The organism is Xenorhabdus stockiae (assembly GCF_002632825.1).
GTDB lineage: Bacteria > Pseudomonadota > Gammaproteobacteria > Enterobacterales > Enterobacteriaceae > Xenorhabdus > Xenorhabdus stockiae.
Window position 1 is genome coordinate 1 of the sequence record NZ_NJAJ01000013.1, and the last position, 57,671, is coordinate 57,671.

Sequence of the window (57,671 nt, forward strand, 5' to 3'; positions counted from 1 at the left end):
GCAAGCGGGCAGTACGCCCGCGGCGAGTGTCACGGCTGACGGCGTGCATTTACTGGGCACGGACGGGCCGGGCAGTGTGCTGCTGAGCTGTCACAATGAGCGAACCTCGCGTTTTCGCTATACCCCGTACGGGCAGCAGGCGGCTGCGGACAGTGACCCGGATTTACCGGGCTATAACGGGGAGCGGCAGGACCCGGCCGGAGGCGGGTATCATCTGGGCAACGGCTACCGGACTTATAACCCGGTACTGATGCGGTTTACGGCGCCGGACAGCCTCAGCCCGTTCGGGGCCGGGGGACTGAACCCGTATGCCTATTGTCTGGGGGATCCGATCAACCGGACCGATCCGAGCGGGCACATAAGTGTGGGCAGTATTCTGGGAATAGCGTTAGGTCTGTTTGGAATGGCAGCGGAGTTGGCGGCGGTCATTCCGACCGGCGGGGCATCCCTGACGCTGAGTGGGGCGATTTTGGCCGGGGTTGGTTTTTTAGGGGCGGCGACCGGGCTTGCCAGTGCCGCGACAGAGGACAGTAATCCGCAGGCGTCTGCTGTTTTGGGCTGGATTTCAATGGGATGCGGGGCGGCCAGTCTGGGTAGTTTGGCACTTGGTAAAATGGTTCGGGGCATGCGGCAAGCTAGCTTGAGTCATATGCTGACGGAAGAGACTGCAGAGATAGCAGAAAGGCCAGAGAGGATTGCTGTAAGCGGACCCCCTTCTCCGAGAATAGAACACGTTCAATTACTAGGACGTGTGGCTCAAGAAGATTTGAGTGAAGAAAGACAAAGTGCTGTTTACGTATCTACGAGCGCTTATTTTGCTCTGGCAGTACGAATGGGAGATGTTCAGGAAATCATAAGTCCTGTAGGTAGTAATTTTCATACATTGCAACTTACTCTTCCTGCGGCTGACGCTGGCTTTTTTTCTGCTTTAGACGGGCTGGGTTTTGATACAACTCAAGAAGTAAGTAGAATAAATAATCTGGTAGATGTGGGTGGGAGTATTGGAGCGGTAGATATTGGAATTGATACAATATACCATTTGTATACACCTATCATAAATGTAAATAGTCGTAATGGTACTGAATTTATTAATGCGTTTCGGTATGACTTACAAGCCCGTAGTCAGATATATAGTGCTAGAGATATCCAAGAGATACAGCGTGCGTGGGCAGCAAACGGATTTTCTTATACTTTTGACAATCTTTTATGGCGAAATCTTCGATATAATTATCCTAATATATTTTATAGGGAACTACAGATAGCAGAAAGAGAGGGCATAGACCATAGAATTCTAGATATACATCAAATTTATCGGAGGTATTTTTTTAGCTGAAAACACTGATAAATGATTATAGATGATTATCTTAATACTACTGCCAAGTGTTTTTTGTATTAGTCGTTGTTATCGGTTTATTAAAAATTTTCATGTTCTGAAAGATCCATAGAACTAAAATCAATATTCAAGGGCTTTTAATGATTTAATTGGAGGTTTTATATGATTGATTTTAAAGATGACGATAAATATTCATCTTGGAATGGGATTTCTGATTTAAAAATTGGTTTTCGTCAACTAAGTAATAGTGAAAATATATTTTCCAATGGAAGGCATAGGATATTGATTGATGTTCATATAACACCAAAGGATAAAAATGATATGAATATGTCAATACCAAATAAGATACTATCTAAAAACACTTGGCTCATTGACTATAATACAGGTGAAAAATTGTCCTTTGACGTTTCTGAAAATGATGATTTTACATGGGGATATACAGATGAGCCTAATGAATTTACTGCTATTATTATTCCCAGTAGTGTTTATTTAATGAATTCAAGGGAGCAGGCTTCAAATTCAATAAAGAAATCAAATTTTATAAATACATTAACTTATTATGTATACTGCGCACCAACAGAGAGTAATCACATTAAACAAATAGGCGTGTTGGTACAGGCTCCAGACGGTGAGCATTCTATCTCATATGGCGGAGATTTTGATGGTGTATCTGCATTTTTACAATTAACTGCGATTAGTGAAATATTTTATGATATGTCCCATATAAAAATGGATAGTAAAATCATTACTACCCACTATGGTGAGCCTGGTTGGATACAAGAGAACACATATGTGTCTATCAGTCCAAATGATCAGTATGGAAAACGTCATATTATGAAATTAGAATATGATGGTGGAAAGATTGATTCTATTCACCAACTTTATTCTGAAGATGAATATCATACAGTTTATTATGCCCATTTCCTTTGGTCATTGGGAAAAGAAAAGACTGTTTCCATAGGGAATGCTATATGGTTTAATCTACCAGTTAATTTTCCTATAGATATAACAGTTCGGCAGAAGGTTGGCTTCCTTTGCTTTACTGTTATATTGGTAGATGATTCAACTTTTCCTGAGGTAAAGGATTATTGGTATCCTGAGTTCTATATTACTATTTATGATCAGTACGGGAATAAAGGTCGTTTTTTAATCGTGCCAAATAATAAGAATGATGAAGAAAAAGAAAAAATCCATCTTGTTGATAGTTAAATAATTTGGTCATAAAGAACATGGTTTTGGAAATGTATATTAACTAAAATGGCAATCGGGTATTCTAGGGGGCTACAGTTATATGGCTCCTAGATGAAATGTGGTGAAATCTACATTATATATTTTTTATAATAGTAACATGTCTTCTCAAGTAGAGAGATATCCTTTATTTTAAATAATAAAAGATAACTTGAGATAAGATGGTTATAAATTATTTATGATTTTGATAAATCGATTCTTTACATTATTTATTTAAAAATCATTGATGAAAAAGATCAGTTGTATATGAATGTTATTCATTGAGATGCGAGTAAAAATACCGTAGAGTCATGCTAATTTTATGAAGGCCTGTCGTTAATAACTTCTCCCTATATAAAGACTACTTTGTTATTACCTCATCAGGAGATAAATCATGGCTGCTACACACAATGGTATTCACTACTATGATGTATCAACCCGTTATGCGCGTATTTCAGTATCGGATTCTGGCGGTAACGGGTTACCTGTTTTGTTTATACATGGCAATTCAAGTAGTAAAGAAATATTTTGCCATCAAGTAGAGTACTTTAAAAAGAATTATCGGGTTTTGGCTCTTGATTTACCGGGGCACGGGGCATCTTCCAATGCCAGTGAGCCCCGTAAGGCATATTCAATGCCTGCCTATGCCCATACTGTTATTGAAGTACTGGAAAAGATCGGCATAAACAGAGTTGTTGTTTTCGGCTGGTCATTAGGCGGGCATATCGGACTGGAGATGCTGGCTTTGTTTCCCAAAATGATTGGGTTGATGATTTGTGGTACACCACCTGTAGCCGCCGGTAAAGATAATGTCGCACTTGGTTTTCGTCAGAGCGAACATATGGGGCTTGCAGGTAAGGCTGATTTTACTGAAGAGGATGTGAAAAATTATGCCTATGAGACAGTAGGTATTAATGCGCCTCATGATCAGTTTATTATTGATGCGGTGGCGAGAACGGATGGTTTATCACGCCAGTATATGTTTGAAGCCTTTACTTCTCCACAGGCAACAGATCAACGATTATTGGCTGAAACAAGCAAAATACCTTTGGCTATCGTCAATGGGAGCGGAGATCCGTTCATTAATGCGCAGTATATCGAAGGCCTGAATTACCAAAATCTTTGGCAGGAGCAGGTTATTAGTTTAGCGGGTGTGGATCATGCCCCGTTTTGGGAGGCTCCAACCCGATTTAATCCTATACTTGCTGATTTTCTTTGTGATTTTTAATCATTCGTTTAATGAGTGGCTGGGAATTACCTGCATTATTTATCTGGATATATCCATGTAAGTGCCCAGCCTCAGATCAGCCAGATATATGAGGCTTTTTATTGTTTTGTGATTTCCATCACTTGAACAATTCTTTAATATTTCTTACTAATTTTCGACAAAATATATCGTTTAATATTGTCATAAATTTTCTAGCTTATTGAATATCCCAATTATAAATATTTGGTTAAAAATTATTAAAAGAAATTATGTTTTGTTTTTATGTGAAAAATAAGTATTTTTTCCACACTTTTCCCAAAAAATAAACTTTTAATCAGGATCACAGTTTCGGTTGTTTTCCTTTGCTGTAATGTTTTCGTGTTATTAATACCAATGCTTAATCATTTTCTCCCGTCATTTTTGCTTATCACTTTTTACTCAACATACTGATTATTCAAGTCCATAAGCGCCGTGTAGTGCAGTAGTAGGGATTAAGAATGACACTAAAAATTAGTCTATTTAAGGTATTGGAGACATGAAACATTATGCAATCGCTATTACAGCTTATCCATCGACATAAATCGGGTGAATCAGTCGGCATTTACTCTATTTGTTCCGCTCATCCCTGGGTACTGGAAAGTGCACTCCGGTTCGCTAGAGAACGGGGAACTCACGTATTGATTGAAGCCACATCCAATCAGGTTAACCAGTTTGGTGGCTATACCGGAATGAAGCCCGCTGATTTTCGTAATAGAGTTTGGGAGATCGCAGATTTAATCGGTTTTCCGAGAGAAAAAATATGGCTGGGAGGAGATCATCTGGGGCCTAACGCCTGGCAGGATCAACCTGCTGAAGAAGCGATGACACTTGCAGAAACCCTTATTTATGATTACGTCGCTGCTGGCTTTCGTAAAATTCATCTCGATTGCTCCATGTCCTGCGCCGACGATCCTGTCCCATTGACTGACGATATTGTGGCTAAACGGGCAGCCCGTCTTTGTCTGGCTGCTGAACAAAGCTGGCAGATCAATGGCGGTGAAAAACCGGTTTATGTGATTGGTACAGAAGTTCCGGTACCGGGAGGAACGACGGAAGACGTTGTGGATGAAATGCAGGTGACGACCCCTGTTTCTGCGGCATCTACACTGAAAATTCATCGGGCAGAATGGGTGAAAGCACATCTGGCACACGTTTGGCCGCGAGTCATTGCATTGGTTGTGCAGCCGGGTGTTGAGTTCGGTAATCACCAAATTGAACATTATCAACCGGAAAAAGCGTATTCGCTCAGTCAGTATATCGCGACACAACCGAATATTGTTTATGAAGCTCATTCAACGGATTACCAGACACCACAAACTTATCGCAATTTGGTTCGTGATCACTTTGCCATTCTAAAAGTGGGTCCGGCACTGACCTTTGCCTTGCGGGAAGGGCTGTTTGCCCTTGATAAGCTGGATCGCGAATGGAATGGAGAATCAGAGGCTGTTCATTTAAGTGAAACACTGGAGCAGGTTATGTGCAATCAGCCGGAATATTGGCGTTCGTACTATAAAGGCAATGCTCATGAACAGTATCTTGATCGCCAATATAGTTTAAGTGATCGCATCCGCTACTACTGGGCCAATTCTGAAGTTGAATCTGCTGTTGAAAAGTTGCTCTCTAACCTGCGGCGCAGGCCGCTCCCTCTTTCCATGATAAGCCAGTACTTGCCTGAACAGGCCAAAGCCATTAATGCTGGTAGTCTTGCTTATGATGATCCCAAACTATGGGTTATGGATAAAATCCGACAGATACTGAGGGATTACGCAGAGGCTTGTGAAGCAGGAGGGATTGCATTATGACGGCTTTTTTCCCTCATTCATCTCAGTGGTTGACTGAACATCAGGCTCATCATACAGCGGAAGAGATCCAGCATCAGCCCAGATTGTGGCGTACTCTGTATCATGAACTGCAACACAGTCGGCCGTACTGGCAACCTTTTCTCCAGCAGTTGCTCATAAAACCGGATTTACAGATTATTTTGTGTGGAGCAGGGTCTTCGGCCTTTGTGGGGAAGGCGATTGCTCCCTATCTGCGTAAAATCTGGTGGTCTGAGGCAAAATTGGGTGGCGGAAATAAATGCGGGCCTGATATTCAGGCCGTTGCTTCCACAGACATTGTCCCTGCTCCTCTGCAATATCTGGTTACGACTAAACCCACTTTACTGGTTTCTTATGCCCGTTCCGGTAATAGTCCTGAAAGTATTGCTGTCATTCAACTGGCTGATTCTCTCCTGACTGATTGCCACCATCTGATCCTGACTTGTAATCCGGAAGGGGAACTGGCTCGTTATGCTGAGAGCAGAAAACATGTTTGTTCGTTAATTATGCCGGAAGGGGCCAACGATCGTAGCTTTGCCATGACTTCAAGTTTCAGCTGTATGGCGTTGGCAACGCTGTTACTTCTGGGTGAGCGGACTGTTGATATGGCAAAGCAAAAAGATGCTCTGGAAAGAGTAGCTGAGCTGTGTGAAACACAGGCATCTGGCTGGCAACCGCTGCTCCAGCGAATTATCGGGCTGGGATTCAAGCGAATGATTGCGCTGGGCACTGCCGGTTTTGCGGGTATTGCTGAAGAAGGTGCGCTCAAAATGCTGGAATTAACCGCAGGCCGGATAGCAACACGTTATGACTCTTGCATGGGAGTACGGCACGGGCCGAAGTTTATGATTGATCATGATACGCTAGTGGTTGTTATGCTCTCCGCTGATCCCCATTGCCGCCATTATGATATCGATTTGCTCAATGAACTCAGACGCGATGGTCTGGCAAAACAAATCATCGTCCTAACCAGTCAGCCTCATCCTGAATCTCTGGAAATTCTTGCCGACTTACCGGATAGCTGGCTTATTTTTCCGTATTTACTTTTTTTTCAGCTACTGGGTTTTGAAACCTCACTGGCGCTTGGCCTTTCTCCCGATAACCCATGCCCGACAGGTGAAGTTAACCGAGTAGTAAAAGGCGTTCAGATTTATCCCTATACCCGATCAGACTATACCTAATCAGAATAGTAAAAGGAGTTCTCATGTCTACCCCAAATATCCTATTAACCCGTATCGATAATCGCTTGATACACGGGCAGGTTGGCGTTACCTGGGCAAATTCTCTGGGTGCCAATCTGGTTGTGGTGGCGAATGACGAAGCGGCAAATGATCTTGTTCAGCAGTCTCTTATGGACATGGTGATGTCTGATGGTGTCCAGACTCGCTATTTTACTCTGCAAAAAACGATTGATGTTATTCATAACGCTGCGGAACGGCAGAAAATTTTCATCGTTTGTAAAACACCGCAGGATGTACTGACGCTCGTAAAAGGTAATGTTCCAATCCATTTTGTAAATATCGGGAATATGCATTTTTCAGAAGGAAAAAAGCAGATCCATAAAACAGTTGCTGTTGATAAAGGAGATATTGAGACTTTTATCGAACTACAAAAAAGGGGTATTCCCTGTGAAATCCGTCGAGTACCGGATGAATCGGGTGAAGATATCGCTAATCTTCTGAACTGAGGGGAGTGAATATGTTTGTTGACGCACTTTTGATCTCAATACTGGCAGGCATAGCAGGGATTGATTTATTCAACGGATTGACACATATCCACCGCCCGGTTGTTATCGGGCCGTTGGTCGGACTGATTTTAGGGGATATCCAGACTGGGTTATTAGTTGGTGGCGCGTTAGAACTTGTCTGGATGGGAATGGTGCCGCTGGCTGGAGCCCAACCTCCCAATGTCGTGATTGGCGGGATAATCGGGACGACTTTTGCCATTCTCACACAGGCAGACCCTAAAGTTGCGGTGGGTATTGCAGTGCCTTTTGCTATCGCTGTGCAGGGCAGTATCACACTGCTGTTTACCGTTTATTCACCGATGATGCACAAATGTGATCAGATGGCAAAAAAACGCAACTGGCGCGGGATAGAATGGGTTAACTATTTTGGTCTCATTATCCTGTTCTGCTTCTATTTTATTGTTGCCTTCCTGCCTATCTACTTTGGTGCAGATACTGCCAGAGCCGTTGTACAACAAGCACCAAAATGGCTGCTTGATGGTCTTTCTGTTGCGGGTGGCATGATGCCGGCTATTGGTTTTGCATTGTTAATGAAAGTCATGATGAAAAAAACCTATGTGGCTTATTTCATTCTGGGTTTTATTTCAGTCACTTTCCTGCAATTACCGATCATTGCTGTCGCGCTGGGTGCACTCGCAATTGCTTTAATCGATTTTTTCAATCGTACTCGTGACGATAATGGGAATCCGCAAGGTACATCATCACAGTCAAATTCCGCAGAGGAGATGCAAGATGGCATTTAATAAATTGGATAAGGCAGAGTCTGAAAAAAGTCGCAAGCATGGAAAGGGTATCGCTCAGGATAGCAACTCGGCAGATCGTGATGATTATATCGATATGACACCGGCAGAAGATTTAACTAAACGTGAAATCAACGTTATGGCCCTGCGTTCTTTGTTGTTACAGGCTTCTTTCAATTATGAACGTATGCAGGCCGGAGGCTGGCTCTACACGCTTATCCCGTCGTTGCGTAAGATCCACAAAAATCCTGACGATTTGACTAGCTCGATGAAAATGCACATGGAATTTCTCAATGTCCATCCGTTTGATGTGACTTTCCTGTCTGGTCTGGTGTTGGCGATGGAGCGCAGTAAAGAGAAAATTTCCACTATCCGCGCGGTAAAAGTTGCCCTGATGGGGCCATTAGGCGGGATAGGTGACGCGCTGTTTTGGTTAACATTATTGCCAATCTGTGCGGGTATCGGGGCTTCATTAGCGTTACAGGGCAGTATTCTGGGGCCCATTCTGTTCCTTCTGATGTTCAATATTGTGCATTTTGCGCTGCGTTTTGGTCTGGCGCATTACGGTTATCACACCGGCACCAAAGCGATAACCATGCTAAAAGTTCATACAAAAAACATTTCTCATGCTGCTTCGATTGTCGGTATGACGGTTATTGGCGCGCTTGTGGCTTCTTATGTCCATCTTTCGACACCTTTTGTTATGAAGGCTGGTGAGGCAAAAATCGCATTGCAGACCGACGTTCTCGATAAGCTGATGCCGAATTTGTTGCCTCTCACCTTTACTTTGCTGGTTTATTGGCTGATGAAACGCGGTTTCTCGCCAGTAAAACTTATCGGTATCACAGCCGTATTTGGGGTTGTTGGTAAATTGGTGGGATTTTTATAAGGAAAAAACATGCTGGGTATTGTAATCACAGGACACGGATTGTTTGCCAGTGGTCTGCTACAGGCGGTGGTGCAGATTATTGGTAAACAGTCGTCATGCATTGCCATTGATTTTCCCGATGGTATGACCACAGAGCAACTGTCTCAGGAATTATATACCGCCAGAGAGGCGTGTGATTCGGGAAAAGGGGGGATTTTCCTGACAGATTTGTTAGGCGGTTCTCCTTTTCGTCAGGCGGCTCAACTGGCTTTAATTCACCCTCAGTGGCAGGTTATTACGGGTACGAATATGCAACTCGCTGTTGAAATGATGATGGTACGTGATGAGATGAATGCGGTTGAGTTTCGTGATATGGCACTGGAATGTGGGCATCGCGGGCTGACTAGTCTGTGGCACCAGCAGCAACAGCAACAACAAGTAAAACAACAGGTATTATCTGATGACACAGATGGTATCTGAGGAGTCCGTATGTTTTTAATCTCTAACAGTAAAATGTTGAAAAAAGCCCAGCGGGAAGGTTATGCCGTTCCGGCATTCAACGTCCATAATCTGGAAACGGTGCAGGTTGTGGTTGAAACAGCGGCAAAAATGGAGTCTCCGGTCATTCTGGCCGGAACTCCGAGTACCTTCACTTATGCAGGTCTTGAATACATGGTTTCTATCTGCAAAGAAGCCGCGAAAATCAATAAACTCCCGCTGGCACTACATCTTGATCATCATGAAGATATCAATGATATTCGTCACAAAGTAGAAACAGGGATCCGTTCAGTTATGATAGATGGTTCTCATTTCCCTTTCGAAAAAAATATATCTACGGTGGCTGAAGTTGTACGTTTATGTCAGCGTTTTGATGCCAGTGTAGAAGCCGAGCTGGGAAGGCTGGGAGGGCAGGAAGATGATTTGACAGTTGACAGTAAAGACAGTTTTTATACCGACCCATTAGCCGCGAAAGAATTTGTTGAACGAACCGGAATAGATTCATTGGCAGTGGCCATTGGCTCTGCTCACGGGCTTTATCACGGCGAACCTCATCTGGATTTCTCGCGTCTGGAAGAAATTCATCGCCATGTAGAGGTTCCATTGGTTTTACATGGGGCATCCGGCATACCAGAGGAGATGATCCATAAATCAATTGCACTGGGTATTTGTAAAGTCAATGTCGCAACAGATTTAAAAATTGCTTTTGCTGATGCGGTAAAAGCCTATTTCGCTCAGTATCCTGATGCTAATGATCCGAGAAAATATATTACACCGGGTAAAATTGCGATGCAGAAAGTAGTAGAGAAGAAAATTACTATTTGTGGTAGTGCAGGGAGGGTATAGATTTCATAGCGAATGAATTGGACTGATATGCACTTCGTCTTTCAGGTTGCCTCTTTGTTGGCTGCGCTCGTTTACCCCAGTCACCGTTTTTATCTACATACGGTTATCTAAGCACCTAGGGATGAACTCCCTTACCACTGTGATGTAGCCAGAAATCCATAGGATATATGTTAAGCTCTTGATCGATGTCACAAAAATAGTGAAAACCATAAGTTAGTTACTACTAGATATGATAACCATATGAAAGTACTTTGGTTATCTAAAGGTATTCAAAATGAAAAAATGGTTAGCGATCGCAAGCTCAGTGCTTATTCTTTCTGGTTGTAAGGTTGATGTTGAAACGAAAGTGAATACGGATGATCTTACCTCGGTTGAACATAAACTGGTTAAGGGCAACATCGATATTGAAGTCTCATCCTGTAATGATTACGAAGACTCGCGCAAAGAATCAAAAAATGTCATTGAATTAAAAAAGAAAATACCCACTATTTTTAAAAATGCCGAGTATGTAGAGTGTTATCGTAAGAAATTTGATTCCTATGCACATTTCACTATTCCTGTTGCTGTAGGAGTATCACCAGAAAATGGTCTGAGTCATGATGCAGATGTCTTTATCCTTTCTCACCAAAAAACCTATGCGGGTGCGCTGATCCCCAAAGATGTGCTTGATAGAATCAAAAAGGCACAAAAAGATATGATGGGAAAACTCGATATCAGAATGACTATTATTCTGGAAAGAGGATCCAAACCCGTACCAACACTGGTTAGTCTTGGTACTTATTTGACAAGCGCGAAAAATAAAGATTACCCGGTTGTTGCAAGTGGAATTAACCTAGCGAAGGAAATGAAATTCAGATTATCAGATGTTTCCAACTCAGCTTTATCTACGGGCGAACTTGTTCCTTTTCTTGTCACGCCTGACTATTTTGATTTCTTACAGGCAGCTAAAAAATAACTGTCCATGCCTTGAACTAAAATAATTATTTTCAATAATGAGGCCGCAGAAATGCGGCTTCAGTCTATTAATTTTTTGATGATTTATGACTTCCACTAAATATAATATAAATAAAAAATAGAGATTATTTCTTTATTCACTAAATTCTATAAATTATAGTTTCATTTTTTATGATGTAATAATGTTATATTACTCGTGAGTTAATTTAATTTAATTAAATTGTTATTTTTTATTTGGTTATATACTATTCGGATTGCTAAATCTATATTAATATCGTGAAAGAATAGTTTATGTGGTGTATATTTAAAATTCAGCCCGGTAATAATTATCGAGCATTACTACTTTCCTTCCTTGTAATGATCACTATTCTGAGTGAAAATAACTTCATACTATAGTCAAACGTTATGATTTTTATATTAAAATCATGGTGGATTTTTAATTTATATCATGTGATTTATTGTTATTTTTATAATTAGAGATATTAAAATGAAGCGCATTCCTGAGCCTTTTCGTATTAAAATGGTAGAAAATATCCGCATGACAACACGTGCAGAACGTGAAATTGCGCTGGAAGCGGCGGGGTATAATCCGTTCATGCTGCCTTCTGATATGGTGTATATCGACCTATTGACTGACTCTGGCACTGGCTCCATGAGTAATCAGCAATGGGCTGGTATGATGATGGGAGATGAGGCTTATGCCGGATCTCGTAGTTATTATCATCTGGTGGATAAAGTTAGAGAATTAATTGGATATGAGTATACGGTTCCTACCCATCAGGGCCGTGGCGCTGAGCAGATTTTATTTCCTGCCTTGATCGAAAGGAAAAAATTAAAAGGCGGGGCGCAAAATCCGGTATTTATTTCTAACTTTCATTTTGATACTACGATGGCCCATGTGGAATTAAATCATGCGAAGGCTATCAATGTTGTTACAGATAAGGCTTTTGATACCGACAGTTATTATGACTGGAAGGGTGATTTTGATATTGATTTACTTCAACACACAATCAAAGAACAGGGTGAAAATAATGTAGTCGCCATCATAGTCACGATAACTTGTAATAGTACAGGTGGTCAGCCGGTTTCTCTTGCTAATATGAAAACTGTGTATGAGATCTCGAAACAGTATGATATTCCGGTGGTCATTGATTCTGCCCGTTTTTGCGAAAATGCCTGGTTTATTAAGCAGCGGGAAAAAGGTTACGAAGACAAATCAATTAAAGATATCGTCAGGGAGATGTATCAATATGGCGATATGTTGACGATGTCGGCAAAAAAAGATCCCATGGTGAATATCGGTGGCCTTTGCTCTGTTCGTGATAATGAAGATCTATTTAATGAGGTAAAAATCCGCTGTATTCCGAATGAAGGGTTCGTGACTTATGGTGGGCTTGCCGGGCGTGATATGGAAGCACTGGCGATTGGGCTTGAAGAAGGTATGGATGAGAATTTTTTGTCTTATCGCATTCATCAGGTGACTTATTTAGGTGAACAGCTAAGAAAGGCGGGTATTCCTATTCAATATCCGGTTGGTGGGCATGCTGTCTTTGTGGATGCAAAACTATTTTTACCGCATATTCCAAGCGAGCAATTTCCGGCTCAGGCATTGAATAACGCGCTATATCTGGAAGCGGGTATCAGAAGTGTAGAAATTGGTTCTTTGCTACTCGGGCGAGACCCAGATACCGGTAAACAAAAAGAATCACCGATGGAATTGATGAGGCTGGCCATTCCTCGCCGTGTTTATACCAATGATCATATGGATTATGTCGTTGAAGCCTTTATCGAATTAAAACAGTGTGCTGCTGATATTCGCGGATTAACATTTACTTATGAGCCGCCAGTGTTACGCCACTTTATGGCTAAATTAAAGCCGATTGCTGATAGTTAAGTCATATATTGGGCTTTAATACACTCTCAAGTTGCTTATGCTGCAACTTGAGAAGGACTTTAGTAACTACACGAAGTTAATGATATATTTTCTGAAAAATCAATAATATTAAAACCAAAACTTTTTGTTGTTTTAACGGTATCTGTACCGGATAGCCACTGGAATGAAACCGCAGGTGCAACACTGATTGTTATATCATTCTGATGCCAGATACGCGAAGTGTGAGCATGACCACAACCAATAAATTTCACCTTATGTTTTTTACATAATGTTAATAAATCTGCGGCATTTTCCAGCATACAACTGTCTACAATAGGTGTACCAACCGGAATAGTGTGGTGATGCATAAATACCGCAGTATTAAATTTCTTGTTTAAAATAATTCTTTTTTCTAATTCAGCAAGGTTATTTTGTGTAATAAAGCCATAATCCTCACCTTTAACGACAGTATCAACATAAGTAATGAACCAATTTTTATCATTATACTCACCGGAAGTGATGTTATATTTTGGTTTTATCTCTGTAATGACGGTATCAATATTATTTTTCAGGTCATGATTTCCGGCTATTGTAATATAGGGAGTCTGACATGAATCCATTCTTTTGAAGAAATATCGGTAAGCATCGATATCACCATCATTTGTTATATCACCGGAAACAATGATTAAATCTATTTCAGTAACTCTCTTTATGCGGCATATTTCCTCACAGATAGTATCAAAATTGTCATACAGATTTACATTAAATAATTGATGTTCTCTGCTCTGTGTCAGGTGGATATCGGTTATCTGAATGGCTTTCATTTTTTATTACCTCCCAAAAATAGACGGATTATATGATATTTTTTAATCGTCTACATCAGCAGATTCTGATTTGTTATTCTTATAGAGACCTCATAATTTACAATTGGTAATTTCACTCGTGGTTATATTAAATGTCCTGATGGTTAATTAGGCTATATTAATGGCTGGGTTTAAAAACTACGATAAAAATATTAGAGATAAAAAATTTAATTAATTTGAAATGTGTTAATTGATGTTTTTTTATTAAAGCTTGAATTTTTTTTGAAATGTGTAAAAGAGAAATATCGATTTTAGTCGATTTTTTTATTGGCGTCTCTTGCATTATGTTGTCTCGTTGATATCATCTTATAAGATTTAGCGTATTATAAATTTACCTTATGGTTGTATATATTATAATGCAGGAGGTAAAAATAAGAAACAGGATAGGCTTTCAGTTACATACTAAAAATGTATCATGTGAATAAAGTACGTTTTCCATTTGATTAGTGTGTGATTATGTGGAATTTAATATTCAGGGTTTAATTGTTATTCTTTGTGTTGCCCACCAGGGAACTAATGTAAAAATAATTATTTTAAATAATAAATTTTAAAATTGTTGTTATGAAATTTGATTTTGTATTTATTATTTTCACTCATAATTTTAAAGGTTGCGTCTCTGCGGTAAGGCTGTTCATCCCTAGGAGCATAGATAACCGTGTATTTATAAAAATGGTGACTGGGGGAGCAAGTACAACCAATAAAGTATCAACCTGAAAGATGATGTATATATATCAATAATTGAAACTTAAAAAATAACGCCCATGAAATTGGGCGTTATTTATATGAGCGTTCTGGAACCACCTCTATAAAAGGTGGTTCATTCTTTTTACTGTCTTATTGATTATTCATTACCGCTTTAACTAATGCTTTACCCGTATCCTGAATATTGGGCTGCATCATCATAGAATCATGATCTCCTTTAATCGGGATAATAGTCAGTTGCTCACTGGGTAGAATTTGATCCCATTTTAGCGCCATTGTTTCTCCTTCGGCGACTTCATCCATTGCTCTGAACAAAGTGACGTTCGTGTTTATCGCCTGTGGTATGTAGCAGTTAGCTGCCACAGAGATGTTATAGCGCATTTGCACAAGATCACTGACATTTTCCCGTGTGACCTTCGGTGGTAATAAATTGAGCTTCTCAGCTAATATTAACATCGCGTCGTAATCACGTTCATTAGCTAGCTTATTGAATTCATCGTTAATGTCTTCTGGGATATCGTACGGGAGTAGTTCGAGCAGTGTGGCACTTTTCTCAAACATCATTCCGGACTGTTTCTCTTCATCTGAATAGAAATCCAGATAATTAGAGGCACTGTCCAGTAACCCGATAAAGTTTACTGTCTCGCCATCGGCAATTAATTGGCGGGACATTTCATAAGCAATTGTTCCACCTGATGACCATCCAGCCAGATAGTAAGGACCATGTGCTTGTATCTGCCGAATGCATTTAATATATTCCTGAGCCATGTTGTTGATGGTGGGTTGTATGCCTTCTTCCGCAAGGGTATCACTGGCAATAACACCATAAATTGATAATTCGTCATTATCCATATATGGCTCAAGATCGTAGGCGTAGTGAACATCGCCATTGACTGCGTGAATGAGGAACAGTGAAGTATTGCCACTCCCCTGACGGACAGTCACTATATTCTGCTGTTGTGGCAGTGCCGCGTCTGACTGAATATATGTTGCCAGTTCACTGATTGTTGAGTAAACCAGCAGATCGCGGATACTGATATCCTTAGCTAAAGCCTGATTCAGGCGGGTAGCAACCTGCAGGGTTAATAGGGAATGACCACCAAGCTCAAGGAAGTGGTCATGGCGTCCTATTTGTTCCAGCCGGAGTACGTCCTGCCATATCGCTGCAATAAGCTCTTCTGTTTCACCGACAGGGGCTTCATAGTTGCGGCTGATAACGGAAGATTTATCCGGTGCCGGTAATGCCCGACGATCCAGTTTGCCATTAGGTGTCAGCGGGAATGTATCGAGGATCACAAAAGCACTGGGGATCATATAGTTGGCTAAGTTTACGTGCAAAGAGTGACGCAGGTCTTCCAGATCGAGAGTTGTATCCGGTTGTGGTACCAGATAGGCCACCAGACGTTTATCACCCGGAGTATCTTCCCGCACGATAACAATCGCGTCTTTGATACCGGGGTAGGCAAAGAGTCTGGCTTCAATTTCTCCCAGTTCAATGCGGAACCCACGGATCTTAACCTGAAAATCATTGCGTCCGAGGTACTCAATCGTACCGTCCGGCAACCAGCATCCCAAATCACCTGTTTTATACATACGTGCATCAGTTTGATCGCTGAATGGATCAGGAATAAAGCGTTCTGCTGTCAGTTCAGGCTGGTTGAGATACCCTCGCGCAACGCACGCACCGCCGATATGAATTTCTCCGGAAACACCGAGAGGAGCAGGTTGTCCCTGTCTATCCAGAATATATAGGCGGGTATTGGTTAATGGATAACCAATAGGCAGAGTTGGTTCGTTATACAGGGAATGACCATCCACTTTTAATACGGTTGCAATGACGGTGGTTTCAGTTGGGCCATAGGAGTTAATCCAGCGGCACTGTTGAGTTTCAGCCAGTGATTTCCAGAGTGTCAGATGGTGAAGCTCGGCTTTTTCGCCCCCAACGATAACCAAACGCAGCGAAGGGCTGAAATCACATCGTCCTGCGGCCAGCTCCTGTACCCACTGATGCCAGAAAGCGGTGGGGAGATCGGTGACGGTAATTTTCTGTTCGCGCAGAAAACGACCGAAGTTATTATCTGGTACGCGGAGATCAGCAGGTCGCAGGATCAGGGTTGCGCCGGTTGCCAGTGTTGCAAAAATATCCGACACGGTGGTGTCGAAAGCAACAGAAGTAAATTGCAGCACACGGTCAGAAGGGGTTAATTCGTTAGTCTGACGCTGGACGTGAACGAAGTTAACCACATTACGATGCTCTATCATCACGCCTTTCGGCTGCCCGGTGGAGCCGGAGGTATAGATGATATAGGCCAGATGATGTGGTGCCAGCCCCGACTGTAAATGTTCAGGATTGTGGGTAGGTTGCTGTTCCACATTGCTCTGATGCGCTTTACTATCCATTAACCAGACAGGGGCTTCTGTTGTCAGCCGGTTCTGTAAATGTTTTTGAGTCAGTAATAGCTTCGGTTTACAGTCAGACAGAATGTAAGCCAGCCTTTCAGTCGGATAATCAGTATCCAGCGGGACATAGCCTGCACCGGCTTTCAGGATCCCGAACAGGCCGATAATCATATCCGGGCTGCGTTCAACACAAATTGCTACCCGATCATCCGGTTGTACACCCGCGGCAATCAGAGCATGTGCCAGTTGGTTGGCCTGCTGGTTCAGTTCAGCGTAGCTGAGTTGCTCATCACCACTAACCAGCGCAATGGAATCTGGTGTGAAAGAAACCTGCTGTTCGAAGAGCTGGTGGAGCAGGATATTCTGCGGATAAGCGATTTCAGCACCGTTAAAATCCACCAGTAACTGTGTCTTTTCCGTTGGTGGCAGGATGGAGATTGCCTGAATATTTTGTGCAGGAGCGTTTTGTAATAATGAAGTAACCAGACCTTTTAGTGCGGTTGCCACATAGGCATTAATGCGACTCGGATCAATCTGTTGGCTGCATTGGATAGTGAGTTCAAATTGATCATCATAGGCATCAACATCCAGTGATAAAGGATAATTGCTGCGGGAATCTTTAGTGTTAAACGTTTCAATGCCTTCCCAGATTGATGCGAGTTCCTGCTCATCTTCCTCTGTTTCATCTGAACCATGACGGAAATTAAGCAGGCTGTTAAACAGTGGCAGAGAAGCGGGAATACCACTGCAACGCTGAGCAATGACCAAAGGTGTCTGTTCATGTACCAGTAATGTGCTGAGTTGCCGGTAAGTTTCCTGAACGGTTTGCTGAACATTGCGCCCTTGCAGAATAACCCGAATGGGTAATGTATTGATAAACATTCCCATTATTTTTTCTGTTTCTTTACCGCCTTGTAACCGTCCCATTAAAACGGTACCGAAGACGACATCGTCACGGCCACTACACTGAGCCAGTACCTGTGCCCAGGCAACATGAAACAGAACTGCGGTACTGACACCCTGTTGACGGGCACATTGCTGAACCATCCGGGAAAAATCACTATCCAGTGTCAGAACATTTTCCACAACTTTATCGTCACTGCCCTTAGCATCAAGTAGGCCGAATGGCAGGGTCGGCTCTTCTACATCACCCAGCAACTGACGGAAATAGGATTGATGTTGTTCAAGGGGAATATTTTTGGTCTGGGCAATGAAATTACGATAAGGCAATGCTGTCGGCAGTTGTTCATGCTGACCCTGTAACATGGCATTGACTTCATCAAATACCAGTTTCAGTGATAAATTATCGCAAACCAGATGGTGGTGAAGTAAGGATAAGTACCATTTATCACTATTTGGTTCTCTGGCAATGCTGGCAGATAATAACGGCGCTTTGTTGATATTCATACGGACGATATCAGGGTCGGTATAGCTCTGAATTTGTTGTTCCGCATTGATTTCAGGCGACAGTTCCAGCTCTGTGACAGGCATGGGGGCATGGCGATGAACAACCTGCACCGGCTCTGGCAGATTTTCCCAATGGACGGCAGTGCGCAGAATATCGTGGCGCTCAATGACTTGTTGCACTGTTTGCAGGAATGTATCCAGACGTGAACGACTGTCGAAAGTCATCAGCAGGTTGTCCAGATACGTATCACCGGTTGTTTCCAGTAAATGGTGGAACAGAATACCTTGCTGTAATGGCCCGAGTGGATAGATGTCCTGAATGTTACTGACACCGCCTGTCACTTGTGAGGCTATCTGGTCGATATTCGCCTGAGACAGTGTTACCAGTGGCAGCATATCCGGTGTAATTGCCTGACAGTTATCCGGGATCAGGTTTGGTGGTACAGGTGTGTTGTTTGTATCAGATTCGGTTTGTTGAGTTAAATTGGTCGCCATAGCTGCCAGTGTCGGGGATGCGAATACCGCACTGACATCAATAGCAAGCCTGTGTTGACGGAGTTTCTCAATCAGACTGACGACCAGTAGTGAATGTCCGCCCAGCTCGAAGAAGTTGTCATGGCGTCCGACTTGTTCCAGCCCCAACAGCTCCTGCCAGATACTTGCCAGTTGTTGTTCTGCTTCTCCTTCCGGTGCCTGATATTCCCGGCTGATGATGGCGGTATGGTCAGGAGCCGGCAATGCTTTGCGATCGACTTTCCCGTTGGGTGTTAGTGGGAAAGCCTCCAGAACGACGTAAGCACCGGGCAACATATACTCCATCAATTGCGCGCTTAGTTGTTCACGTAACTGGAGGATATCCAGTATTGTCTCCGGCTGCGGTATGAGGTAAGCGACCAGACGTTTATTGCCGCTTTCATCTTCATGGGCAGTCACTACAACATCTTTGACTCCATCACATTGGGCCAGTTGTGCTTCAATTTCTCCCAATTCAATGCGGAACCCACGTATTTTGACTTGAAAATCATTGCGTTCCAGATATTCAATCGTGCCATCTGGTAGCCAGCGTCCGAGATCACCGGTTTTATACATGCGGGCATTGGCTTGTTGGCTGAACGGATCGGCAATAAATCGTTCATCAGTGAGGTCGGGGCGATTCAGATAACCTCTGGCGACACCTGCACCACCGATATGAATTTCCCCCGCAACGCCGATAGGAACCGGCTGCCCCTGCGTATCAAGGATATAAATTTGAGTATTGGTGAGCGGGCTACCGATAGGAACGGTATTGGTGAGGCCGGATTCTTGGCTATCCGGTTTCCATACCGTGGCGATAACGGTGGTTTCCGTCGGGCCATAGGAGTTTATCCAACGACAGGACTGAGTTTCAGGTAAAGTTTGCCATGTATTGAAATGACGCAGTTCAGCTTTTTCTCCGCCTACAATTACCAGCCGTAAAGAAGGGCTGAAACCACAGCGCCCGGCGGCCATTTCCTGAACCCATAAGTGCCAGAAAGCGGTGGGCAGATCGGAAACAGTAATTGCCTGTTCCTGTAAGAACTGGCTGAAGTTTTTATCGGGTATGCGCAGCGAGGCCGATCGCAGTACTAATGTTGCTCCGGCGGCTAGTGTGGCAAAAATATCGGACACGGTGGTATCAAAGGCAACAGAAGTAAATTGCAGCACCCGATCAGAAGGTGTCAGTTCATTCGTTTCACGCTGGACATAAACAAAGTTGACCACATTGCGGTGTTCAATCATCACTCCCTTCGGCTGACCTGTTGAGCCGGAAGTATAGATAATATAAGCCAGATGGTGCGGCTTAAGTCCCAGTTGATGTGGTTCAGGGTTATCGGTGGGTTGTTGTGCCACATTATCCAGATAGTTATCGGTATCCATTATCCAGATGGGAACTTCAGTACTCAGGCGGCTTTGTAAATGCTCCTGAGTCAGTAATAGCTTCGGCTTACAGTCTGACAGAATATAGGCTAGCCGTTCAGTCGGGTATTCCGGGTCTAACGGCACATAACCGGCTCCGGCTTTCAGAATACCAAACAGCCCGATGATCATATCTGCGCCCCGTTCGACACAAATTGCTACCCGATCATCCGGTTGTACTCCGGCAGCAATCAGGGCATGGGCAAGCTGGTTCGCCTGCTGGTTCAGTTCATGATAGGTGAGCTGCTGTTCTCCGCTGATTAAGGCCGCGCTGGTGGGGGATTGGGCGACCTGATGCTCGAACAGTTGCTGGAGTAACATTTCCTGCGGATAAGAGGCTGTTCTGGCATTAAAGCCGGCCAATAACTGATGACGTTCATTCGGTGTCAGTAACGGTAAATCAGCCACACGCTGAGTATCATCAGCCACCATAACCGTTAACAGTGTTTGCAGATAACCCGCCATCCGGTCCATCGTCGCCTGATCAAACAAATCGCTGGCATATTCCAGTTCACCGATTAAGCCATCATCCGTGTCATGCAGTGACAGGGAGAGATCAAAGTGGGAGCTGTTTTCGGATAAATCCAGTTCACTGATTGTTAATCCCGGTAATTCGAATTGTTGTTGTCCGGGAGTATTATCCAGAGACATCATAACCTGAAAAACCGGGCTATAACTCAGGCTGCGCGGTGGTTTTAACGCTTCAACTAATTGTTCAAACGGGAGATCCTGATTTTCAAAAGCCGTGACAGTATGAGCTTTCACGTGTGCCAGCAATTCGCTGACGGTAGGGTTATCCGGTAACTGAACCCGCAGTGCTAATGTATTGACAAAAAAGCCGATTAACGGCTCCAGGTCGCGGTACTTACGATTAGCGACTGGCGTGCCGATTACTAAATCATATTGCCCGCTGAGACGGGAAAGCAGTATTGACCAGCCGGTCAGCAGCGTCATAAATAACGTAATGCCGTGACGTTGCGCAAAGGCTTTTAATTTTCCGGTTAAATCCGGTGACAGGGTAACCAGTGCTTCTCCGCCGGCATAAGTTTGCCGTGCCGGACGGGGACGATCAGTGGGGAGTGTCAGAAGCGTCGGCGCATCCTGTAGTGTATTACGCCAATAATCCAGTTGCTTTTCTAGTGCCTTGCCCTGTAATTCCTTCCGTTGCCAGAGCGTATAATCTGCGTACTGAATTTTTAATGGCGGTAATGGATCAGGCTGTTTGTGGCAGAAGCTCAGGTACAGAGTGGAAAACTCCTGCATCATGACGTTAACTGACCAGCCATCAGAAATAATATGGTGCTGGGTGAGTAACAGAATATTTTCATCTTCTGCCAGTCTGAATAACTGGCCCCTAATCAAGGGACCGTTTTCAAAATCAAAAGGATGGCTGGCTTCAAATTTGATGGCGTTCTGGATAGCATTTTGTTGATCATCATCGGCTAACAAACGCAGATCTTGCATACTTAAAGAGAAACCGAAATCTTTCTCATGAACAATTTGCCGCGCTGTTCCTTCTCCTCCGTCTTCTGCCAGCCCAATAGTGGTGCGCAGGATTTCATGGCGGGCCACTATTCTGTCCAGTGCAGCCTGTAAGGCCGCAGTGTTCAGTTGGCCCTTCAGATGAAGGGCGGCGGGAATGTGGTATGCCGTCAGGGCAGCCGGATCTAACTGAGCGAGGAACCATAGGCGCTGTTGCGCCCAGGATAGCGGGATTTCCTGCTGAGGATCACGAGCAGATATCGGTTCTTTTTCGGTTGTCAGGCTATTTTGAATACGCTCTTTCAGTTTCTTCTGGAGTACAGCCTGCCTTAATTGATTCAGTGTCTGTTCATTTTTGCTCATAGTTTATTTCCCTCTAGTTGTTCTCCATTTAACATGGCAAGCAACTCATCTTCAGATAGGTTCTCCAGCTCTTTTTGCATATCTTCAATATCCTGATCGAAAAAGGTTTCCACTTGTTTTGATAAGATAAGCTCGGCAAGTTTGGCTAATGCCGAATGACGGAAAATATCCGTAATTGAAATTTCCAGATGGAACTCTTCTTGCAGTCTTGCCGATAATTGCATGATTGATAATGAGTTTCCTCCCAGCTCAAAGAAATCATCATGGCGGCCGACTTGCTCCAGTCCCAGTAAGGTTTGCCAGATAGCAGCCAGCTGTTGTTCTGTTTCCCCCTCTGGTGCTTCATACGCTTTTGTGGCCGTTGCAGAGCGGTCAGGAACCGGCAGGGATTTGCGATCCAGCTTGCCGTTCGGATTCAGTGGGAAGGCTTCTATTACGACAAAAGCGCTGGGGATCATATAATCCAGCAGATGCGTACTGAGCTGTTCACGTAAATCAGCGATGTCCAACTGAGCATCAGGTTGTGGAACTAAATAAGCCACCAGACGTTTATCACCGGTTTCGTCTTCACGTACCATGGCAATAGCATCTTTGACCCCTTCACAGGCTGCCAGTTGAGTTTCTATTTCCCCCAGCTCAATGCGGAATCCGCGGATCTTGACCTGAAAATCGTTTCGTCCGAGATATTCAATCGTTCCATCCGGTAACCAGCGACCTAAATCCCCGGTTTTGTACATTCTGGCATTCGGTTGTTCACTGAACGTATCCGGAATAAAACGCTCATCAGTCAGTTCAGGCTGGTTCAGGTAACCCCGTGCTACGCCGGCGCCTGCAATGTGAATTTCGCCGGAAACACCGACAGGAACAGGTTTTCCGCGCGTATCAAGTATATAGATACGGCTGTTGGCGAGCGGATAACCAATAGGCAGCGTTTCTGCACTATAGGCAGGATGACTGTCTACTTTCAGAACGGTGGCAATCACCGTCGTTTCCGTCGGGCCATAAGAGTTAATCCAGCGGCATGAGCGGGTTTCCGGTAGTGCCTGCCAGGTCATCAGATGGCGCAGTTCCGCTTTTTCCCCGCCGACAATCACCAGACGCAGAGAAGGGCTGAAGCCACAACGTCCTGCGGCCATTTCCTGAACCCATAAGTGCCAGAAAGCGGTAGGCAAATCAGTCACCGTGATTTGCTGTTGTTGCAGGAATTGAGCAAAAGCTCTATCCGGAACACGCAGTTCTGACGGGCGCATAATTAAGGTTGCACCTGCGGCAAGTGTGGCGAAGATATCCGAAACGGTAGTATCGAACGCGACGGAAGTGAACTGAAGTACACGGTCAGACGATGTCAGTTCATTGGTCTGACGTTGAACATGGACAAAATTAACCACGTTGTGATGCTCAATCATCACCCCTTTTGGCTGCCCGGTGGAGCCGGAGGTATAGATGATATAAGCCAGATGATGAGGTGCCAGTCCCAGTTGTTGCGGATCCGGGTTATAGATTGGCTGCCGGGCTATACACTCGGTATGGTTGTGATCATCCAGCATCCATACCGGCGTATCAGTCGATAAGCGGCTGTGTAAGTGCTGCTGCGTCAGTAATAACTTCGGTGCACAATCTGACAAAATATAGTTCAGACGTTCGGTAGGGTAATCCGTATCCAGCGGCACATATCCCGCACCGGATTTTAAAATACCGAACAAACCTATCACCATATCCAGACCACGTTCGACACAAATAGCCACCCGATCATCCGGTTTAACACCGGCAGCAATCAGGGCATGGGCCAGTTGGTTGGCCTTCTGGTTCAGTTCACTATAGGTGAGTTTAGCTTCTCCATTATTTGCAGCGTGGATTAGGGCGATGGCATCCGGCGTGAGGGCTGCCTGCTGTTCAAACAGCTGCTGGAGTAACATATCCTGCGGGCAGTCAACTTTGTTGCTGTTAAAGCCTTCCAGTAGCTGAGTGAGTTCTGCTGGTGGCAGGATATTGAGGGAATGAATATCCTGTTCCGGCATTTCCTGTAAGGCCATCACCAACGCTTTCAGTGCGGTATCCATATAAGCATTAATGCGGGCCGGATTAATCTGGCGGTTGCATTGCGCAGTCAGGGCAAAGCCGTCACCAAAATCATCGACATCCAATGACAGTGGGTAATTACTGCGCTCCTCACTACTGGAGGTCTGAATACCCTGCCATATGGCTGAATCAGCCTGTTGATCGTTATGCTGACTATGACGGAAATTAAGCAGGCTGCTGAAAAGGGGCTGAGGTGCCTGAATACCACTGCAACGCTGGGCGATGGCTAACGGAGTCTGTTCATGCTCAAGCAATGTGCTGAGCTGCTGATAAGTTTCCTGTATCACCTGTTGTGCCGTACGTTCCTGCAACATAATGCGCACGGGCAGGGTATTGATAAACATACCAAGAACCTGAGAAGTATCTGCACCTTTTAGTGAGCGGCCTAATAACACGGTGCCGAAAACAACATCTTCCCGTCCGCTGCATTGTGCAAGCACCTGTGCCCATGCGACATGGAACAGAACGGCAGCACTGACACCCTGCTGACGGGCGCAGTCGCGTATCTGGCGCGATAACTCATCATCCAGCTCCAGACCGGCTTCCTCTATCTTATGGTGCTCATCATGGTTCCCCTGCACATCAAGTAAGTTAAACGGCAGAGTGGGTTCATCCACATCGCCCAGAAGCTGGTGGAAATAGTCCTGATGTTTCTCAACCGGAACGGCCCGGATCTGAGCGATAAAGTTACGGTAAGGCAGTGAAGGCGGCAGAGATTCATTTTGCCCGAGCTGTAATATCTGCACTTCATTGAAGATCATTTCCAGTGACAGATGGTCACAAACCAGATGATGGTAAAGCAATGCCAGATGCCAGTGTTCGGTATGCGGATCTTTGGCAATGCAGGCGGATAATAATGGTGCTTTGGTGATATCCATGCGTATCTGGCGCGGGTCGGTAGCATCACGTAATTGTTGTGCGGCATCTGTACCGGCAGAGAGCTCCAATTCGGTAACTGGCAGGGGAGCATGACGATAAACCACCTGTACCGGCTCCGGCAGATTGTCCCACTGAAATGCGCTGCGCAGAATATCGTGACGATTAATAACCTGTTGTAGTGCCAGCAGGAATGTATCCAGACGTGTCCGGCTGTCGAAAGTCATCAGCAGATTATCCAGATAAATATCGCCTTTAGTTTCCAGCAAGTGGTGGAACAAAATACCTTCCTGCAACGGCCCTAATGGATAGATATCCTGAATATTCGCCACACCATTGGGAACGTTGGCAACAATCTGGTCAATATTATTCTGGGTCAGCGTGATCAGTGGCAGCATGTCCGGTGTGATGGCATGGCTGTCATCCGTAATCAGATTGGGCGGAACCATGAAAGTGACATTGTCACTGATTGTTGTATCCGTTATGCGTGATGCCATTGCCATCAGTGTCGGAGAAGAAAAGACCGTACTGACTTCTAGTGTAAGGTCACGCTGGCGAAGCTCTTCGATCAAATTGACAACCAGCAGGGAGTGCCCGCCTAATTCAAAGAAGTTATCATGACGGCCAACCTGTTCCAGACCGAGCAGTGTCTGCCAGATAGCCGCCAGTTGCTGTTCTGCTTCTCCCTGAGGAGCCTGATATTCACGGCTGATAAGGGCTGAACTGTCCGGCGCAGGCAGGGCTTTGCGATCCAGTTTGCCATTCGGGTTCACGGGGAAGGCATCGAGAATGACGTAAGCTCCGGGCAGCATATACTCCATCAGGCGGCTGCTCAGTTGTTCACGCAGTTGAATGATATCCAGTGTTATTCCTGGTTGTGGGATCACATAGGCGACCAGACGTTTATTCCCGTTTTCCTCTTCACGTGCTACCACAACCGCATCTTTGACGCCCTCACACTGAGCCAATTGTGCCTCAATTTCTCCCAGTTCAATGCGGAATCCCCGGATCTTGACCTGAAAATCATTGCGCTCCAGATATTCAATCGTGCCGTCCGGCAGCCAGCGGCCGAGGTCACCGGTTTTATACATACGGGCATTCGGTTGCGGACTGAACGGATCGGTAATAAAGCGCTCCGCCGTCAGATCAGGGCGGTTGAGATAACCACGGGCGACACTCATGCCTCCGATATGAATCTCGCCGGCCACGCCGATAGGAACTGGCTGCCCCTGAGTATCAAGAATATAGAGGCGGGTATTGGTCAGCGGGTAACCAATCGGCACGTTCTGGTTCAGGCAGAGTACCCGGTTTTCCGGTTTCCATACGGTGGCAATTACTGTGGCTTCGGTCGGGCCGTAGGAGTTTATCCAGCGGCAAGCCTGTGTCTCAGGTAAAGACTGCCAGGTATTGAAGTGACGTAATTCGGCTTTTTCTCCGCCAACAATCACCAGTCGTAACGAAGGGCTGAAGCCGCAGCGACCAGCCGCCATTTCCTGTACCCATAAATGCCAGAATGCAGTGGGCAAATCGGACACGGTGATGGCCTGATCCCGCAGGAACTGACCGAATGCTTTGTCGGGAATACGCAAATGAGCCGGGCGCAGTACCAGTGTTGCGCCGGTCGCCAGCGTAGCGAAAATATCGGACACCGTTGTATCAAAGGAGACAGATGTGAATTGCAGCACTCGATCTGCTGGAGTCAGTTCATTCGTTTCACGTTGGACATGGACAAAATTGACGACCTGACGATGTTCAATCATGACTCCTTTTGGCTGTCCGGTGGAGCCGGAAGTGTAAATAATATAAGCCAGATGGTGTGGTAACAGGCCCAGTGAGTGAGCGTCAGGATTATGAACTGGCTGTTGTGCCGCGGTGTTCAGATAATCGGTATCGTCCATCATCCAAACAGGGATATCGGTCGTTAGGCGATCGGCTAAATGTTGCTGGGTCAGCAATAATTGCGGGGCACAATCAGACAGAATATAAGCCAGCCGTTCTGTCGGGTAATCGGGATCTAACGGCACGTAACCGGCGCCGGCTTTCAAAATACCGAACAGGCCAATGATCATATCCGGGCTGCGGTCAACGCAAATGGCGACCCTGTCATCCGGTTTAACACCGGCAGCAATCAGAGCATGGGCCAGTTGGTTGGCTCGCCGGTTCAGTTCGGTGTAACTGAGCTGCTGCCCGTCACTGACCAGTGCAACGGACTCAGGTGAGCGTATTACCTGTTGTTCGAAGAGTTGTTGCAGTAACAGATCCTGCGGGTAAGCGACTTCTGTGGTGCTGAATTCCGTCAGGAGCTGTGTGCGTTGCTGTGGTGTAAGCAGCGCTAAATCGGCGACTTGTTGTGTTTCATCCGCCACTATGGCCGCCAGCAGGGTTTGCAGATGTTCTGCCATCCGTTCGATGGTGGTGTGCTCAAACAGATCACTGGCATATTCCAGTTCACCCACTAATCCGTTCTCGCTTTCACTGAAGGACAGTGACACATCAAACTGGGTTGTTTTTTTGGTTAAGAGCAGCTCGTTGATAGTCAGGTCTGGCAAATTGAATTCTGATGAGCCGGAAGTGTTATCCAGCGCCATCATCACCTGAAAGACCGGGCTATGACTCAGGCTGCGCGGCGGTTGTAATGCTTCCACCAATTGTTCAAAAGGTAAATCCTGATGAGCATAGGCGGCCAGCGCATGGGCTTTGACCTGCGCTAATAGGGTGCTGACCGTCGGGTTGTCTTCCAGCCTGACTCGTAACGCCAGCGTATTGACGAAGAAGCCAATCAGCGGCTCCAGTTCACGGTATTGCCGGTTGGCTACAGGGGTGCCGATCACGATATCCTGCTGACCACTCAGTCGTGACAGTAAAATCGCCCAGCCGGCCAGTAGGGTCATAAACAAGGTAGTACCGTTCCGCTGGCTCAGGGCGAGTAAGCCTGCATTTAATTCACGCGGCAGGGTGAAAATAACCTGATCTCCGCGGTAGCTCTGCTCCAGAGGGCGCGGGTGATCCGTTGGCAGCTCCAGTAAGACCGGCGCATTCTGTAGGGTCTGACACCAGTAATTCACCTGTTGTGCTAATTTGTCACCCTGTAACCATTGCCGTTGCCACACAGCATAATCCGCATACTGAATGGTCAGACGGGGGAGCGGATCAGGCTGTTGCTGACAGAAGGCGTGATAAAGCGCCGAAAACTCTTTGATCAGCACATTCAGTGACCAACCGTCAGAAACAATATGGTGCTGAGTCACCAGCAGAATATGGTGTTCATCGCTGATTTTCAGTAATTGGGCGCGCACTAACGGCCCTTGTGTGAAGTCAAAAGGCTGGTCAGCTTCGGCCTGCACTGCCGCTTTAAGGGCGATTTGCTGTTCAGCCGGGGATAACGGGCTGAGATCCTGCAATATCAGGGAAAAACCGCTGCTGGGGTTGCCAATAACCTGACTGGCTTCTCCGTCAATAACGGCAATCGTGGTACGCAGAATTTCATGCCGGGCGACAATCCTGTCCAGCGCAGCCTGTAACGCGGCCTGATTCAGCTGGCCACGTAATTCTAGTCCGCCGTCAATGTGGTAGGCTGCCTGCGCAGCGCTGTCCAGTTGAGCGAGGAACCATAAACGCTGTTGAGCCCAGGAAAGAGGCAAAGGCTGCTGGCGGTCCGCAGGCAGAATAACCGACTGAGCGGATTGGGTGGCATTCCCCAGAGACTGGGCTAAATCTGCCAGTGTTGGGTGGTTGAAGAGATCCTGCAAGGTCACTTCAATGTTCAGTTTTTCCCGTAAACGAGCCGCGACCTGTACCGTCAATAAGGAGTGCCCGCCCAACTCAAAGAAGTGGTCATGGCGTCCGATGTGTTCCACTCCCAATAAACTCTGCCAAATATCGGCCAGTGTCTGCTCCATTTCTCCCTGCGGTTCAGCATATTCACGCTGGACAATGGCTGAACTGTCCGGCGCAGGCAGGGCTTTACGATCCAGTTTGCCATTCGGGTTGACGGGGAAGGCCTCCAGAATGACATAAGCGCCGGGTAGCATATATTCCACCAGACGGCTGCTTAACTGCTCGCGTAACTGAAGCAAATCAAGCGTAACTCCCGGCTGTGGCACCAGATAAGCCACCAAACGTTTATTGCCGTTTTCCTCTTCACGCGCGACGACCACTGCATCTTTGACTCCGTCACACTGGGCCAGACGGGCTTCAATTTCCCCCAGTTCAATGCGGAATCCCCGGATCTTGACCTGAAAATCATTGCGCTCCAGATATTCAATCGTGCCGTCCGGTAGCCAGCGGCCGAGGTCACCGGTTTTATACATACGGGCATTCGATTGCGGGCTGAACGGATCAGTAATAAAGCGCTCCGCTGTCAGATCAGGGCGATTGAGGTAGCCACGGGCGACGCTTAATCCTCCGATATGAATCTCGCCGGCCACGCCGATAGGAACAGGTTGTCCCTGAGTATCGAGAATATAGAGGCGGGTATTGGTCAGCGGGTAGCCAATCGGTACGGCATTGGTGAGGCAGAATTCATGGTTATCCGATTTCCACATCGTGGCATTCACGGTGGTTTCGGTCGGGCCGTAGGAGTTTATCCAGCGGCAGGCCTGTGTTTCAGGCAAAGACTGCCAGGTATTGAAATGGCGTAATTCCGCTTTTTCTCCACCGACCAGCACCAGTCGTAACGAAGGGCTGAAACCGCAGCGTCCGGCCGCCATTTCCTGTACCCATAAATGCCAGAATGCGGTGGGCAAATCGGATACAGTAATAGCCTGATCCCGCAGGAACTGGCTGAATGCTTTGTCGGGGATGCGCAGATGTGCCGGGCGCAGTATCAGTGTTGCGCCGGTTGCCAGCGTAGCGAAAATATCGGCAACTGTCGTATCAAAGCAAACGGAAGTAAATTGCAGTACCCGATCCGCTGGAGTCAGTTCATTGGCTGCACACTGGACATGAACAAAATTCACGACCTGACGATGTTCAATCATCACCCCTTTCGGCTGTCCGGTGGAGCCGGAAGTGTAAATAATATAAGCCAGATGATGTGGTAACAGGCCCAGTGAGTGAGCGTCAGGATTATGAGCCGGCTGCTGTGCTGCGGTGTTCAGGTAACTCATATCGTCCATCACCCAAACAGGAATATCGGTTGTCAGACGATTTGTCAGATGTTGCTGGGTCAGCAATAACTGTGGAGCACAGTCAGACAGAATATAAGCCAGCCGTTCTGTCGGGTAGTCCGGATCTAACGGCACGTAACCGGCGCCGGCTTTCAGAATACCGAACAGGCCAATGATCATATCCGGGCTACGGTCAACGCAAATCGCCACCCTGTCATCCGGTTTGACGCCGGCGGCAATCAAGGCATGGGCCAGTTGGTTGGCTCGCCGGTTCAGTTCGGTGTAACTGAGCTGCTGCCCGTCACTGACCAGCGCAACGGATTCAGGTGAGCGTAACACCTGTTGTTCGAAGAGTTGTTGCAGTAACAGATCCTGAGGGTAAGCGACTTCTGTGGTGCTGAATTCGGTCAGGAGCTGTGTGCGTTGCTGTGGTGTGAGCAGCGCTAAATCCGCGACTTGTTGTGTCTCATCCGCCACCATCGCTGCCAGCAGAGTTTGCAGGTGTTCCGCCATCCGTTCGATGGTGGCGTGCTCAAACAGATCACTGGCATATTCCAGTTCACCCACTAACCCATTTTCGCTTTCATTAAAGGACAGCGACACATCAAACTGAGTTGTTTTTCTGTCTAAGGGCAGATGGTTGATGGTCAGGTCTGGCAAATTGAATCCTGATGAACCAGAAGTATTATCCAGCCCCATCATCACCTGAAAGACCGGGCTGTGACTCAGGCTGCGTGGCGGTTGTAATGCTTCCACCAACTGTTCAAAGGGCAGATCCTGATGAGCATAGGCAGCCAGCGCATGGGCTTTGACCTGTGCTAAAAGGGTGCTGACCGTCGGGTTGTCTTCCAGTCTGACCCGTAACGCCAGCGTATTGACGAAGAAGCCAATCAGCGGCTCCAGTTCACGGTATTGGCGGTTGGCAACGGGGGTACCGATCACGATATCTTGCTGACCACTCAGTCGGGACAATAAAATCGCCCAGCCGGCCAGCAGGGTCATAAACAGGGTGGTACCGTGTTTCTGGCTCAGGGCGAGTAAGCCTGCATTTAACTCACGCGGCAGGGTGAAAACGACCAGATCTCCGCGGTAACTCTGCTCCAGAGGGCGGGGATAATCCGTTGGCAGCTCCAGTAAGACCGGCGCATCCTGTAGGGTCTGACACCAGTAATTCACCTGTTGTGCTAATTTGTCGCCCTGTAACCATTGTTGTTGCCACACGGCATAATCCGCATACTGAATGGGCAGGCGGGGGAGCGGATCGGGTTGTTGCTGGCAGAAAGCCTGATAAAGCGTCGAAAACTCTTTGATCAGCACATTCAGTGACCAGCCGTCAGAAACAATATGGTGCTGAGTCACCAGCAGAATATGGTATTCATCGCTGATTTTCAGCAGTTGGGCGCGCACTAACGGCCCTTGTGTAAAGTCAAAAGGCTGCTCAGCTTCGGCCTGCTCTGCCGCTTTAAGGGCGGTTTGCTGCTCTGTCGGGGATAACAGGCTGAGATCCTGCGATATCAGGGAAAATCCGCTGTCAGGGTTGCCAATAATCTGGCGGGTTTCTCCGTCAATAACGGCAATCGTGGTGCGCAGAATTTCATGCCGGGCGACAATCCTGTCCAGCGCAGCTTGTAATGCAACCTGATCCAATGGGCCTCGTAGCTCTAGTCCGCCGGCAATGTGGTAGGCTGCCTGCGCAGCGCTGTCCAGTTGAGCGAGGAACCATAAACGCTGCTGGGCCCAGGAAAGAGGCAAAGGCTGCTGGCGATCTACGGGCAGAATAACCGACTGAGTGGATTGGGTGGCATTCCCCAGAGACTGGGCTAAATCCGCCAGTGTGGGGTAGGTGAAGAGATCCTGCAAGGTCACTTCAATGTTCAGTTTTTCGCGTAAACGGGCTGCAACCTGCACGGTTAATAACGAATGCCCGCCCAGCTCAAAGAAATTATCATGACGGCCAACCTGATCCAGACCAAGCAGAGTCTGCCAAATATCGGCCAGTGTTTGCTCCATTTCTCCCTGCGGTTCGGCATATTCACGTTGGACGATAGCAGAACTGTCCGGCGCAGGCAGGGCTTTACGATCCAGTTTGCCATTCGGGTTGACGGGGAAGGCATCCAGAATGACATAAGCCCCGGGCAGCATATACTCCATCAGGCGGCTGCTCAGTTGTTCACGCAATTGGATGATATCCAGTGTTATTCCTGGTTGTGGGATCACATAGGCGACCAGACGTTTATTCCCGTTTTCCTCTTCGCGTGCGACGACCACTGCATCTTTGACCCCGTCACACTGGGCCAGACGGGCTTCGATTTCTCCCAGTTCAATGCGGAATCCCCGGATCTTGACCTGAAAATCATTGCGCTCCAGATATTCAATTGTGCCATCCGGCAGCCAGCGGCCGAGGTCACCGGTTTTATACATACGGGCATTCGATTGTGGACTGAATGGATCGGAAATAAAGCGTTCTGCTGTCAGATCAGGGCGGTTGAGATAACCACGGGCGACGCTTAATCCTCCGATATGAATCTCGCCGGCCACGCCGATAGGAACAGGTTGTCCCTGAGTATCGAGAATATAGAGGCGGGTATTGGTCAGCGGGTAACCAATCGGCACGTTCTGGTTCAGGCAGAGTGCCCGGTTTTCTGGTTTCCATACGGTGGCGATTACGGTGGTTTCGGTCGGGCCGTAGGAGTTTATCCAGCGGCAGGCCTGTGTTTCAGGCAAAGACTGCCAGGTATTGAAATGGCGTAATTCTGCTTTTTCTCCGCCAACAATCACCAGCCGTAAAGAAGGGCTGAAACCGCAGCGACCGGCCGCCATTTCCTGTACCCATAAATGCCAGAATGCGGTGGGTAAATCGGAAACGGTAATAGCCTGATCCCGCAGGAACTGACCAAATGCCTTGTCGGGAATACGCAGATGTGCCGGGCGCAGTACCAGCGTTGCGCCGGTCGCCAGTGTGGCGAAAATATCAGATACTGTTGTATCAAAGGATACCGATGTGAATTGCAGCACCCGATCCGATGGAGTCAGTTCATTTGTTTCTCGTTGGACATGAACAAAATTGACGACCTGACGATGTTCAATCATCACCCCTTTCGGCTGTCCGGTGGAGCCGGAAGTATAAATAATATAAGCCAGATGGTGTGGTAACAGGCCCAGCGAGTGAGCGTCAGGATTATGAGCCGGCTGCTGTGCCATTGTGTTCAGGTAATCGGTTTCGTCCATCACCCAAACAGGAATATCGGTCGTCAAACGAGCTGTTAAGTGTTGCTGGGTCAGCAATAATTGCGGGGCACAGTCAGACAGAATATAAGTCAGCCGTTCTGTCGGGTAGTCCGGATCTAACGGCACGTAACCGGCTCCGGCTTTCAGAATGCCGAACAGGCCAATGATCATATCCGGGCTACGATCAACGCAAATGGCGACCCTGTCATCCGGTTTAACACCGGCGGCAATCAGGGCATGGGCCAGTTGGTTGGCTCGCCGGTTCAGTTCGGTGTAACTAAGCTGTTGCCCGTCATTGACCAGTGCAACGGACTCAGGTGAGCGTAACACCTGTTGTTCGAAGAGTTGTTGCAGTAACAGATCTTGTGGGTAAGTGACTTCTGTAGTGCTGAATTCCGTCAGGAGCTGTGTGCGTTGCTGTGGCGTAAGCAGCGCTAAATCCGCGACTTGTTGTGTTTCATCCGCCACCATGGCTGCCAGCAAGGTTTGCAGATGGTCAACCATCCGTTCAATGGTGGCGTGCTCAAACAGATCTCGGGCGTATTCTAAATCACCGACTAATCCGTTTTCTGTATCATAGAGTGTGAGAGTCAAATCAAAGTAGGCACTTTCTCTGACCAGAGGAAGTTCGCTCAATTTTAATCCTGCTAACTCAAACTGCTTTTGTTCTGATTGGTTATCAAGAGTCAGCATGACCTGAAAAATAGGACTATGGCTCAAACTGCGAGTAGGTCGCAGCGCTTCAACAAGTTGTTCGAAGGGTAAATCCTGATGTGCATAAGCGCCCAGTGCACGTTTTTTCACCTGTGTCAGTAAATCACTGACACTTAGGTTATCACTTAACTGAATACGCAATGCCAGCGTATTGGCAAAGAAACCGATTAATGATTCCAGCTCAGGTTGCTGGCGATTGACAATTGGTGTGCCTATGACCAGATCGTCCTGTCCGCTGAAACGAGAAAGTAATACCGCCCAGCCCGCCATCAGAGTCATAAATAGAGTCGTTCCATGACGCTGGCTGAGATTTTTCAAACCGGCACTCAGTTCAGCAGGAAATGCCAGCTCAACACGGTTACCTTTATAACTCTGTTGTATCGGCCGGGGTTTGTCAGTGGGTAATTCGAGTAATTCAGGAGCATCCTGTAACTGTTCACGCCAGTAATTTAACTGTGTTTCTAGCCGTTCGCCCTGCAACCATTGCTGCTGCCAGAGTACGTAATCAGCATACTGGAGAGATAATTCAGGCAGTGGATCGGGTTGTTCCTGACTAAAAGCCTGATAAAGGGTGGAAAGTTCCTGAATTAATAATCTGACCGACCAGCCATCCGAGATGATGTGATGTTGTGTTAATAAAAGAACATATTCATCTTCGGCCAAATGCAATAAATGCCCTCTGAGTAATGGCCCACAGTTAAAATCGAAAGGTCTGACAGCTTCGTCATGAGCACGCTTTTCGACGGCTGTCTGTTGTTCTGGCTCTGGTAAATGGCGAAGATCCTCAGACGTCAGAGCAAACCCGCTATCGGGATGCCCGATAACCTGCCGGGCGGTTCCGTTAGTGGAGATAAACGTTGTCCGCAGGATCTCGTGACGGGCGACAATCCTGTCCAGTGCTGCCTGTAGTGCGCTCTGATTAAGCTGACCCTGTAGATGTAATCCCACAGGCATGTGATATGCCGTTTGAGCAGATGAATCTAATTGTGTCAGGAACCAGAGCCGTTGCTGTGTCCAGGACAAGGGAATATCCCCCTTGCGAGGCTGAGGGAGGATCTCAGTTTTTTGTGTGTATTGACGGGATAGCTTGGCGGCTTTGGCTAACTCAAGTAGCCTTTTCCGTTCAGCTAATGGTAAAGAAATTAATTCATTATTATTCATTGTTAAGTACCATTCGAGAGCCAGATTTATTCCATCGATTCATAAAGACCCTGTAGGGATCCTGCGTCAAATTGCATTAATTGAGCGTTGATAATGCACTCTTCAAGCTGACTGATTGAGGGGTGTGCAAACAGTTGTTGAATAGAAAGGTCAACCTCAAAGATTTCATTAACTTTTGACTGAAGTTGCAGGACCAGAAGCGAGTGCCCACCGAGTTCAAAGAAATTGTCATGACGACCGACCCGATCTATTTTCAGTATCGTCCGCCAGATATCTGCCAGCTGTTCTTCGGTTTCCCCTTGTGGTGCTGCATATTCCTGAGAGCTGACTGATGAATAGTCCGGAGCAGGCAGAGCATGGCGATCCAGTTTTCCGCTCACTGTCAGCGGGAAAGCTTCCAGCATGACAAAGGCGCTGGGAACCATGTGTTCGGGCAGGCTGCTACTCAACTGCTCCCGCAGTTCGGAGATGCTTGGTGTGATGTCTGAGTCAGGAACGATATAAGCAACCAGCCGCGTATCTGCCGTATCATATTCACGGGCAATGACGACGACTTGCTGAACGCCTGCGCACTGAGCCAGACGGGTTTCAATTTCCCCCAGTTCAATGCGGAATCCACGGATCTTGACCTGAAAATCGTTACGACCCAGATATTCGATATTACCATCTGACATCCAGCGCCCAAGATCGCCGGTTTTATACAGACGAGCGTTTGGGGAAGTGGCAAAAGGATCAGCTATAAAGCGCTCTGCCGTCAGTTCGGGACGATTCAGGTAACCGCGGGACACGCCGGAACCACCGATATAAATTTCACCTGTGACTCCCAGAGGAGCGGGTTGGCCATTAGGATCAAGAATATAGATTTGGGTATTAGCCACCGGTTTACCGATACTGGGAAGCGGCAGGGAGCTATCCACCGGACAGAAGGTAGCTTGAACAGTACATTCTGTTGGCCCATAGGCATTGATAAAACGGGTTGTTTTTATCTGCTGTAAACGCGACCATACGGCAGGGTGAATGGCTTCCCCGCCAATTAATGCCAGTTTGGGCTGATAACCGGTACTGGTGCCTAAGCCCGTGTTTAACAATCCGTGCAGCTGTACGGGAGTGCAGTCAAACATATCTACTTTATGATGTTCGAAATAACGCCAGAGCTGTGGCCCATCGGTACGGATAGCGTTCGGAATGATGACCAGCGTATGACCGGCAAGCAATTGTGACCAGCTTTGCAACGAGGCATCAAACACGATGCTGGCATTCAGCGCTACGCGACTTGACGGAGCGAGATCGAGCATCAACTGTAATCCGATATGAAGGTTGATGACGTTGTGGTGTTCTACCATGACCCCTTTGGGCTTTCCGGTGGAACCGGAGGTGTAGATCACATACGCAAGGTGGTGTGAGTTCAGCCCACATGTACGGTGATCGGGATTTGTATCCGGCATCTGGTTAAAGGGTGATGAATTGCTGTCATCCAGCAGCACGATTGTCGGGGTATTTTCCAGTCGGTCAGTCAGGGAGGATTGGGTGAGCAGCGCGACGGGAGCGGCATCTTCCAGCATATAGGCCAGCCGTTCAGCCGGATAGGCCGGATCGAGCGGAACATAAGCGGCTCCGGCTTTGAGAATCCCCAGTAATCCGACGATCATTTCCGGGCTGCGCTCTACACAAATAGCAATCCGGTCATCGGGTTGCACCCCTAACCCAATCAGGTAATGGGCCAGCTGGTTGGCCCGGCGATTTAATTCATCATAAGTCAGTTGACTGTCACCATAAACCAGCGCCATCGCTTCTGGTGTATGGTCTGCCTGTTGCTCGAATAGCTGGTGGATCAGAGCATCTTTCGGGTAGGAGACGTTAGTTGTATTAAAATCACAGAGTACCTGCTGGAGCTGATGTTCGTCCATTAACGGTAAATGGCTAATAACCTGCTGGTCATCATCGGCTATGGCTGCTAATAAAGTGAAAAAATTGTCCATTAGCTGAGTGATAAACTCAGAATCGAACAGTTTGGTATCGTAATGAAAACCGCAATTAATCTGCTGATCAATTTCAATGAGATTAATCATTAAGGGTACAGGCATTTCAGCATAATAAGGATATGGGAAAGAGCGGAGTTCTGCGCCTCCCCAGTCCACGGTGGTGGTACCGCTCTGATCCATCCATAACGATGTCAGGTTACTGACATATCTGGGTTGCTGGAAAGTCATGGTTGTCTGAAAAACTGGATGAGTATCCGCATTGCGCTGTAACTTAATGTGCTCCAGTATTTTCGAAAAAGGGTATTTTTGATGCTCAATTGCCTGACGAATGCTTTTAGCAGCCTGTAAGATATGTTCCTGTACTGTCATCTCACCCTTGATCTGGGCGCGTAAGGCAACCGGATTGATAAATTCTCCGACGACTTTGCCCCAGAGAGAGCGGCTACGACCGGGCATGATAGAGCCGACCAGAATATCATCCTGACCTGTATAGCGATGTAGCAGGAGTTGATAAGCCGCCAGAAAAATTGCAAACAGGCTATTATGATATTTTGGTGTCAGTGCAATTAATTTTTCGGCCAGTGTATCGGGGAGTTTACGAGTAACCGTAATTTTATCTGCTACCAAAGAGGGGGCACTGACGCTTGATTTGCTGCTGACGGGTAATTGTAATTCGGTTAACTCACCACTGAGATTATCAACCCAGAATTTCTGTTGTTTTTTTGCATTGTTATTATTAAGCCACTGCTGTTGCCAGGTAACATAATCCTGATAACTCTGTTCCGAGACAGGAGGTAATTCCTGCCCGGTTAAAAGCATGCCGAGTTCTTCCAATAATATCCAATAGGACCAGCCATCAACGGCAATATGGTCAAAGGTTAATACCATGACACATTCCTGATCATGGCATTGATACCAACTAACATAAATACGCAGCGGATTTTCGAGATCGAAGGGATACCAGCAATCATTGTGGACTAGCTGTTGAAGCGTTTCTGCATCCAGATCCCGGGCATCGTGTTTTTTGATTGTAACAATTGCATTTTCTGCTATTTGATATCCCAGTTCACCGCCATATTGACCAAAACTAGCCCGTAACATAGGGTGGCGTTTTATCAGATGATTAAGTGCCTCTTCTAATTTCTCAGCAGTTAATCCTCTGACTCTGGCACAAAATGCACTATTATTCTGCCCCCTCTGGGCCGGGTTAATTTGATATTGAAACCAACGGCTGCTTTGTGCTTCAGATAAAGCAAATGGTTTCAATGTTTCAGGATGATTCATTTTATAGCTCCCCTTTTATGGGCATATGGAAAAACAAAATTTTCAGAACTGATAAAACAAAAAAATGGAACAGAATTAAAGCCAAAGACGTTGGCTAAATAAATTTCAAAGAGATATATTTTCTAATAAGAAAATTAATGTGGCGAAAGTATTACACAATAAAAAAAATAATAACGATAATATGAGTGGAGTTTTCTAGGAAAGTTATAAATTAATTTCATCTTTATATAAACTGTTTCTTGTCTTTATTATTGAATTTAAGGTAATGGATTATATATTAAATAAAGTTATTTTACAGAGTGACAGCAACGTTATTGTATATCGAATTTTATTAGAGATCAGTTGTCTTTCGTATTGCCACTATTAATTTTTAACATTAAAGAGCATTTTAAATAATAATACATGGTTTAAAAAAAAAGAGCCTGTTTCAATAAGGCTCTTAAAATGGGCGAGGATATATTTATTATAAATATTTTTTGATCTGGATCATTTTTAGCTAGGATGATGACTACTGGTTTTTATCTCCTTAATATGTCCATCTTCCAATTTAATCACACGTTCTGCAATATCAAAATATGCATCATCATGGCTAATAACAATAACAGTCTTGCCACGGGATTTTAGCTCCGGTAATAACTCAGTATAGAAGATCTTTTTAAATACAGGGTCTTGATCCGCAGCCCATTCGTCAAATAGGTAGATAGGACGGTCTTCTAAATATGCAGCAACTAAAGCTAATCGTTTTCTCTGACCAGCGGAAAGATCAGTCGTTGAAAATTGCCCGTCAATTACTTTGACTTTGTGACCCATGTTTAAGGCTTCAATATAGTGAGTTGCTTTTTCAGTAACATTCGTACCGGTATTTAATAGTTGATCGAATAGATGATAATTGGAGAAAACGGCCGAAAAATACTGACGATAATGTTCATTATTCGTTTCATCCATTTTGATGCCATTAAGCATGATAGAGCCGGATTCTTGTTCGAACAAACCGACTAATAGCATGGCAAGTGTTGTCTTTCCACTCCCGTTACCTCCGACAATGAAAACTATTTCACCCTGAGAAATAGTCATGCTCATAGGCCCTAGTTTAAATTCCCGATCTTCTTTGTCAGTGGTGTAGTGGTGAATAATATTTTTTAACTCAAGCGATAATGGTTTTTCGGTTAAAAATGGATCCGGGGAGTTAGCCTGCTGCACATACAAAGATTCTTCCAGTTCGTTATCCAGTCGCTTCATTTTTTGTAATGAGACTTCCGCCTGCCTTAATTCAGGAATGGCACCGATAACCTCACTGATAGGGCCAGACAAAAACAGAACAATCAGAGTTACTGTCATTAAAGTTGCCGGTTCCTGAGGCAGCCAGATAGGAATGACAAAAATCATCAGGCCGATAACAATATAGAAGATCACAGAACCGGCATTCAGTACCCAGGCATAGTTATTGTTTGCCTTGATACAGATCTCTTTAAATTTTAGTGCAGCAGGGGAAATAACGTTATCAATAAACGCATTACCTTTTTGTCTATTAAGTTTCAGTTCTTTGCTGCCATCGATCAGTTGCTGAAAGTTGAGGTAGATTTTATCTACCTGCTCACGCATTTCTTCCATCAGGCGTATAGGACGTTTTTCCAAAAAATAGAAGAGAGAAGCGGTTACCAGACAGACAATAGCCAAAATGATAAATAGCTGCCATGAAATCCAGGCTAAATAACCGAAACAGGCAATGATAAGTGTGATATTACCAAAAACAGTCGGAGCTAACATAAAAGAGTGGATAAACACATCAACATCTTTAGTCAGAACGGCCAGCAACCCATGTTTCCCAAAGCGGTTCAATTTTTTAAAAGGTGCCCGTAATATTTTATTACTCAGGCTTAGACGCAGCGAATAAATGGTTGCCTGAGTCAAATGTGACAACATAATTTCTGATAGTGTTTTCGTAACAAAAAAAAGAATACAGAGACCAAAAAAGTTCCAGATAAATGAAGTCAGATTAACCGTTCCTGTAATTCCCTGGCTAATCATACCGACTACTGACGCCCCGGAAAATCCACTGATCAATGCAAATATTGTTGATAGAAGCAGCAATATCCAAGATTGGCGATAAAGATAAACAATTAGAGTCATAAACTAAACCATTATAGGAGGTTATAGGTAATATAAAAAATATACACCAGCCAATGAGACCCGTAATGGTTATTTTTTTCTGGTGAAAATTCAAGGAAGATTTATGAATGAAAATATGAATAAAGTTAAACCGTGATAAATTTCACAGTTCACATATAACGGGTTTTTCCTTAATTATTAGAGGTGGTCTTTTTCCTTAATAGATAGAAGTTATTATAATGGTGGAGGCTGTTGGATCTTGTTAGTCAGAATGATTAATAAGAACATGGCTAAATAGTCACGCTTAGTTACACAATAACATCACTCATAATATGAATCGAATTTATCAGGAAAACGTAGGTGAGAATGATTGATGGAATATTGAGAGTGATTCTAGTTTGGTTAATAAAAATCAATAGTTGATGATTTATTTTTATTTTGAACAAGGAAATAGTAATTCTCTAGAGTGTTAATTGCATAATGTAACTGGTAAGGTACGTGATAGTAATAAATGGTGTTAGGTAATCATACATAAGGAATAAAAGGAAAATAAGATGTTTTAGAAGGAGTCATTTTTCATATCCTGTGATTTCTACGTTGTATTTTTGCTATAAAAGATAATAAGTCTTATTTTTAAATTCGAGTGCATTTTATACCTGAACCAGCCTCTCTATTTGATTAGAGGGACTGGTTTTTATGTTATTCAAATAAACCAAGATCTTCTGAGAGGTGGAGTGGTTTTTTTATTATTGTGCTGCTTTATGAAATTCATTAAGTATATACTCTGTTTATATTTTTGATTTAAATTAAAATTTCTAATGTTTTAATGGATGAAGATCACAATAAACTCGCGATGTAATAAGTTACAATTAAAGTTTATGATTAGATAATCATTGGAAATAAATAACAAATTCAATGTTAACTTTAACAATATAATGGTTATTATTTTTAATTATATATTTTTATGAGTAAAGCATGGAGTCTATTTACTATGATTAAGAGTGTGATAATTGATGTATTAATAGTAAAGCGGTTTAATAAAAGTTAATGTTGAGTGATATATGGTAATGACGTAGCAGAGATGAAACTATGAATAAGAGTATTAATTCTACATTGTGGTTTTTAAGGCTAATAATATTTGAATCGTTGAAGTAAGTATCCTAATTATAATGAGGTAATATATGAAAGAGTTAAATCAAAAAGAAATGGAACAAGTCGCTGGTGCTGGCTGGAAAGAGTTCGCTAAAGGGATTTTTGGTGTGTTTGAAAAAGTAGGTGAAAGCATAGTAGACGGCTTGGAAGAGGCGGGTATTGTCTCTAAAGAGAAGGGAGAGCATATTAAGGGAACTATGAAAAAAGGGGAAGCATTCGCAGACTCAGTTATTGATAATGTTTAATTAATTATTCATATGGCAAGAGTCACCCATTCTATTTTATTAGAGTGGGTGGTTTTTTATAGACCACAAATTATTCTCTATAGAGTAAAAAAACCTTTTCTCATCAGAGATTACTCTGAGATATTATCAATTCTGCCAGATGGGGTTATTAGGGAGCCCCAGAGCCAGAGATAGAAATAACACGCTCTGCTGATTGAATAGTTGAAGGCCTGTGCGCAATGATAATTCGGGTAATTTTTAATGAAGATACTGACTCATTAATATATGACTCATTATCTAAATCCAGATGGCTGGTTGCCTCATCCATAAATAGGATGCTTGGGCGACGATACAGCGCTCTTGCAATCAATAGCCGTTGTATTTGACCACCTGATAATCCATTACCTAACTCACCAATCAGTGTTTCATATCCCATTGGCATCAATAAAATATCATCATGAATATTTGCACGTTTAGCGCATTCCTGAATGAAGTATACATCTGGTGAGTGGGTAAACCCGGATATATTTTCTGCGATAGAACCGGAAAGCAATTTATCATCCTGTAAAACACAGGCAATACATTTTCGGTAGTTATTTAAACCAATAACATTAATATCAAGCCCATTCATTAGAATTGTCCCCTTATTTGGCTCTAATAAACCGCTCATGAGCTTCATTAATGTTGTTTTCCCGGCCCCGGACGGGCCAACAATGGCGATACTTTCTCCCGCATTAATATGGAGATTAAAACCAGAAATAATCGGCTTTGATAAACTGTCATATTGATAATGTAAATCATGGATGGTTAAATTAACCGCTTTTCCTGAAAAACCGAGATCCCTATCTGGCGTTTCTTTTTCTGTGTCAGTAAGTACAATATCGGCAATCCTTTCATTATGTAAGTTTAACATGCGTAATTTCATTGCCATATCAATTAAATTACTGGCTCTGTCAGCAAATTGCCCACGATATGAATTAAACGCGACAAACATCCCAAGTGTCATATGATTATCTATAACTAATGATGCTCCTAACCACAAAATGATAATTTGCTCACTCGTGGAAATAAAAGCCTTAACAATATTAAAAATGGAGCCTATCTTGTTAAGTCTGGTATTTGCATTAAGCGTATCAATATTCAGATTTAACCAGGATTTTGCCCGGCTATCACATAGACCAAGTGCTTTTAATGTATTAATGCTATATAATGTTTCCATAAAATGAGAATTGGCTCTGGCATCTTTAACTATCTGTTCTTCAGAGAGTTGTCTGAAATATTGGTAGGTTATAAATCTTATTATGATATAGATGATAGTAAACCCTAATACAACCCAAACGAGCCAGTTACCATAAAGCAGCATCATAATGAAAACACTAACCAGCATAATAGTATCAATAATGCTGTTAATAACATTTTGAGTGAAAGTTGTCCGTATTACACTGAGTGAGCCAAAGCGGGACTGAATATCACCTAATTTACGTTTTTCAAAGTAGGCTAAAGGTAATTTCATCAAATGATCAAATACACCGGATTTCCATTGTACATCCACAAATGCTTCCATAGTAATGGATGTCCAGCTACGCAATGTGGATACACTGACTCTAAATAAAATGAAAAAGAGTAAACCACAACAAATAATCTTCAGAAGGCTATGATCCTGAGCGATGATGACATGGTCCATTATTAATTGAGTTCCGACTGGTAAGAGTATATTAATTGCTTCTATAACCAGAGATAAGAAAAATATTTTACTCAGTGTCGATTTAATTCCTTGAATATTAGTTAGCAGGGAGATAATGCGTAATTTATTTTGTTTTTTTATCGGAACAAATTCACTACCTGGCCATACTTCTAATGCAATGCCAGTAAAGTGTTTGGATACTTCCGCAAAAGTCATCACACGTTGCCCGAATGCAGGATCATGGATAGTGATTTTATTTTTTTTTACATTAACCAGAACGACAAAATGATTCATGTCCCAATGTAAAATACAAGGTGTTTTTAATGCTTGAAGCTCATCAAGATCCAGTGCTACAGCTCTGGTTTTGAACTTAAGAGTAGTGGCAATATTGATCAGTGTGGTCAGCGTTACGCCGCGGGTGGAAATCCCGAATTGGCTACGTAGACTGGATAAATCAATTTGTAGCCCATGATAATGAAATACCATTGCTAAACTGGCTAATCCACATTCGGCCGCTTCGGTTTGCAAAATTTTAGGAACTCTTCTTCTGAATCCTAGGTTTAATCTTTCGGTGATAGTTTCAAAAGAGGTTTTATTCATTTTTGAGGGCCTGTTAATGTTTTTTTCATGTCATAGAATGGTGAGAACATCCACTGATAAAGTGGTCTTTTTTCAAGGAAAAAGGTCGATTGAGCTTTCATTCCGTTGGATAAATATAATTTTCTTCCATTATAATTGAACTGTTCTTTCTTCAGGCCAACCAGAACTTTATAATAGGATTCGGTTTTATCTCCGGGGACATTTACTGGTGAACTTCTGTAATGAGACATTTCTTGAGCAGTGGCGGGAATATAAGAAATGTTATTGATATCCCCTGAAAATTGGCCAAATTTTTCAAATGGGAAAGCATCGTAGCGTATATTAATACCATCACCTTTTTTGATATAAGGTAAGCTGCTATTAGGAACCCACAAAATTAAATAATAAGTTGGTTTCACATCATCTGGGCTTACCTGAACTAAATTATCATTTGTGACAACCATTTGACCATCGGTGAAATTCAGGGATTCAATCCTCCCATCAATAGGAGAGGTAATAAATATCGATCCGCTGACATTCATTTCAGTTAATTTTTGTTCTAAATCATCCTGTTGAATTTTATATTGTGAAATCTGTTTATCAAAATCGGCTTTTTGCAGCATGATTTCACTATTAAGACTAGTGATTTTTAATGAATCGCTGATGTATTGACTATAGAGGTTTTGATACATATTTTGTTGCTGGTAATAAGAATAACCGTAGTTATTGAACTGATCTTTTGTAATAAGCCCCCGTTCCTGATAAGTTTTATAGTTCTTCATATTTTCTTTTGCAAATTCAACGCCTTGGCGTGCGTTTTCTACGATAATCCTGTCCTTTTCATGCGATAGCTCATACTGATTTTTTTGTTCCTCAAGGCTGGCTAAAGTAACGCTTTTATTATGTTCGAGGTTTTCAATGATTTTGTTTATTTGTGTTAGCTGGTTTTTGAGGGAGTTTTGCGCGTTGGTGCTGGTTTTACCGGATTCGGTCACTTGGCTAATATCAACCTGATAAATTTTCTGGCCTTTTTTTACGATATCACCGACTTTAACAAATGATTTTAAGATAAAGCCTTGTTGAGAAGCTAGAATATTTATTGGGTGAGGATTAGTGATGACTTCGCCATAAACATTAATACGTCTTGCATAATTTCCAAAAGTAATAAAAAGAAACAAAATAGTCAGAAAAACGATTGAAGCAACACAAATAATCCATGCAGGAACTTTTGCTATTAATATTGCCTTACCCGTCCATCTGGATTTTTTATTATCTAAGGCTTCTTGCCTAAATAACTTATTCATAGCAGTCATTTATGGTTAATCTTCATGTTTTATTTGATTGAAATGTTCCTGAATGTAACTGAGAGCTGCCATTTATCAGGTAATGTCAGTGGAGTGGCGGATTTGATACTATCTTACTGTAATATAGTTAACCTGAATGTTACTTAAACCATTAATGAGGTTTCCGGGGCTTAATGTGGGATCTACTGAATATAAGAGATTGAAGGGAAAGCCGGAAGAAAAGAGTTCCTTCCGGAATAAATTAATTGTATTGCCAGAGTATTAGTTAAATATATTACCAATCCTATCAACTAAACCTAAGTATGCTGTTTTTAATTTGCGTAATTGGTAAGCATCTGTATATTTCCAGTCAGGGCTCCAATTCTCGCTACTAAAACTACACATATTTAATTCACCAAGCTCTTTTTGCAATTCCTCGATTTGTTGATGGACAGAAGTACTTGAAGCAAGGCTCTTGCCCATCCCTTGACCGTTCCAGCGGATATTAGTTGCGGCGGAATACGGGATCGGGATAAGTACTGAGTCACCATTGACCAATGTTTCGTTATTCATATCAGGTTGGAATTTCATTGCAGTAATTCCACCTTTGGTAAATGTGACTTCATTATTCAGGGTATTTTTTAAGAGCATAGATGATGGACCAAAGGCATAAATATCACCATTTGAGTCCAACATGGGTAATACTTTCATAAATGAACTGAATGCGCTGTAATTATGTCCACCATAAGTACAATTATCTGTTTTATAAATAGCTTCTGGATAAGGATATGGTTTAACCCGGTCGATTTCTGTTGTGACTGAGCGTTTACCATTGATTAGTAACCCCAGCCCCAATTCAGCGTTGCGTAAGAATTTTAATTCGTTCCACTTTTTGTATATTGCTTGTGCTTCTGTACTTAAAGAATCGAAGGTTTTCTGAATTGCATCGTCCCGATCTAACATATCTTTCAATTTCGCTAATGCAGAACTAAAAGAATCAGCTAACTGTGATGCTGAACTGAGATGGAAATCCTCAAGATTAAGTTTGCAAGAGTCCAGTGTGTAATAAATATTACTTAATGCAGCCAGATCCTGTAGCATGCAGCGCATTCTCAATAATACTTCGGCGCTGGCAGTATCAGAAATTTCATTTATATACCCCATTGACATCCAAGGGAATATATCTGACCAGTTGAGTATCCATACCCCTAAAACAGCATGGTCGGTAGATGTCGATTTAGAAATTGATGATGCACTTTTTACTGTGCTTTTAGGGGATAACTGAACAATTTTACCGTGATAATTTTCGTTAGAAAAAACATCAAGACGATTATTTTTTAGTGTCTCAGATAGTTGTTCGAGGGCTTCTAACTTATTTTTCTGTTTGGCATATTCTTTAAATTTTTCAAGCGTCAGGCTGCTATTTGTTTTTTTCGCTTCTTCATAACCGGATGCAACGGAAAATTCTTCCGTTTCACCTAATTGCCCTATCTTTTCAAGCTTGTCTTTAGTTTCTTTATCTTCTGTAGGCCGGATAAAATCAGGAATTGTTGGTGGAGCAGAAACTGAGCTGACTGTGGGGGCACGATCCAATAACTGAATATCAGCAATTTCATTGAATGCTTTACCTGATACTACATCAAACCACTTATTTACCTGTTCTTCTACGCAACCACCACTAATCCATGCGCTACAATCAGCGCTGACAGTAGAGTTTGCATCTGTCTGCCCACCATTATAAGACTGCTTTACTGAAACGGTTGTACCAATGCCGGAGTAAGCAAACTCGGCATTTTCTCCATATTTCCAGTTATTTTCATAGCTGCTACTGCTCATTTTCATGGAAACAGTACCTAAACCTCCCCAAATAACGCCTACAACCAGACCGTCACCATACGCGCTGGAGAATTCCTGAAGAGATTTCAGCCAGTCTTTCATCAGATCTTCTTTTATACTATCTGATTGTTGATAATTGATATTATTAACAGTTTCTCTTTGTTTAAGATATTGTTTTACAGCGTTAAATTTATCCAGTACTTTCAGGGCAAGATTTTTCGGGCCACGGCTTAATGAATTAAGAATATCCTCCGCAGTTAAATCATCAAAATTGATATATTCAATTCCTGAGATCATGGAAATATTATAATCCACATTGATTGATTTACTGCTTGATGCTGTAGCATTTCCTACATATGTAGAGAGTGAAGAAGTAAACTTTGCAACACCTGAAATACCATAAGAGCCAGATACACCCAATGTTCCCTCATTGAGCTTATCTGAATAGACATACTGACTTTGCCCTGTCATATATTTTTCTATTTCTTTTTGTGTGACTATCTTTGTAATATTGGAATTAATTATTGAAGGGCTAAAATTATTACCTAAAACGGTTGAACCTACACTAACCCCCGTAAAGGGGTTAGTAATGCCTTTCTGGACATTCATTTGATTACTCCGGTAATATAATTTATTATCTAACTTTTATACATATTATATTTATGTTTCCTAATGCACCGCTTTCGTAATTGCCACCTGTTTTATTTAATTTATAATTTGTATTACTTGTGGGTTTGAAATCATCTTTATTCTTTTTGCTCCCCCACGGGCAATCCCAATAATATTTAGCCAGTTCGATATCACCATCATACAGTTTGAATTCACCTTCTGTGCCACTGGATGCGTTTGCACGCCCAGAAGAACATATCCTGTATGAAGTTCCTGCTGGGATTACATGTCCCTCTATGTCAGATATTTTTACTTCACTACCTTTGTTACCCGGTTTGTGGAATTTACCCCATTTAAGGCTGACACCTTTTACTGTTACATTCATATTTTCTGCGAATATTTCAATATCAACCCATTGAGCTTCAGCACGTACTTCATTTTCTTGTGACATAAAAAATCCTTTGTTGTTAATTAATATAAAAGTGTTATCTATATAACTTGATGGATATTCATTTTTATATATTTAAACTATTTTTCTTCAGATTATAAATATCAACTTTTATCGATTTTAAGAGTTTTTATGATGTAACAAGAAAGGATTGTTGAGAATAAGGAAGGTAATATAAAATTTAATTATCAGGTAAATTAAAATAATATTTTTAATGATCGTATGTTTATAAAATAGTAAGCGGCGAAGAAAAAATAAATTGAAAAACGAAATGTATATGATAGCTAAATATTTAGCCAGTAGTAAAAAGAGGGTTTTGGTAATAATTTTTAGTGCGGCGCTGAATTTGTTTATGATATCAACGCCGCCTTCATATTAAAACTCGTCAGTTACGAGTTGTTCCACTGAAGTGGAAGGAGGATAGTTACACGTTAAACAGGAAATTCATTACATCGCCATCTTTAACGATATACTCTTTTCCTTCTGCACGCATTTTACCCGCTTCTTTTGCACCTTGTTCACCTTTATAGGTGATGAAATCTTCAAATGCGATAGTCTGGGCACGGATAAATCCTTTTTCAAAATCAGTGTGGATTTTACCCGCCGCTTGTGGTGCGGTTGCGCCTACCGGAATTGTCCATGCGCGGACTTCTTTCACACCCGCGGTGAAATAGGTTTGCAGATTCAACAGTTCGTACCCGGCGCGAATAACACGGTTCAGGCCCGGTTCTTCCAGCCCCATTTCAGCCATGAATTCTTCACGGTCTTCATCTTCCAGTTCTGCGATATCTGCTTCAATTGCAGCGCAAACAGGAACAACCACAGAGCCTTCTTTCGCAGCAATAGCACGAACGGTGTCAAGATGTGGGTTATTTTCAAAACCATCTTCATTGACGTTAGCAATGTACATTGTTGGTTTCAGGGTCAGGAAGCTCAGGTAACGAATAGCGGCTTTTTCTTCCACACTCAGATCTAAAGCACGCAACATGCCTGCCTGCTCAAGGTGTGGGAGACATTTTTCCAGCGCGGCTAATTCAGTTTTAGCGTCTTTATCGCCACCTTTGGCTTTTTTCTGGACGCGCTGGATAGCACGCTCACAGGTTTCCAGATCTGACAGGGCCAGTTCAGTATTGATAACATCAATATCAGCCGCAGGATCAACCTGACCGGAAACGTGAATGATATTGTCATTGTCGAAGCAACGTACAACGTGCCCAATCGCTTCAGTTTCACGTATGTTGGTCAGGAACTGGTTACCCAGACCTTCGCCTTTTGACGCACCTTTTACCAGACCGGCAATATCCACAAATTCCATTGTGGTTGGCAAAATGCGCTGTGGTTTAACAATTTCAGCCAGCTTGTCGAGACGTGGATCCGGCATCGGAACAACACCGGTATTTGGCTCGATAGTGCAGAAAGGGAAGTTTGCTGCTTCGATACCTGCTTTGGTCAGCGCATTGAATAATGTAGATTTCCCGACGTTAGGCAGGCCAACGATACCGCATTTGAATCCCATAAATTTATCACCTTTGATTACTTATACACCAACAATGAATATGGCCCTTTGTCTGGCTGGAAAGCCATAGAGCATAGCCTGCTGGTGAGTTATATAAAATTGGCGCTATTATACACGCAATAGCATCACGTGCCATGTACTCCAGTCAGGCACTGGCTTTAAATGCGTGCAGGCGGTTAATGGCTTTGCTCATGCCATCTTTCATAAGAATATCAGTACAGCTTAATGCTTCTGCGATAGCATCATCAATCAGCTTTTGTTCACTGACAGGTGGCTTGCCAAGTACAAATCCCACAACTTTGTTTTTATCACCCGGATGGCCGATGCCAATTCTCAGACGATGGAAATTAGGATTATTACCAAATTTGTTCTGGATATCTTTTAGTCCGTTATGCCCGCCATTACTGCCGCCCAGCTTCATTTTTGCCACACCCGGCGGGAGATCAAGCTCATCATGCGCAACCAGAATTTCATCCGGCTGAATACGGTAAAATCCGGCCAGGGCAAGAACAGACTTACCACTGAGGTTCATGAATGTCGTTGGCACCAGTAGGCGGACATCTTGCCCGTTCATATTAATGCGAGCGGTATAACCGAAAAATTTACTTTCTTCTTTTAAGGACTGGTTATGGCGCTGTGCTAATAAATCGACAAACCATGCTCCTGCATTATGACGGGTCTGAGCATATTCAGCCCCGGGGTTTGCCAGACCAACGATTAATTTTATGTTACTCACAGTTTGGTTTCGCTTATTGGCATTAATGTATTAAAAAAAGAGGCCTAGTTTACCTGCCTCAGAGCTTGAGTACAAAATTGATTATGATATTAGATAATAGGATGTCGGTATTAAAAATAAGTGAAAATTTGTACAGCTTGTGATCACCGGCGCAATAACCTTTTTAATACTATGGCTATAATAACTAGGAGGCATCCGCTTTCGTGCTTTTGAGTTCGTTTGTAAACAAATTACGTTCACAAAAAGTATTGGAGGTTGGCTATGGGACGTAAAAAAGCGTTTATTCTGGGCAATATTTTTATGGGATTAGGCATGGCTGGGATGCTTATTAGTCTAGCCTATGTTTTGCTCAGCCATATATTTGGTATTAAGGAATCTGAATTTTTTGCGGGAGTTGCACTGGTAGGGTTATTTGTCGGTGCACTTATTTGGTTGGGTGGCGCTAGTCTTGGAGGACGGGAGCATATTACGGATAAGTATTGGTGGTTGAAAAATTATGATGAGCGCTATCGTCGCAAAAAACAACATAAACATTCGTGATTTTATTAAGATATATTTATATTTTGATATAACGCTATCATTAGTATTGCACACAATATAAAACGGGTATTTTGTTAACTGGGTTATTCACGTATTTCATTTATTTCAAGTTGCAGCGTTATCAGCTGCAACTTGAAAGGTAATGAATCTTAGAATATTGCATTAATTCCCAGACTGAAATTATAGTTAGGCTCCTCACCGCTACCTTCATTACGGGTTACAGTAATAAAACTATGTAGGTTATTGACTAGTCCCATATTCATCCCAAGGGTATATTGCCGCCAGTTTTTGCTCCGTTTACTACTTTCTATTACAAAGGAAGTTTTGGTGGCATTAATAGCACTGCGTATTTTAGTAGTGAGATCCCCGAACTGGTGATTAAACTGAACAGCAGCATAAGGATTAAAGCGACCTAACTGAGTGTCTACACGCCAGCCCAGTGTACCAACTTCAGACGTATATCTCTGACCAGAAAAGTGCATGGATGTACTGTTGTTTTCGTGTTCACGATAACCATTAACCTCACCTTTATCCCAGATAAACTGCACAATCGGGCTGGTAGTGATGACTTCAGTAACAGGAATGTTCCAGTTGGCAGTAATGCGGGCACCCCATTGTTTACCCATTGTTGAGCCAATTTCTCTACGGGTAGCTTCACCAAGCTCAATATTACGGATCAGGCTGTCGTAATTTAGATGCGAATAATGGAGATCACCGCTCAGCCACGCGTTGTTATAGAGATTCCACAGTCCGTAAGCGATGACAGTATGTCCCAGTCCTTCATAAGTGTAGCTAGAAGCTAAAGTTCGTTCATCCTCGTAGTGAGAATAGAGCGCTCCCACTAATAGATTATTTGTTAGCTGGTAGTCACTACCCAACGTAAAGGTATCATTACCGCTATGTGTATAACCGCCAAATACGCCGATTTTTCCCGGTGTATTACCGGCATCGCGGAGCTGCTGTAAGTGGCCATCAAGGAATGAACGAACACCTTTGACCGGGAGTTGATTGACACTAGTTAGTGATGCCACAAGGAATGGTGCAGTATAGATTGAGGTAATGTATTGACCGGTGACATGATGAACATATGGGGTTGGGTGGAAGCCATCAGAGAATAAGAATTTTTTGTCTTTATCAAAATTTGTATCTTGTGAAGAACACTTATCAGCAAGTATTCCCTGAGGGCAAGAGTAACCTAATGTATTCTGAATACCGTAGGCATAGGGATTTTCCATGACTTCGTGTAGTAGAGCATTAATATCAGCACGCAGGATATTGCCATGACTTTGACTGATTTTATCATCTACCTGTTGGTTATAACTATCAGTGAACCCGGAGGCTTCTTGGCGGTATGTGTTATAAAGATTCTCCAAAATATCTTTAGGTAGCCCAGATTCTTTTGCCAACTTTTCAAGGAGCTTATCTATTGCCATCTCACGGGCTTCACCGCTGGGAATATCGTGTTTGTTAATCTCCTTATGGATCTTTTCTAATATTTCTTTAATTTGTTTTGGCGTTTTGTTCAGGGTTGTTAATCCCTCTGTAATCAATTCTTCCATCATTTTGGGCGTTGTTCCCACATCAGGAACGGTTGGTACGATGATTAGCCCGGCTCCGGCTTTGACCAGAGTGTTGATTTGGTTTGATGTAGCATTTGCACTGGCATCAACAATTTCATGTGATTTTTTAGAATCATCCGAAATAATATTATAGGCTAGTAAAGCAGCAGTAATGTCATTACCACCGACCCAATGAATATAGATACCATTTGGATCGGCTTTTCCTCCGTGTTGTTTAAGATAATTATCCAGCTGCTTTTCTGTTGTATCCTGGTGTTTTGGCATCGGCAGTGCGGTTGCACCGCCTTCAGCGTAGTTAGTTCCGTTTTTATTGGAAGGCGTTAAGTCTTTACCGGTAATGTGGCGGCTCACATATTCATCATACAGTTCACTATTTGCTCCGTCGGTTGTATAACGCCCGTTATTTCCGCCGTCACTCAGACTATCGCCGAAGACATAGGTAGTGTCATAAGCATAGGAATTTGTAATGAAACTGGTTAAAAGTAGTGTTGTAGTTGATATTCCGAAAAGTACTTTTTTCATTGGAGTTCTCCAGAGAACGTAGCCATTGCTTTCCTCTCAGCTCTTATCCTCCGATATGGTTGGATTAAGAGTTGATTCCTTATATTCCCTGATAATTTCAATACGATATTACTTCTGGTTACTTATACGAAAAATCAACGTGATGCGGATGTATGTATATAGAAAGAGAAAATGTGACGGAATAAAGAAAAGCGCAAGGGAGAGTTTATTTTCCTTTGCGCTTTATTTTGCTTGTTGTTTTTTTAGCGTTATTTTTTACGACATCAAATCAGAAGCGGGAGCTAACACCCAGACTGAAATTGTAGTTTGGATCCTGTGAGCTGCCTTCATTACGGGTAACGGAAGCAAAACCATGGATATTACCGAACAGATTGGCATTCGCACCTATAGTATATTGACGCCAGTCTTTACTCTGTTTGCTACTATCCACAACAAACGATAGTTTGTCGGACTTATTCATCGCACTGCGCATTTTGTACTGGGTATCGCCGAACTGGTGATTAAACTGAATAGACGCATATGGGTTAAAGCGACCCAGCTGGGTATCTACACGCCAGCCCAGTGTGCCGACTTTAGAAGTGTAGTTTTGGTCACTGAAATGCATGGCAGAACTGTTATTACCGGATTCACGATAACCTTTAACATCACCTTTATCCCAGCTGAACTGCACAATCGGGCTGGTGGTGACGATATCAGTGACAGGAATATCCCAGTTAGCGGTAAGACGGGCACCCCATTGTTTACCGGTAGTTGAGCCTGTTTCTTTGCGGTTTGCCTGACCAAGCTGGATACTACGGGTCAGGCTATCGTAATTGATACGGGCATAGTGAATATCACCACTCAGCCATGCGTTATCAAAGATGTTCCACAGTGCATAACCGGTTGCCACATGCCCATTGCCTTCGTAAGTAAAGTTAGAAACAGAGGAACGATCAAATTTGTTGTTGGAGTACAGAGCGCCCAGTAAAAAGTTTTCCGTCAGTTGGTAATCGCCGCCTAACGTAAAGGAATCATGACGGTTATCGGTATAGCTACCGAAAACTCCAAATTTTCCCTGTTCATTGCCGGTATGGCGTAGCTGTTGCAGATGACCATCAAGGGAAGCTCGGGTGCCTTTAACCGGAGTACGGTTGACTTGATTTAGCGTCATGACTTGTGATGGGGCGATATAGGTGGAGACTATATATTGAGTTATAATTTTTTGAGCTAGTGTTGAAGCGTGGAAATTATCACCAAATATAAATTGCTTACTGTCATCGAAACTTTTTTGTTCAGAATTACATTTATCAGCATCTATACCGAAACCACAGCCATAGCCAAGGTTATTATCAAAACCATAACTTAATGGGCTATCTATAACCTCATGTAATAAGCCATAGATATCAGCACGTAGGATATTACCATTACTTGTGCTAATGATACTTTCTACCTTATTGTTGAAGTCATTAGTGTATTTTGTAGCCATATAGCTGGCTTTGTAATATCCTTCAGTTAGTTCTTTTTCAATTTGTTGAGGGTCTAAAACAAATTCTTTCGGATCGAATCCGAACATTTTAAGAATTTGCTCATATTGTTTGACCATAATTTCAGCTTTAGTCGGGATCTCTTGGCTTATCTTATGAAATATTTGTTGAAGTGCTATATCACGACCATCACCACTAGGGATGATTCTTTGATTAATTTCTAGATGTATTTTATTTAACATGTCATTGAGTTGGTTCTGAAGCGCAGGTAAGACAGCACCATCGATAATGTTTTGTGATATTCCTTTTTCATTTAATGTATTTTTTATTTTTGTTGTTATTCCATTGACCAAAACTTCTTCCAATAATCTGGGAGTTGTTCCCAGATCCGGAACGTTTGGAACAATAATCAATCCTGCTCCTTTATCAATCATATTGTTGATTTGATTTCCGGCGGCTTCTGCACTTTCCGTAAGAATGAGCTCGGGAGCTCTTCTAATGGCTAGCTCATTAGAATTATTCTGAATTGCCATCGCATTGTATAAGGCCCATTTTATATCATTGCCACCTATCCAATGGAGATAAATCTTGTTTGGACTGAATCTATTGTTGTGTTCAGCAAGATATGCATCCAATTGTGCTTGTGTTGTAGCTGTCTTTGGGTTTTTTTCTTCGAACAACCCGTCAGTGAACAATTTTATGGGAATGGCAGTTGCGCCACCTTTTGGATTATTGATGCAGTCACGTTTTGGATTATTTGGATCATGTTCTGTTGATTTTTTGTCTGTGAGATCTTTGCTAAGATCATATTTATATGACGAATTTTTTTCTGTTGTAAACGCCTCATCACTCAAACTATCCCCAAAAACACAAAAATCACTAAAAGACTGAGCATTAGCAATGGTGCTGACTGAAAGCGCTAATAGGGCAGGTGCAAATAAAAAAGACTTTTTCACTGGTATTCTCCATAAATAGTTTTTGTTATTTATCAGTTCCCCAATTTTTTAATGACGAAGTCTGAGCAACGACTTTTCGGAAGTTTTGAGGTGCTGACAGGTGAAATATTTTGTGAGCTCGATCAAATTGTTAACTATTTGATAACAATTGACTAAATTAGAGTATGTTCAAACGTAAAAAATAATCCATATCACATTGAATTATTTGTAAATAATGTGATGTCTGACCAGTGTGTTTGAAATATTTAACCCAGTATATTTATATTATTTCAGTGTTAAGTTTTATGCGGGTTTAGGCTGAGGACGGGATTTGAAAGGGATGAAAAGAACGCAGGGCAACAATATTGTGCCCTGCATTTTTAATTAATCAGCTGATTAAAATTAATCGACTTATATCGGATTTATTGCCTACAAAATTAGAAGCTGGCATTGATACCTAAGCTGAAATCATAGTTAGCATCTTGTGCACTGCCTTCATTACGGGTGACGGATGCAAAACCGCGTACGTTACCGAACAGATTGGCATTCGCACCTACAGTATATTGACGCCAGTCTTTGCTCTGTTTGCCACTATCCACAACAAACGATGTTTTGGTGGAATTAATCGCACTACGCATTTTAGACTGAGTATCGCCGAACTGGTGATTAAACTGCACAGACGCATATGGGTTGAAACGACCCAGCTGAGTATCTACACGCCAGCCCAGCGTAGCGATTTTAGAGGTGTAACTCTGGTCACTGAAGTGCATGGAAGAACTTTGATGACCGGATTCACGATAGCCTTTAACATCACCTTTATCCCAGCTGAACTGCACAATCGGGCTGGTGGTTACGATGTTGGTGACTGGGATATCCCAGTTGGCAGTAAGACGGGCACCCCATTGTGTACCTGTAGTGGAGCCTACTTCTCTGCGAGTTGCCTGACCCAGTTTGATGCTACGGGTTAAGCTGTCGTAATTGATGTCCGCATAGTGGAGATCACCACTTAACCATGCTTTGTTAAATACGTTCCACAAACCATAGGCAGTGGCAACATGTGCATCACTTTGATAAGAGAAGTTAGAGGTCGGTGAACGCTCAGTGTTATCGTTAGAGTACAGAGCACCCAGTAACAGCCTTTCTGTCAGCTGATAATCACCACCTAAGGTAAAGGTGGTATTACGGCCGCCGCTATAGCCACCGAATACACCCGTTTTCCCCTGTTCATTACCACCGCTGCGCAGTTGTTGCAGATGACCATCAAGGGAAGCACGCGTACCTTTAACCGGAGCACGGTTGACCTGATTCAGGGTCATAACCTGTGATGGGGCAATATCGATGGATTCTATGTATTGGCCCATAATTTTGTGTGCTAGTGGTGTTGGGTGGAATTGATCAGCGAATAAAAATTCTCTGATATTATTGAATTCAGGATTATCCTTTCCGTCTATTTTAGAAACACATTCACTGGCTGACTGTCCCTGAGGGCAGGCATAACCTAATGTATTTTGAATACCATAACTATAAGGATTGTCGATCACTTCCTTGAGCAGACCGTTGATATCGGCACGCAGGATATTGCCCTTGCTCTCGCTGATTTGTTTATCCACTAATTCGTTATAAGCATCGGTGAGTTTTGTTGCACCTACACTGGCACCATTATAAGCGGTAATAAGTTGCTTATATAATTCTTCAGTTTTAGCGTTGATTTCCGCCTCA

At 43.6% G+C, this 57,671-nt stretch carries 28 protein-coding genes (1 of these 28 running past the window's edge); 14 read left to right on the forward strand and 14 right to left on the reverse strand.

Going from position 1 to position 57,671, the window contains the following annotated elements; all coding sequences use genetic code 11:
* The 12 genes from Xsto_RS08260 to tnaA form a co-directional block, all read left to right on the forward strand.
* On the forward strand, positions 1-1,333 hold a 1,333-nt coding region (locus Xsto_RS08260), incomplete at its 5' end, for an RHS repeat-associated core domain-containing protein (protein ID WP_280176243.1).
* 162 nt (positions 1,334-1,495) lie between these two features.
* A complete protein-coding gene (locus tag Xsto_RS08265) occupies positions 1,496-2,542 on the forward strand; it encodes a hypothetical protein (RefSeq protein ID WP_099124741.1) in 1,047 nt (348 codons plus the stop codon).
* A 412-nt stretch (positions 2,543-2,954) separates the two neighbouring features.
* Positions 2,955-3,788, forward strand: a complete 834-nt coding sequence (locus Xsto_RS08270) for an alpha/beta fold hydrolase (RefSeq protein WP_099124742.1) — start codon at positions 2,955-2,957, stop codon at positions 3,786-3,788.
* Positions 3,789-4,312: 524 nt separating this feature from the next.
* Positions 4,313-5,608: a D-tagatose-bisphosphate aldolase, class II, non-catalytic subunit gene (locus Xsto_RS08275; RefSeq protein ID WP_099124743.1), complete on the forward strand. Its 1,296-nt coding sequence runs from the start codon at positions 4,313-4,315 to the stop codon at positions 5,606-5,608.
* The gene (locus Xsto_RS08280) at positions 5,605-6,807 is read left to right on the forward strand and encodes an AgaS family sugar isomerase (protein WP_099124744.1); all 1,203 of its coding nucleotides are present in this window, start codon (positions 5,605-5,607) and stop codon (positions 6,805-6,807) included. The genes Xsto_RS08275 and Xsto_RS08280 overlap by 4 nt, the downstream gene beginning before the upstream one ends.
* A 23-nt stretch (positions 6,808-6,830) precedes the next feature.
* Positions 6,831-7,313: a PTS N-acetylgalactosamine transporter subunit IIB gene (gene agaV, locus Xsto_RS08285; RefSeq protein WP_099110836.1), complete on the forward strand. Its 483-nt coding sequence runs from the start codon at positions 6,831-6,833 to the stop codon at positions 7,311-7,313.
* A gap of 11 nt (positions 7,314-7,324) precedes the next feature.
* Positions 7,325-8,116: a PTS N-acetylgalactosamine transporter subunit IIC gene (gene agaW, locus Xsto_RS08290; RefSeq protein WP_099124745.1), complete on the forward strand. Its 792-nt coding sequence runs from the start codon at positions 7,325-7,327 to the stop codon at positions 8,114-8,116.
* Complete coding sequence (locus Xsto_RS08295; RefSeq protein WP_099124746.1) at positions 8,106-9,002, forward strand: PTS system mannose/fructose/sorbose family transporter subunit IID; 897 nt, start codon at positions 8,106-8,108, stop codon at positions 9,000-9,002. The genes agaW and Xsto_RS08295 overlap by 11 nt, the downstream gene beginning before the upstream one ends.
* A gap of 9 nt (positions 9,003-9,011) precedes the next feature.
* Positions 9,012-9,461 (forward strand): PTS galactosamine/N-acetylgalactosamine transporter subunit IIA, encoded by a 450-nt coding sequence (gene agaF, locus Xsto_RS08300; protein ID WP_099110839.1) that lies wholly within the window; start codon positions 9,012-9,014, stop codon positions 9,459-9,461.
* A 9-nt stretch (positions 9,462-9,470) separates the two neighbouring features.
* Positions 9,471-10,325: a tagatose bisphosphate family class II aldolase gene (locus Xsto_RS08305; RefSeq protein WP_099124747.1), complete on the forward strand. Its 855-nt coding sequence runs from the start codon at positions 9,471-9,473 to the stop codon at positions 10,323-10,325.
* Between the two features lie 274 nt (positions 10,326-10,599).
* Positions 10,600-11,280, forward strand: coding sequence for a DUF7424 family protein (locus Xsto_RS08310; RefSeq protein WP_099124748.1), 681 nt, complete (start codon positions 10,600-10,602; stop codon positions 11,278-11,280).
* A gap of 486 nt (positions 11,281-11,766) precedes the next feature.
* Entirely contained in the window at positions 11,767-13,173 is a 1,407-nt protein-coding gene (tnaA, locus tag Xsto_RS08315; protein ID WP_099124749.1) for a tryptophanase, read from the forward strand.
* 59 nt (positions 13,174-13,232) lie between these two features.
* Here tnaA and Xsto_RS08320 read toward each other — a convergent pair whose 3' ends face one another.
* From Xsto_RS08320 to Xsto_RS08340, 5 genes are all read right to left on the reverse strand, one after another.
* Positions 13,233-13,976 carry a metallophosphoesterase family protein gene (locus tag Xsto_RS08320; protein WP_099124750.1) on the reverse strand — a complete coding sequence of 248 codons (744 nt, stop codon included), beginning with the start codon at positions 13,974-13,976 and terminating at the stop codon, positions 13,233-13,235.
* An 873-nt stretch (positions 13,977-14,849) separates the two neighbouring features.
* Positions 14,850-22,304, reverse strand: coding sequence for an amino acid adenylation domain-containing protein (locus Xsto_RS08325; RefSeq protein ID WP_099124751.1), 7,455 nt, complete (start codon positions 22,302-22,304; stop codon positions 14,850-14,852).
* Complete coding sequence (locus tag Xsto_RS08330; protein ID WP_099124752.1) at positions 22,301-35,470, reverse strand: non-ribosomal peptide synthetase; 13,170 nt, start codon at positions 35,468-35,470, stop codon at positions 22,301-22,303. Before Xsto_RS08330 ends, Xsto_RS08325 begins: the two co-directional genes overlap by 4 nt.
* A 26-nt stretch (positions 35,471-35,496) precedes the next feature.
* Positions 35,497-38,736: a non-ribosomal peptide synthetase gene (locus tag Xsto_RS23075; RefSeq protein ID WP_099124753.1), complete on the reverse strand. Its 3,240-nt coding sequence runs from the start codon at positions 38,734-38,736 to the stop codon at positions 35,497-35,499.
* Positions 38,737-39,228: 492 nt separating this feature from the next.
* Entirely contained in the window at positions 39,229-40,866 is a 1,638-nt protein-coding gene (locus Xsto_RS08340; RefSeq protein ID WP_099124754.1) for a cyclic peptide export ABC transporter, read from the reverse strand.
* A gap of 1,160 nt (positions 40,867-42,026) precedes the next feature.
* Here Xsto_RS08340 and Xsto_RS08345 point away from each other — a divergent pair.
* Entirely contained in the window at positions 42,027-42,242 is a 216-nt protein-coding gene (locus Xsto_RS08345) for a hypothetical protein (protein WP_099111209.1), read from the forward strand.
* 148 nt (positions 42,243-42,390) lie between these two features.
* Here Xsto_RS08345 and Xsto_RS08350 read toward each other — a convergent pair whose 3' ends face one another.
* From Xsto_RS08350 to pth, 6 genes are all read right to left on the reverse strand, one after another.
* The gene (locus tag Xsto_RS08350) at positions 42,391-44,505 is read right to left on the reverse strand and encodes a peptidase domain-containing ABC transporter (protein ID WP_099124755.1); all 2,115 of its coding nucleotides are present in this window, start codon (positions 44,503-44,505) and stop codon (positions 42,391-42,393) included.
* Entirely contained in the window at positions 44,502-45,797 is a 1,296-nt protein-coding gene (locus tag Xsto_RS08355) for an HlyD family secretion protein (RefSeq protein ID WP_244590360.1), read from the reverse strand. Before Xsto_RS08355 ends, Xsto_RS08350 begins: the two co-directional genes overlap by 4 nt.
* A gap of 252 nt (positions 45,798-46,049) precedes the next feature.
* A complete protein-coding gene (locus Xsto_RS08360; RefSeq protein WP_099111207.1) occupies positions 46,050-48,212 on the reverse strand; it encodes a hypothetical protein in 2,163 nt (720 codons plus the stop codon).
* 25 nt (positions 48,213-48,237) lie between these two features.
* Positions 48,238-48,663: an aegerolysin family protein gene (locus tag Xsto_RS08365; RefSeq protein ID WP_099111206.1), complete on the reverse strand. Its 426-nt coding sequence runs from the start codon at positions 48,661-48,663 to the stop codon at positions 48,238-48,240.
* A gap of 421 nt (positions 48,664-49,084) precedes the next feature.
* On the reverse strand, positions 49,085-50,176 hold the full coding sequence (gene ychF / locus Xsto_RS08370) for a redox-regulated ATPase YchF (protein WP_099124756.1): 1,092 nt from the start codon (positions 50,174-50,176) through the stop codon (positions 49,085-49,087).
* A gap of 145 nt (positions 50,177-50,321) precedes the next feature.
* Positions 50,322-50,912: an aminoacyl-tRNA hydrolase gene (gene pth / locus Xsto_RS08375; protein WP_099124757.1), complete on the reverse strand. Its 591-nt coding sequence runs from the start codon at positions 50,910-50,912 to the stop codon at positions 50,322-50,324.
* A gap of 261 nt (positions 50,913-51,173) precedes the next feature.
* Here pth and ychH point away from each other — a divergent pair, with 261 nt between their 5' ends.
* Positions 51,174-51,452 (forward strand): stress-induced protein YchH, encoded by a 279-nt coding sequence (ychH, locus tag Xsto_RS08380; protein ID WP_099124758.1) that lies wholly within the window; start codon positions 51,174-51,176, stop codon positions 51,450-51,452.
* 149 nt (positions 51,453-51,601) lie between these two features.
* Here ychH and Xsto_RS08385 read toward each other — a convergent pair whose 3' ends face one another.
* The 3 genes from Xsto_RS08385 to Xsto_RS08395 all read right to left on the reverse strand — a co-directional run.
* A complete protein-coding gene (locus Xsto_RS08385) occupies positions 51,602-53,554 on the reverse strand; it encodes an autotransporter domain-containing protein (protein ID WP_099124759.1) in 1,953 nt (650 codons plus the stop codon).
* 268 nt (positions 53,555-53,822) lie between these two features.
* Complete coding sequence (locus tag Xsto_RS08390) at positions 53,823-55,973, reverse strand: autotransporter domain-containing protein (protein WP_099124760.1); 2,151 nt, start codon at positions 55,971-55,973, stop codon at positions 53,823-53,825.
* Between the two features lie 416 nt (positions 55,974-56,389).
* Positions 56,390-57,671 carry the 3' portion of an autotransporter domain-containing protein gene (locus Xsto_RS08395; RefSeq protein ID WP_099124761.1) on the reverse strand. The gene runs 893 nt beyond the window's last position, so 1,282 of the gene's 2,175 nt are visible here — the last part of the coding sequence; its start codon lies off the right edge, out of view; it ends in the stop codon at positions 56,390-56,392.

What these genes read in the sequence shown, in the direction of transcription:
- Xsto_RS08265 (WP_099124741.1), top strand. Translation starts at nt 1,496, where the DNA reads ATGATTGATTTTAAAGATGACGATAAATATTCATCTTGGAATGGGATT.
- Xsto_RS08270 (WP_099124742.1), top strand. Translation starts at nt 2,955, where the DNA reads ATGGCTGCTACACACAATGGTATTCACTACTATGATGTATCAACCCGT.
- Xsto_RS08275 (WP_099124743.1), top strand. Translation starts at nt 4,313, where the DNA reads ATGCAATCGCTATTACAGCTTATCCATCGACATAAATCGGGTGAATCA.
- Xsto_RS08280 (WP_099124744.1), top strand. Translation starts at nt 5,605, where the DNA reads ATGACGGCTTTTTTCCCTCATTCATCTCAGTGGTTGACTGAACATCAG.
- agaV (WP_099110836.1), top strand. Translation starts at nt 6,831, where the DNA reads ATGTCTACCCCAAATATCCTATTAACCCGTATCGATAATCGCTTGATA.
- agaW (WP_099124745.1), top strand. Translation starts at nt 7,325, where the DNA reads ATGTTTGTTGACGCACTTTTGATCTCAATACTGGCAGGCATAGCAGGG.
- Xsto_RS08295 (WP_099124746.1), top strand. Translation starts at nt 8,106, where the DNA reads ATGGCATTTAATAAATTGGATAAGGCAGAGTCTGAAAAAAGTCGCAAG.
- agaF (WP_099110839.1), top strand. Translation starts at nt 9,012, where the DNA reads ATGCTGGGTATTGTAATCACAGGACACGGATTGTTTGCCAGTGGTCTG.
- Xsto_RS08305 (WP_099124747.1), top strand. Translation starts at nt 9,471, where the DNA reads ATGTTTTTAATCTCTAACAGTAAAATGTTGAAAAAAGCCCAGCGGGAA.
- Xsto_RS08310 (WP_099124748.1), top strand. Translation starts at nt 10,600, where the DNA reads ATGAAAAAATGGTTAGCGATCGCAAGCTCAGTGCTTATTCTTTCTGGT.
- tnaA (WP_099124749.1), top strand. Translation starts at nt 11,767, where the DNA reads ATGAAGCGCATTCCTGAGCCTTTTCGTATTAAAATGGTAGAAAATATC.
- Xsto_RS08320 (WP_099124750.1), bottom strand. Translation starts at nt 13,976, where the DNA reads ATGAAAGCCATTCAGATAACCGATATCCACCTGACACAGAGCAGAGAA.
- Xsto_RS08325 (WP_099124751.1), bottom strand. Translation starts at nt 22,304, where the DNA reads ATGAGCAAAAATGAACAGACACTGAATCAATTAAGGCAGGCTGTACTC.
- Xsto_RS08330 (WP_099124752.1), bottom strand. Translation starts at nt 35,470, where the DNA reads ATGAATAATAATGAATTAATTTCTTTACCATTAGCTGAACGGAAAAGG.
- Xsto_RS23075 (WP_099124753.1), bottom strand. Translation starts at nt 38,736, where the DNA reads ATGAATCATCCTGAAACATTGAAACCATTTGCTTTATCTGAAGCACAA.
- Xsto_RS08340 (WP_099124754.1), bottom strand. Translation starts at nt 40,866, where the DNA reads ATGACTCTAATTGTTTATCTTTATCGCCAATCTTGGATATTGCTGCTT.
- Xsto_RS08345 (WP_099111209.1), top strand. Translation starts at nt 42,027, where the DNA reads ATGAAAGAGTTAAATCAAAAAGAAATGGAACAAGTCGCTGGTGCTGGC.
- Xsto_RS08350 (WP_099124755.1), bottom strand. Translation starts at nt 44,505, where the DNA reads ATGAATAAAACCTCTTTTGAAACTATCACCGAAAGATTAAACCTAGGA.
- Xsto_RS08355 (WP_244590360.1), bottom strand. Translation starts at nt 45,797, where the DNA reads ATGACTGCTATGAATAAGTTATTTAGGCAAGAAGCCTTAGATAATAAA.
- Xsto_RS08360 (WP_099111207.1), bottom strand. Translation starts at nt 48,212, where the DNA reads ATGAATGTCCAGAAAGGCATTACTAACCCCTTTACGGGGGTTAGTGTA.
- Xsto_RS08365 (WP_099111206.1), bottom strand. Translation starts at nt 48,663, where the DNA reads ATGTCACAAGAAAATGAAGTACGTGCTGAAGCTCAATGGGTTGATATT.
- ychF (WP_099124756.1), bottom strand. Translation starts at nt 50,176, where the DNA reads ATGGGATTCAAATGCGGTATCGTTGGCCTGCCTAACGTCGGGAAATCT.
- ychH (WP_099124758.1), top strand. Translation starts at nt 51,174, where the DNA reads ATGGGACGTAAAAAAGCGTTTATTCTGGGCAATATTTTTATGGGATTA.
- Xsto_RS08385 (WP_099124759.1), bottom strand. Translation starts at nt 53,554, where the DNA reads ATGAAAAAAGTACTTTTCGGAATATCAACTACAACACTACTTTTAACC.